This window comes from Pelotalea chapellei (assembly GCF_018531195.1).
Classification (GTDB): domain Bacteria; phylum Desulfobacterota; class Desulfuromonadia; order Geobacterales; family Pseudopelobacteraceae; genus Pelotalea; species Pelotalea chapellei.
Genome location: NZ_JAHDYS010000012.1, coordinates 1 through 57671, shown reverse-complemented (window position 1 = coordinate 57671; position 57671 = coordinate 1). Strand labels below are relative to the sequence as shown.

General features: G+C 52.1%; 46 protein-coding genes, 1 tRNA gene and 2 pseudogenes (1 of these 49 running past the window's edge). 33 read left to right on the top strand and 16 right to left on the bottom strand.

Going from position 1 to position 57671, the window contains the following annotated elements:
• Positions 1–836, bottom strand: partial view of a threonine ammonia-lyase gene (gene ilvA, locus KJB30_RS13020; RefSeq protein ID WP_214299981.1) — the 5' portion only. It extends 367 nt beyond the left edge of the window; 836 of the gene's 1203 nt are visible here — the first part of the coding sequence; it begins with the start codon at positions 834–836; its stop codon lies beyond the left edge, outside the window.
• Positions 836–1300, bottom strand: a complete 465-nt coding sequence (locus KJB30_RS13015) for an outer membrane beta-barrel protein (RefSeq protein WP_214299980.1) — start codon at positions 1298–1300, stop codon at positions 836–838. The genes ilvA and KJB30_RS13015 overlap by 1 nt, the downstream gene beginning before the upstream one ends.
• 299 nt (positions 1301–1599) lie before the next feature.
• Here KJB30_RS13015 and KJB30_RS13010 point away from each other — a divergent pair, with 299 nt between their 5' ends.
• Positions 1600–4194 (top strand): ATP-binding protein, encoded by a 2595-nt coding sequence (locus tag KJB30_RS13010; RefSeq protein ID WP_214299978.1) that lies wholly within the window; start codon positions 1600–1602, stop codon positions 4192–4194.
• 36 nt (positions 4195–4230) lie between these two features.
• A complete protein-coding gene (gene glmS / locus KJB30_RS13005; RefSeq protein WP_214299976.1) occupies positions 4231–6060 on the top strand; it encodes a glutamine--fructose-6-phosphate transaminase (isomerizing) in 1830 nt (609 codons plus the stop codon).
• Positions 6061–6225: 165 nt separating this feature from the next.
• Here glmS and KJB30_RS13000 read toward each other — a convergent pair.
• The 4 genes from KJB30_RS13000 to radA form a co-directional block, all read right to left on the bottom strand.
• Positions 6226–6301, bottom strand: a tRNA-Ala gene (locus KJB30_RS13000).
• A gap of 2 nt (positions 6302–6303) precedes the next feature.
• The gene (locus KJB30_RS12995) at positions 6304–7680 is read right to left on the bottom strand and encodes a GAF domain-containing sensor histidine kinase (RefSeq protein ID WP_214299974.1); all 1377 of its coding nucleotides are present in this window, start codon (positions 7678–7680) and stop codon (positions 6304–6306) included.
• Positions 7681–7716: 36 nt separating this feature from the next.
• The gene (gene dksA / locus KJB30_RS12990; protein ID WP_214299972.1) at positions 7717–8073 is read right to left on the bottom strand and encodes an RNA polymerase-binding protein DksA; all 357 of its coding nucleotides are present in this window, start codon (positions 8071–8073) and stop codon (positions 7717–7719) included.
• A gap of 72 nt (positions 8074–8145) precedes the next feature.
• Positions 8146–9498, bottom strand: a complete 1353-nt coding sequence (radA, locus tag KJB30_RS12985) for a DNA repair protein RadA (protein WP_214299970.1) — start codon at positions 9496–9498, stop codon at positions 8146–8148.
• Positions 9499–9711: 213 nt separating this feature from the next.
• On the opposite strand from radA, the gene KJB30_RS12980 reads away from it, so the two are divergent.
• The 4 genes from KJB30_RS12980 to KJB30_RS12965 all read left to right on the top strand — a co-directional run bounded on the left by KJB30_RS12980 (position 9712) and on the right by KJB30_RS12965 (position 14320).
• A complete protein-coding gene (locus KJB30_RS12980) occupies positions 9712–10905 on the top strand; it encodes an FprA family A-type flavoprotein (RefSeq protein ID WP_214299968.1) in 1194 nt (397 codons plus the stop codon).
• 98 nt (positions 10906–11003) lie between these two features.
• Positions 11004–11951: a transglycosylase domain-containing protein gene (locus KJB30_RS12975; protein ID WP_214299966.1), complete on the top strand. Its 948-nt coding sequence runs from the start codon at positions 11004–11006 to the stop codon at positions 11949–11951.
• Between the two features lie 48 nt (positions 11952–11999).
• Positions 12000–13076, top strand: coding sequence for a dual-specificity RNA methyltransferase RlmN (gene rlmN, locus KJB30_RS12970; RefSeq protein WP_214299964.1), 1077 nt, complete (start codon positions 12000–12002; stop codon positions 13074–13076).
• A complete protein-coding gene (locus tag KJB30_RS12965) occupies positions 13076–14320 on the top strand; it encodes an EAL and HDOD domain-containing protein (RefSeq protein WP_214299962.1) in 1245 nt (414 codons plus the stop codon). The genes rlmN and KJB30_RS12965 overlap by 1 nt, the downstream gene beginning before the upstream one ends.
• Positions 14321–14418: 98 nt before the next feature.
• Here KJB30_RS12965 and KJB30_RS12960 read toward each other — a convergent pair whose 3' ends face one another.
• Positions 14419–15798, bottom strand: coding sequence for a DEAD/DEAH box helicase (locus tag KJB30_RS12960; protein ID WP_214299960.1), 1380 nt, complete (start codon positions 15796–15798; stop codon positions 14419–14421).
• A gap of 458 nt (positions 15799–16256) precedes the next feature.
• On the opposite strand from KJB30_RS12960, the gene mtnP reads away from it, so the two are divergent.
• The 9 genes from mtnP to KJB30_RS12915 all read left to right on the top strand — a co-directional run bounded on the left by mtnP (position 16257) and on the right by KJB30_RS12915 (position 24302).
• Positions 16257–17120 carry an S-methyl-5'-thioadenosine phosphorylase gene (gene mtnP, locus KJB30_RS12955; RefSeq protein ID WP_214299958.1) on the top strand — a complete coding sequence of 288 codons (864 nt, stop codon included), beginning with the start codon at positions 16257–16259 and terminating at the stop codon, positions 17118–17120.
• Positions 17121–17151: 31 nt separating this feature from the next.
• The gene (locus KJB30_RS12950; RefSeq protein ID WP_214299956.1) at positions 17152–18069 is read left to right on the top strand and encodes a PfkB family carbohydrate kinase; all 918 of its coding nucleotides are present in this window, start codon (positions 17152–17154) and stop codon (positions 18067–18069) included.
• Positions 18070–18151: 82 nt separating this feature from the next.
• Positions 18152–18904, top strand: coding sequence for a tetratricopeptide repeat protein (locus KJB30_RS12945; protein ID WP_214299954.1), 753 nt, complete (start codon positions 18152–18154; stop codon positions 18902–18904).
• Between the two features lie 10 nt (positions 18905–18914).
• Positions 18915–19778 (top strand): helix-turn-helix domain-containing protein, encoded by an 864-nt coding sequence (locus tag KJB30_RS12940; RefSeq protein ID WP_214299952.1) that lies wholly within the window; start codon positions 18915–18917, stop codon positions 19776–19778.
• 28 nt (positions 19779–19806) lie between these two features.
• Positions 19807–20553, top strand: a complete 747-nt coding sequence (locus KJB30_RS12935) for a GAF domain-containing protein (RefSeq protein ID WP_214299950.1) — start codon at positions 19807–19809, stop codon at positions 20551–20553.
• A 57-nt stretch (positions 20554–20610) separates the two neighbouring features.
• Positions 20611–20985, top strand: a complete 375-nt coding sequence (locus KJB30_RS12930; RefSeq protein ID WP_214299949.1) for a response regulator — start codon at positions 20611–20613, stop codon at positions 20983–20985.
• A gap of 32 nt (positions 20986–21017) precedes the next feature.
• Positions 21018–21467, top strand: coding sequence for a universal stress protein (locus KJB30_RS12925; protein ID WP_214299947.1), 450 nt, complete (start codon positions 21018–21020; stop codon positions 21465–21467).
• Between the two features lie 82 nt (positions 21468–21549).
• Positions 21550–23145, top strand: a complete 1596-nt coding sequence (locus KJB30_RS12920; RefSeq protein WP_214299932.1) for an NAD(P)/FAD-dependent oxidoreductase — start codon at positions 21550–21552, stop codon at positions 23143–23145.
• A gap of 44 nt (positions 23146–23189) precedes the next feature.
• Positions 23190–24302 carry a 3'-5' exoribonuclease YhaM family protein gene (locus KJB30_RS12915; protein ID WP_214299930.1) on the top strand — a complete coding sequence of 371 codons (1113 nt, stop codon included), beginning with the start codon at positions 23190–23192 and terminating at the stop codon, positions 24300–24302.
• 142 nt (positions 24303–24444) lie between these two features.
• On the opposite strand, the gene KJB30_RS12910 is transcribed toward KJB30_RS12915, so the two are convergent.
• The 8 genes from KJB30_RS12910 to KJB30_RS12875 all read right to left on the bottom strand — a co-directional run bounded on the left by KJB30_RS12910 (position 24445) and on the right by KJB30_RS12875 (position 34812).
• Positions 24445–26082 carry an ABC-F family ATP-binding cassette domain-containing protein gene (locus KJB30_RS12910; RefSeq protein ID WP_214299928.1) on the bottom strand — a complete coding sequence of 546 codons (1638 nt, stop codon included), beginning with the start codon at positions 26080–26082 and terminating at the stop codon, positions 24445–24447.
• A 146-nt stretch (positions 26083–26228) separates the two neighbouring features.
• On the bottom strand, positions 26229–27080 hold the full coding sequence (locus KJB30_RS12905) for a deoxyribonuclease IV (protein ID WP_214299926.1): 852 nt from the start codon (positions 27078–27080) through the stop codon (positions 26229–26231).
• A gap of 176 nt (positions 27081–27256) precedes the next feature.
• Positions 27257–28480, bottom strand: coding sequence for a molybdopterin molybdotransferase MoeA (locus tag KJB30_RS12900; protein WP_214299924.1), 1224 nt, complete (start codon positions 28478–28480; stop codon positions 27257–27259).
• A gap of 108 nt (positions 28481–28588) precedes the next feature.
• The gene (locus tag KJB30_RS12895) at positions 28589–30415 is read right to left on the bottom strand and encodes a tetratricopeptide repeat protein (RefSeq protein ID WP_214299922.1); all 1827 of its coding nucleotides are present in this window, start codon (positions 30413–30415) and stop codon (positions 28589–28591) included.
• Positions 30409–31194, bottom strand: a complete 786-nt coding sequence (locus tag KJB30_RS12890) for a class I SAM-dependent methyltransferase (RefSeq protein WP_214299920.1) — start codon at positions 31192–31194, stop codon at positions 30409–30411. The genes KJB30_RS12895 and KJB30_RS12890 overlap by 7 nt, the downstream gene beginning before the upstream one ends.
• Before the next feature lie 3 nt (positions 31195–31197).
• Positions 31198–32313, bottom strand: coding sequence for a DegT/DnrJ/EryC1/StrS family aminotransferase (locus KJB30_RS12885; RefSeq protein WP_214299919.1), 1116 nt, complete (start codon positions 32311–32313; stop codon positions 31198–31200).
• Between the two features lie 11 nt (positions 32314–32324).
• A complete protein-coding gene (locus KJB30_RS12880) occupies positions 32325–33836 on the bottom strand; it encodes an NDP-hexose 2,3-dehydratase family protein (RefSeq protein WP_246545675.1) in 1512 nt (503 codons plus the stop codon).
• Positions 33826–34812: a glycosyltransferase family 2 protein gene (locus KJB30_RS12875; RefSeq protein WP_214299918.1), complete on the bottom strand. Its 987-nt coding sequence runs from the start codon at positions 34810–34812 to the stop codon at positions 33826–33828. Before KJB30_RS12875 ends, KJB30_RS12880 begins: the two co-directional genes overlap by 11 nt.
• Positions 34813–35483: 671 nt before the next feature.
• Between KJB30_RS12875 and KJB30_RS12870 the strand changes: the two genes are divergently transcribed.
• The 16 genes and pseudogenes from KJB30_RS12870 to KJB30_RS12795 all read left to right on the top strand — a co-directional run bounded on the left by KJB30_RS12870 (position 35484) and on the right by KJB30_RS12795 (position 55713).
• Entirely contained in the window at positions 35484–38294 is a 2811-nt protein-coding gene (locus tag KJB30_RS12870; RefSeq protein ID WP_214299917.1) for a GPMC system transcriptional regulator, read from the top strand.
• Positions 38295–38626: 332 nt separating this feature from the next.
• Positions 38627–41653: a PocR ligand-binding domain-containing protein gene (locus tag KJB30_RS12865; protein ID WP_214299916.1), complete on the top strand. Its 3027-nt coding sequence runs from the start codon at positions 38627–38629 to the stop codon at positions 41651–41653.
• 24 nt (positions 41654–41677) lie between these two features.
• Positions 41678–42568, top strand: coding sequence for a radical SAM protein (locus KJB30_RS12860; RefSeq protein ID WP_214299915.1), 891 nt, complete (start codon positions 41678–41680; stop codon positions 42566–42568).
• A gap of 485 nt (positions 42569–43053) precedes the next feature.
• A complete protein-coding gene (locus KJB30_RS12855; RefSeq protein ID WP_214299914.1) occupies positions 43054–43326 on the top strand; it encodes a cytochrome c7 in 273 nt (90 codons plus the stop codon).
• Between the two features lie 189 nt (positions 43327–43515).
• A complete protein-coding gene (locus tag KJB30_RS18480; RefSeq protein ID WP_496198533.1) occupies positions 43516–43668 on the top strand; it encodes a DUF1622 domain-containing protein in 153 nt (50 codons plus the stop codon).
• Positions 43669–43923: 255 nt separating this feature from the next.
• Positions 43924–45267 carry a TolC family protein gene (locus tag KJB30_RS12845; RefSeq protein WP_367618980.1) on the top strand — a complete coding sequence of 448 codons (1344 nt, stop codon included), beginning with the start codon at positions 43924–43926 and terminating at the stop codon, positions 45265–45267.
• Entirely contained in the window at positions 45264–46376 is a 1113-nt protein-coding gene (locus tag KJB30_RS12840) for an efflux RND transporter periplasmic adaptor subunit (RefSeq protein ID WP_214299912.1), read from the top strand. The genes KJB30_RS12845 and KJB30_RS12840 overlap by 4 nt, the downstream gene beginning before the upstream one ends.
• 40 nt (positions 46377–46416) lie before the next feature.
• Positions 46417–49641 carry an efflux RND transporter permease subunit gene (locus KJB30_RS12835; protein ID WP_214299905.1) on the top strand — a complete coding sequence of 1075 codons (3225 nt, stop codon included), beginning with the start codon at positions 46417–46419 and terminating at the stop codon, positions 49639–49641.
• Positions 49642–49852: 211 nt separating this feature from the next.
• Entirely contained in the window at positions 49853–50065 is a 213-nt protein-coding gene (locus KJB30_RS12830) for a YgaP family membrane protein (RefSeq protein ID WP_214299903.1), read from the top strand.
• Positions 50066–50149: 84 nt separating this feature from the next.
• Complete coding sequence (locus tag KJB30_RS12825; RefSeq protein ID WP_214300072.1) at positions 50150–50461, top strand: ArsR/SmtB family transcription factor; 312 nt, start codon at positions 50150–50152, stop codon at positions 50459–50461.
• A 597-nt stretch (positions 50462–51058) separates the two neighbouring features.
• Entirely contained in the window at positions 51059–51652 is a 594-nt protein-coding gene (pal, locus tag KJB30_RS12820; protein WP_214299901.1) for a peptidoglycan-associated lipoprotein Pal, read from the top strand.
• A 55-nt stretch (positions 51653–51707) separates the two neighbouring features.
• Positions 51708–52577 carry a tetratricopeptide repeat protein gene (locus tag KJB30_RS12815; RefSeq protein ID WP_214299899.1) on the top strand — a complete coding sequence of 290 codons (870 nt, stop codon included), beginning with the start codon at positions 51708–51710 and terminating at the stop codon, positions 52575–52577.
• 1 nt (position 52578) lies between these two features.
• Positions 52579–53082, top strand: a pseudogene (locus tag KJB30_RS12810) (DUF3373 family protein); the annotation flags it as partial.
• Between the two features lie 71 nt (positions 53083–53153).
• Entirely contained in the window at positions 53154–53477 is a 324-nt protein-coding gene (locus tag KJB30_RS12805) for a hypothetical protein (protein ID WP_214299895.1), read from the top strand.
• Between the two features lie 150 nt (positions 53478–53627).
• On the top strand, positions 53628–54998 hold the full coding sequence (locus KJB30_RS12800) for a cytochrome C (protein ID WP_214299893.1): 1371 nt from the start codon (positions 53628–53630) through the stop codon (positions 54996–54998).
• 226 nt (positions 54999–55224) lie between these two features.
• Complete coding sequence (locus tag KJB30_RS12795; protein WP_367618979.1) at positions 55225–55713, top strand: DUF302 domain-containing protein; 489 nt, start codon at positions 55225–55227, stop codon at positions 55711–55713.
• A gap of 92 nt (positions 55714–55805) precedes the next feature.
• On the opposite strand, the pseudogene KJB30_RS12790 reads toward KJB30_RS12795, so the two are convergent.
• Positions 55806–56183: pseudogene (locus KJB30_RS12790) on the bottom strand (formate dehydrogenase); the annotation flags it as partial.
• Between the two features lie 365 nt (positions 56184–56548).
• Here KJB30_RS12790 and KJB30_RS12785 point away from each other — a divergent pair.
• Together KJB30_RS12785 and KJB30_RS12780 are read left to right on the top strand one after the other, a co-directional pair.
• Entirely contained in the window at positions 56549–57118 is a 570-nt protein-coding gene (locus tag KJB30_RS12785) for a hypothetical protein (RefSeq protein WP_214299891.1), read from the top strand.
• A gap of 25 nt (positions 57119–57143) precedes the next feature.
• Positions 57144–57521 carry a DUF8785 domain-containing protein gene (locus KJB30_RS12780; RefSeq protein ID WP_214299889.1) on the top strand — a complete coding sequence of 126 codons (378 nt, stop codon included), beginning with the start codon at positions 57144–57146 and terminating at the stop codon, positions 57519–57521.
• Positions 57522–57671 lie beyond the last annotated feature (150 nt).

Below are 57671 nucleotides of genomic sequence, written 5' to 3'. Positions count from 1 at the left end.
ACTGCCCCAGCCCCCTCCACGAGTAACTTTGTTTTTTCCAGCAAAGAAACGATTGCCAGGGCTATTTCCTCTTCCTCAACAGTAACAATTTCATCCACAAGGTCACATATCACCGGCACAGTCTTTGTGCCAGGCAACTTTACGGCAATACCGTCTGCCAGGGTGATGCTGACAGCTTTTTCACAAGGCTGTTTTTTTTCAAAAGATGCAGACATTGAAGGAGCGGCCATGGATTCGACGCCAATGATGCGTACGTGGGGTGCCATTTCACGAATGGCTGCTGCCATGCCGGCAATCAGTCCTCCTCCTCCGACCGGTACGATCAGATTCTGCACGTCAGGAAGTTCTTCCAGGATTTCAAGGGCAATGGTGCCCTGGCCGGCCATGACAAGTTCGTCATCAAAAGGGTGAACGAACAGCGCTCCTGTGGCACGTTGCGCTTCCCATGCCGCGGCGCAGGCTTCATCGAAATTTCTTCCGGTCAATACCACCTCTGCACCGTAGTCCCTGGTGGCCTGCACCTTTTGGGGAGGAGTAATTTCCGGCATGTAGATCGTGGCTTGCACACCCAGCAGGTCAGCAGAAAAGGCGACGCCCTGGGCATGATTGCCGGCCGATGCAGTGATGACTCCCTTTTTCAGCGCCTCCCGCGATTGGGAGGTCATGAAATTGAGGGCGCCCCTGATCTTGAATGAACCGGTTCTCTGCAGATTTTCACATTTGAAGAAGAGCGGTGAGCCGAGCAGATCGGAATAGTAATGGGAATACATCAGCTCTGTCTTGCGGACGCGCTTTCTGAGCCGGTCATAGGCTTCATGGATGAGTTCGTTAAGCATTAGAACCTGAGCCCAGCTCCACCGGCGATAAAGTTCAACTGATCGTTAAACTGGCGGCGATATTCGACGTTAAGAAAAACAAAAGGCAGCAGGGGATATTCCAGGCCTGCAACAACAACCGGAGATCCTGTGGAGGCATGCTTGTCGCGGAAGATCAGCGCCTGTCCGACACCGACATAGGGCTGCAGCAGCGGCAGTGGCGCGCGAAGCTTGACGAGAGCGGTTACAGGCATGGATTCATCTCGTCTGGCGGACGAAACATTCTTATGATCCAGTAGTACATAACCCATCGTAGCGCCAACGGAAAATAACCTGTTGATGTGATAATCCGCAAAAACCTCAGTGGAAAAACCGCTCGTGCCTGCTGTGGCTCCTGCCCGGACACCTGCACTGATGGTGTCGGCGGCAAGCGCACCGGAAGCGAGTGTGAGGATCAGAAGCAGGGCGAAAAGTGTTTGTTTCATGACTAAATCTCCTTGTCGTAGGGCCATGGTATGGCGAAAAGAACAGCAACATTAAATTAAAAGCGCGGTAATCATACCCACAAACAGGACCTGGTTCAAGAAGTTCCGGTTCAGTCGGAATGGAGTGTTGAAATGGTGTGTGCTCTCCAATGTAAAATGTGGTACATACTGGAGTCAACATTATGGAAGCAGGAGCGGTATGTATCTCATTTTGTCCAGCATTTCACCGATTATGCCCATAGTATCGACAGTCACTGAAAACAGTAACTCTGCTGCTGAATTCTGTTGGAAGTTCGGCAATGGTTAAGAAATTGCCACCCTCGAAAATCAGCCGGGAAGGTTATCTTCTGCTGTTACTTCTGATCTGTGCTGGTTTCATTGGAAATTATTGTGCTGTCAGGCTTTTTATAGGCTTCAACTACCTGTTCGGCAGTATCTTTGTCCTTCTGGTCGTACGACTGTATGGGGTTCGATGGGGGCTATTGGCTGGGGTAATTGCATCATCCTGGACGATGGTTCTTTTCGGTCATCCTTATGCTATGGTCTGGCTCTGTGGTGAACCGCTCTTTGTCGGTTGGTTGTTGTCACGGAGTAAATCCCGGAATATCATCCTCTGCGATTCGCTCTACTGGCCTTTGATCGGAGCGCCGTTACTCTGGATGTTTTTTCGCTATGTGATGATGGTGCCGCTGCTGGGTACTGTAACCGCCCTGATGATGTACTGGGTGATCGGCATCTCCAATGCTTTGGTGGCCAGTCTGCTGCTGACCTCTTTTCCCCGACTCACAGCCATCGTAGAGTCTGACGAAACCCACTCCACTCCTATCCACCAACTGATATTCAACCTGATGATGGCTTTTGTAATGATACCGGCCATTATCATCCTTATTATTCAGGGCAGGGATTTTGAAAAAAGGTTTCTGCATGGAATGTATGACGAGCTGGAAAATAACTCACGTATCGCACTGTATGAGCTACGCCTGTTGCAAAAGCAGGAAGGGGGCGAATCGGTATCCGGGGCGCAACTGAACAAAAGCTTGCGGGATATGCTTCTGGTAGCACGGCGTCAGTCCTTCCATGAAATCACACTGCTTGATGGTGCTGGCAAGGTGATTACCAGCACAGCTAAAGAGCGCCTATCGCACGAGACATTCGATTTTTGTCCTGACGGAGAAATCAGCAGCGTCACTGACAACGGTATCCAACACTGTCTTCCCAGAGTGACATCCACGTTGCCGCTCTGGCAACGCGTCCAGAGGTCATCCTATTTAGTTCGCTTACAAGTGGGGAGTGACACTGGCTGGACTATTGTAGTAGATACTCCCTTTGCCCCTTACCAGAGACTGCTTTTTAAAGATCACAGACGGGCGCTGCTGGTGGTGTTAAGCCTCAATATGCTCATTCTTGTAACATCTCTGTACACCTCCCGTCGGTTGGCAGCACCGCTGCGTCATCTGTCACGGTTGACAACCGATCTGCCTGAGCGGTTGCTGAAAGATAAACTGACGTCATGGCCGGTGAGCACGGTTGCGGAGATCGAGCAGTTAAGCAAGAATTTTCAGGTCATGGCGGATGCTCTCAGCCAGAAATTTCAGGAAATATTTTCTGCAAAGGAGCAGTTGGAGCAGAGAGTCGGCGAGAGGACACAGGAACTTTCCCGCACCAACAGCGAATTGCAGCATGAGATACAAGAGCGCAAACTGACCGAGCGACAGCGTGATCATCTGATGGATGAGCTGGTTAGCCAGGTGCACTTTCTGCAAACGTTGATAGATGCGCTCCCCAATCCTGTTTTTTATAAAGATATCAATGGCCTGTATCAGGGATGCAATAAGGCATTCGAAAAAAGTTGGGGTGTAACGCGAGAGGAATTGGTAGGTAAGACGGTTCATCAACTATTTCCGGCTGCCGTAGCGGAGGTGTTTCACAAAGCTGATCTTGAACTGTTTGAACGTTGTGGGGTGCAGGTTTTTGAAGCCAAAGTTCCGTATGCCAGTGGCGGAACACACGATGGTATCTTTTATAAAGCCACCTTTAATGACAGCAGGGGAGAATTGGCCGGACTGATCGGTACCGTCGTTGATATCAATGACAGGAAACGGGCCGAGGCCGAACGCGACAGGCTGATGCAGGAACTTCGGCATAAGAACAAAGAACTGGAAGGCATTGTTTACATCGTCTCACACGACCTGCGCACCCCGCTGGTAAACATCCAGGGATTCAGTCGCAAGCTGGGCAAGAGTTGCAAAGAAGTGGAGCAGTTGGTTGAATCATTGGAACTGCCAACCGGAATGAGTCGGATATTTGACGGACACTTGCAAGAAGACATACCAAAATCTTTAGGATTTATTGCCAGCAGCATAGAAAAAATGGACGGTCTGTTAAATGGTCTCTCGCGGCTTTCCCGTTTGGGGCAAGCGGCGCTCAATTTCGAGACGCTTGACATGCGCCTCATTTTGGAGAAAATTGTTTCTTCCATGGCTTTCCAATTGGAAAAAGCGGGCGCCAGGATTGAATTATATTACCTGCATGACTGTAATGCCGATGCCGGTCAAGTCATTCAGGTCTTCAGCAATCTTCTGGATAATGCCCTTAAATATCGTTCTGCTGAAAGACCTCTTGTCATTAAGGTATATAGTGTACAATTCGCTGAAAGTGTCCGCTATTGTGTCGAAGATAATGGCATTGGCATTGCTCGGGAACATCAGATGACGATCTGGGATATTTTCCAGCGACTCAATCCAACTGACACTGTGGGTCAAGGGTTGGGGCTGACCATGTCACGACGGATTATCGACAGACTGGGGGGCTCCATCTGGGTGGAGTCGGAACCGGAGGCAGGAAGTTGTTTTTATGTTGTTTTACCCGCTGCTGAAACCGACAAAAATAAATAGTTTTATCACTCACTACTGTTGATCCGGAGGCGTTTAATGTGCGGTATTGTCGGTTATATTGGGGGTCAGGAAGCTACCCCTGTAATTGTTGAAGGATTGAAAAAACTTGAATATCGCGGATACGATTCTGCGGGTATTGCAACCTTGATGACTGGCGAGGCCGGAATCCGGCGTAGCGAGGGCAAGCTGATAAATTTGGAGAACCTGCTCCGGGAGCAACCCCTGCATGGAACCATCGGCATTGGACATACCCGCTGGGCAACCCATGGCCGCCCCTCCGAGATCAATGCCCATCCCCATAAAGCCGGGCATATTATCGTCGTGCATAACGGCATCATCGAGAATTACCTTCAATTGCGCGAACAGCTCAGACAGGCAGGACACGTATTCAAGAGCGAGACTGATACCGAAGTCATCTCACACCTCATCGAAGAAACACTTAAAACGGAACCTGATTTCGAAAAGGCGGTGCGGCTGGCTTTGACCGCTCTGCATGGCGCCTATGCGGTATGCGTTCTCAGTGAGAAGGAACCCAAAACCCTCATAGCAGCCAAGCTTGGTTCGCCCATGGTTGTTGGATTGGGGGCTGAGGAATTTTTTGTTGCTTCCGACATTCCCGCTATTCTGGCACATACCCGTGAAATGGTTTTTATGGAAGATGGCGAGATGGCGGTCTTTCGTGACAACGGCGTATCCTTCTCAACTATCGCCGGAACTTCGCTCGACAAAAAGCCGCGCCATATCGACTGGTCCCCTTTGATGGCTGAAAAGGGGGGCTACAAGCATTTCATGCTCAAGGAGATCCACGAACAGCCGCGCGCTGTACGCGACACTATTGCCGGCCGTCTTCTGGAGAGTGAAGGGGATGTGTACCTGGAAGGATTGAACTTCAACGACTGTCAGTTGGCGGCTGTCAAGCGCATCATCATCATAGCCTGTGGTACTTCCTGGCATGCTGCGCTGGTTGGCAAATTCTACCTCGAGGGGCACTGCCGCATACCGGTGGAAGTGGATATCGCTTCCGAATTTCGCTACCGCAATCCGGTCATTGATGAAAGCACGATGGTAATGGTCATCTCTCAATCGGGAGAGACTGCCGACACCCTGGCCGCATTGCGTGAAGCCAAGGCGCGGGGCGCCATGAACATGGCCATCTGCAATGTAGTTGATTCCTCCATAGCCCGTGAATCAGCGGGAGTGATCTATACCCATGCCGGTCCCGAGATCGGTGTTGCCTCGACCAAGGCTTTTGTGACCCAGCTGACCGCCCTGTACCTGTTCACGATACGTATGGGGAGATCCATCGGTACGATTGACCTGGCGGCAGGCCAAAGCATGATTGCTGCACTCAAACATGTCCCGGCCTTGCTGGAAGAGGTTCTGACTCTGAATAGCCTGACCGAGAAGATTGCCCGCAAGTACATGAACGCGCGGGATTTCCTTTACCTCGGCCGTGGCAAAAATTTTCCAATCGCCTTGGAGGGCGCGCTTAAGCTCAAGGAGATATCCTACATCCATGCCGAGGGCTATGCTGCGGGGGAGATGAAACATGGTCCCATCGCCCTGATCGACGAAGAAGTGCCGGTGGTCATGCTGGTACCGCGCAGCAGCAACTTTGACAAGACGCTTTCCAATATGGAAGAAGTCAGCGCCCGTGGCGGCAGGGTAATAGCCTTGTGCACCACAGGAGCTGAAGATATTGCCGGGCGAGTTGAGGATTTTATTGAAATCCCCAGCCTATGCGAAGACTTGGACCCGCTGCTGCTTTCCGTACCACTGCAGCTGCTCGCCTATCATGTTGCAGTGCTCAAAGGGACCGACGTTGATCAGCCGAGAAACCTGGCCAAAAGTGTAACGGTGGAATAGTGTAGTAGGAAGGGTTTGTTGTTGTTGTTTGTTGTGGTGATAATTCATGTCACCGGAGGACAAAATTAATGTTACCAATTAGTCAGAAAAGGGCCAATTGACAATCTGTAGGGGCCGCCTACAGATAAGGGCCTACAGCAAATGCTGTAGGCCCTTTGTTTTTGGTGGTGGAGATGAGGAGGATCGAACTCCCGACCTATGCCTTGCGAAGGCAGCGCTCTCCCAGCTGAGCTACATCCCCATTTATGACTGTTCCGGCTGCAGTAGCGGCAGAGTTACTGTGAAAATTGCACCCCTTGCGCCATTGGTGACTTGGAGGGTACCACTGTGGTTGATCACAATTCGGTTGGCAATTGCCAGACCCAGGCCTGTACCATTAGGTTTCGTGGTGAAAAAGGGCGCAAATATCTTGGAGAGCATGTCGACCGGAATCCCTCCGCCGGTATCACTTATGCTAATCGTCACCAGGTCTTTGTCCAGAGATTCTTCGAGGGCAATCGTTATGGTGCCGCCATCCGTCATTGCCTCACACGCATTCAGCAGCAGGTTGAGAAAGACCTGCTTCAACTGATGTGCATCTCCCAGCAAGAGCCAAGGGTGGTTTCCAAGGGAAGCTGACAACTGCACGTTGTAATCTTCAAGTGCCGTGGTGCAGCCATCAAAGCATTCTTTCAAAATTTCTCTTAGTTCACACAGATTGTAGCAGATGGTCGGTTTTCGGGAGTAAGCCAGAATATCCGATAGCATCTTCTCCAGGCGACTAACCTCCCGGACAATGGTCTCAGCATAACGGTGTTCACGCCCTTCAGGGGGCAATACCTTAAGCAGGCGCGACGAGAAACCTCCGATGGTGATGAGGGGGTTTTTGAGTTCATGGGCCATGTTTGCCGCCATCTCGCCGATTGCTGCCAATCGTTCGCCATGGAGGAGACGTTCTCTTGCATCGCGCAGATTGGAATGCGCTTCCTCGATCCGGTTGTAGAGCATCGAATTTTCGATGGCCATGCCGGCCTGGCTTGCAAAGAGCTGCAAAAAATGCAGATCATCCATGCTCAGCTTGTTGCCCGAGTTCGGATTATCCACCACAACCATTCCCAGGCTCTTCTCACGCGAGAGCAGGGGTACGGCTGCAAAGGAGGTGGCGCCGAGCTTGCGAAAGGAGGCACAGCTAGGACATTCGATGCAATCCACCTTGTCGGAGTGATAGAGGCGGTTTTCCATGACAACTTGCCTGATTACAGGGCAGTCTGCGGTCACTTCGATACGCATGGCTTTGATGTTCGAGCAAATTTCTGCTTCACGCTGGCGGGAAATCACTTCATCGCTGATATCCCAGCGACTGAGGAGAGGATTTTCTTCACCACCGACGACAACAAGATCGGCTGCAGAAGACAGGGTAACTCCAAGCATACCTTGAAGAACACCGGATTTTTCATTGAGAAGAAAGAGCATGGCGCGCTCGAAAAGCGGCGGCGTACCGGAAGTGAGGGCAGTGAGAATAAGGTGGGTGAGTTTGTTGAGACGGATTGTGGATAGAAGGGTATTACTGAACTGGTATAACAGAACCAGTTCAGTAAGCTTTTTGTCTGTAGCTTTGTTGGGAATGCCAGGATCGTCCATGCGGGCACCTGCTGCGGGAAAGGAGGATAACAGCAGTTACTGACGCTTTTCTTTTTGTTCCTCTTCCATCTTGCAATTAATGCAGAGCGTAGTTACCGGACGCACTTTCAGACGAGCCTCACTGATCGGATCGCCGCATTCCTCGCAAACACCGAACTCCCCGGTATCGATACGATCCAAGGCATCCTTGATCTTGTTGATCAGTTTGCGCTCCCGGTCGCGGATACGTAATTCGAAATTGCGATCCGACTCCTGGGTAGCCCGGTCGGTAGGGTCGGGGAAATTGGATGCGTCTGAGTTCATTTCGGTAACAGTTTTGCCTGCCTCACCCAAAAGGGCCTTCATTTCATCATTGAGGACACTTCTGAAATACTCAAGTTTTTCAACTTCCATGGCCAGCTCCTGACTTTGTGTCGAATTGGATAATATTAAAGATTACCGTGGTTCAAGTCCAGAAAAAAATAGCTACTGCATAAGCAGCTGCATCGCTTCATCAACCGAGCCAACACCCCGCAATGCAATCTTCCCTTTTTTGAGCCTCTTTACATTTCCAGCAGGAAGAATACATGTTTTGAAGCCAAGTTTTTCAGCTTCAGCTATCCGCTGCTCCGGCTGGGTTATGGCTCGCACCTCTCCTGCCAGTCCCACTTCTCCCAAAATTACAGTATGCGAGGGTATCGCTTTATCCAGGTGACTGGAAGCTACTGCCATGATCATGGCCAAATCAACAGCCGGTTCATTCAGGCGGACTCCACCTGCAGCATTAAGGAAAATGTCCTGCCCGGCCAGGTGTAGTCCGACTTTCTTTTCCAGTACCGCCACCAGCAAGGCCAACCGGTTGTGATCCACCCCGATTGTTGTACGCCGGGGAACACCGAAGGATGTCTGGGTCACCAAAGCCTGCAGTTCCACCAGCAAAGGACGGGTTCCTTCCAGGGAGGAAGTTACGACGGAACCGGAAACATCCAGTGGGCGCTCGGAGAGAAACAGCTCCGAGGGGTTATCCACACAACGTAACCCTTCCTGCTTCATCTCAAAGACACCGATCTCGTTTGTTGAACCAAAACGATTCTTGACCGCCCGCAGTATGCGAAAAGGGTGACTGCCATCTCCTTCGAAATATAGCACTGTGTCAACCATGTGCTCCAGAACCCGCGGACCTGCTATGGCGCCATCCTTGGTGACATGCCCTACTATGAAAATCGGTATGCCGCTTCCCTTGGCAAGCATCATCAACTTGCCGGCAGATTCCCGTACCTGACTGACACTGCCGGGGGCAGATTCAAGACTCGAGGTCCAGACCGTCTGGATAGAGTCCACAACCATAACGCGCGGAGTGAGTGTGGTCGCATGAGACAGAATGGCTTCCAGAGAATTTTCGGCCAGGATTAATAAATTGCGGTGGGAGGCCCCCAGGCGCTCTCCCCGCAAACGTGTCTGGGATGCTGACTCTTCGCCGGAAACATACAGCACCTGTTTTTTATCGTCCTTGGCCAGATTATGCATGGCCTGCAACAGAAGTGTTGATTTGCCGATACCCGGATCGCCACCAATCAGCACGAGTGAACCGGGAACAATGCCCCCACCCAGTACACGGTCCAACTCTCCGACACCTGTTTCCACCCGGGTTTCCGATTGGGCAGGAACATCGCAGATCGGTATCGGCCGTGACTGTTCCCGTATAGAAGAACCAGGTCCCGCTTTAACAGTAACTTCTTCGACCATGCTGTTCCATGAACCGCAATCGGGACACTTACCCAACCATTTGGGTGACTGGCTGCCGCATTTCTGACAGGTAAAGATGGTTTTCTGTTTCACTTGTTTTCCTTGCCTGACTGTAACCCTCCCGCAAGTTCTCTTCCAGATGCAGTAAATTGCAGGAGGTTGATAACAACAGAGAGCGAACCTGAGGTTATATTGACAAAAAACGTTTTAAGTATATTATTCCCAATCCTATTGTAATACCATAACTGAATTATCCTGATAGAGTCTGTTCCTGCTCTGTTCGAGTGAATCACAAGGAGAAACAGCATGCCTCAAGCTATCGAAGTAAAACCTGATCTATTCTGGATCGGTTCAGAGGATCCGGAACTACGGACATTTGATGATCTTTTTCCGACTGAGCACGGTACCACCTATAATGCATATTTGATCAGAGGGAATGCAAAAACAGCTATTATCGACACAGTCAAAGCCAAGCGTGTCGATGAATACATGGACAAGGTCAAATCACTGACCTCACTCGACAAAATTGATTACATCATCGTCAACCATGCGGAGCCGGATCATTCCGGTTCGTTGGGCTATCTGCTGGAGCAATGTCCCGAGGCGACGGTAATTTCAACCCAAGCTGCCAAGAACTTTCTGGCCAATCTGCTGCACAAGCCGTTCAAGTCCCTGGTCATCAAGGATGGCGACACAATCGACCTTGGTGGTCGCACCCTGCGTTTCATCACTGCTCCTTTTCTGCACTGGCCTGACACCATGTTCACCCGCCTGGAAGAAGAAAACATCCTGTTTACCTGTGATGCTTTCGGGGCTCATTATTGCTCACCCGGAAAAATTTTCAACGATGAAAATGAAGACATAACGTCAGCACGACAGTTTTATTTCGACTGCATTTTCCGCCCCTTCAAGGACAAGGTTCTGGCTGCAGTAGAAAAAATTCGCCACGATGTGATCGACATGATTTGTCCCAGCCATGGACCGATCATCAGACGGGACCCGTGGAAAGTTATCCAGCAGTTCGAGACATGGAGCAAGCCGGTTTCCCACTCGAAAAAAACAGTGATCCTCTACCTTTCACCCCACGGCAACACCGAAAAAATGGCCCAGGCCGTTGCTGCCGGGGCCTCTCTGAATGGCGTAGAAGTAATCAGCTTCCACATCAGCCACTTAAGCTCAAACGAGATCCGAAATCTGATGGAAGATGCTGACGCCCTTATTTTCGGCATTCCAACCATCGTCAGGGATATCCCCAAGCCGATGTGGGACGTGCTGGCCTACCTGAGCACCGTCAAGCTCAAGACCAATATAGCCGGCCTGTTCGGCAGTTACGGCTGGAGCGGTGAAGCCTGTAAAATGGCTGAAGAGCGACTTAAAAGTGTAGGTTTCAAAATTTCCGAGCCAATCGTGAAGGCTCCGTTCAAACCCACAGAAGAAATACTGGTCCAATGCGAAGCGCTCGGCAAGGCCTTGTCAGAAGAGGTTCTGAAAAAAAACTGACAGGCTGTTTGTTTTGAAATCAAAGCACTGTCTACATGCCGTGCAAATCCCCTGGAGAAACTGATCAGGGGATTTGCACGTAATGCCAAGGAAATTGCGTGAAAAGACTCATCCTGATACTGCTGCTGATCTGCTGCGTCTATGCAGCATATATAGGGATCACTCTGGCATCTCTGCCGCCAGTCTCCGAGCTTGCGGCACGCAGCTTTACACGCACCATTCAGGTCAAGGACTGGCATGGCAGCTACCATGCTTTAGTAGTAGGCCCCAAAAATCGGCATTGGACACCATCCGGTCGCATCCCTTCCGAAATGAAATGGGCAGTGATTCTGGCAGAGGACAGCAATTTTTACAAACATGAGGGCTTTGATGTGAAAGCCATCAAAGAGGCCATCAAGTATGATTTAGAGAAGAAGAGTTTTGCCAGAGGTGCTTCGACCATTACCCAGCAGGCTGCCAAAAACCTTTATCTTTCGCGTGAAAAAACCATCACTCGCAAGTTCAAGGAAATATATCTGGCATGGCGTATGGAACAGGAACTCACCAAAGGGCGCATTATCGAGCTTTATCTGAATGTAGTTGAACTGGGCCCAATGGTGTACGGCATTGGCCACGGCGCGCAGTATTACTTTGGCAAGCCGGCTTCAGCCCTCACTCCGCGGGAGTGTGCTTTTCTGGCTGCCATGCTTCCCGGCCCGCGGATAGCGTACAACCCCTACAAGAACCTGGGACGAGTACTGAAACGATCGGACATGATCCTGAAACTGCTTCGTCAGAAGGGAGTCCTTAGTAATGATGAATATGCGGCGGCCCTCGCCCAATCGCCGAATGTTGGCAGACTTCAGGCCAAAGTGGACAAGAGTATAGAAAAAGAGGCCGTGTTCGCAACACACTCTTCTGCTCAGGCACCGGTTGAGCAGACTACAGAGGATGACCAGCAGACCGGGGATACCGGGGCACAGCCGAATGGCGAGCATCCGGCAGCGACCGAGCCTCCGCCACCAGAACAACAAGATGCACCGGCGGCGCAACCTGCCGAGCGCTGAAAACCACTACTGAACTGCAAAGGCATGATCTGATAGATGGATACGACAATGACAACACCTGCAACAAAAACAGATTTCAAAAATCTGACCCTTCCCGCTCTGGAACGGTTCCTCCAGGGCAAGGGCAAGGAGCGCTTCCGCGCCACCCAGATATTCAAGTGGATATACCAGTTTGATGCCCGTTCCTTCGGCGAGATGACCAACATCTCCAAGGACCTTCGTCAGGAACTGGAAACCACCGCCTGGATCAGCAATCTTGAACCTGAGGCCGTGGAAGAGGGAAGCGATGGTACCCGCAAATATCTTTTCAGCCTCGGAGATGGTAATGCCGTTGAATCGGTATTAATCCCGGACGAGGGACGCAACACCCTATGCATATCCTCCCAGGCCGGTTGTGCCATGGGATGCGAATTCTGTCTGACCGGCACCTTCAAGTTGACCCGCAATTTGACAACTGCCGAGATCGTCAACCAGATCATGGCAGTGCGACGGGATGTTCGGAAGATTGGCGAAGAGATTCGCAATATCGTTATGATGGGTATGGGAGAACCGCTGCACAATCTGGACAACGTGATCCCGGCCATCCAAATCATGATCGATGGAAACGGGCTGCAGCTCTCCAACCGCCGGGTTACCGTATCCACATGCGGATTGGTACCTGAAATGGAACGACTTGGGCGTGAGATACCAAATGTCAATCTGGCGGTATCGCTTAACGCAACCACTGATGAGCTGCGCAACAGGATCATGCCGATCAATCGGCGCTACCCGATCAAGGAGCTTCTCGATGCCTGCCGGAAGTTCCCGCTTCCCGGCCGCCGCAAGGTAACCTTTGAATACGTGATGATCGGAGGCATGAACGATACCCTGGAGGATGCCAAACGACTGCTGCGCCTGACCAGCGACATCCCCAACAAGGTTAATCTGATCCCGTTCAACGAACACGAAGGATGTGGGTTCAAAGCGCCAACCCAGTCCAGCGTTGATGCCTTTCACAAATATCTGATCGATCGTAATGTAACGGTCATCACCCGCAGCAGCCGCGGTGATGATATTTCAGCAGCCTGCGGACAGCTGAAGGGAAGACTAGGGACTGGCGACCGCAATGCCGCCAGGGAAGAGTGATGACAGAGGAAAACAGAAAAAGAATTTACTTTCTGGGGCGCCAGCCGGTTTTAAACTGCAAGCGCGAAATCGTCGGGTATGAGCTGCTCTTCAGATCAACCTATCGCAACGCCGCCACCATCACTAACCATGATGTTGCCAGCGCGTCAGTCATATCCAGCATCCTGGCAGGGTTTGGTCTGGGTGATGTGCTGGGAGACAAGATGGCCTTCATCAATGTCAACCAGTCGCTCTTTTTTTCTGAATTACTGGAAGTGCTGCCCCATGGGCAAACCATCCTCGAACTGCTTGAACTGGTGACTATGGATGACAAGCTCAGGAGTCGTTGTATTGAGCTGAAGAGAATGGGGTTCAGACTCTCATTAGACGACCACATCTATGCACCGGAGCTGGAAGAATTTTACAAATTAGTAGACATCGTCAAACTGGATATACTCGCAATTCCACCGGAGCAACTGGCGGAAATGGTAGGAAAACTTCTGCGTTCGCCAATACAACTGGTGGCGGAGAAAGTTGAGACAGCAGCTCAGTTTGAAGCATGCCGCAAGATGGGGTTCCACCTGTTCCAGGGGTTTTTCTTTCAGCGCCCGGAGATGCTTCGACGTGACTGCCTTGAACCGGCAGAGCTCGAGATGCTGCAACTGCTTGACCGGCTGAGAGACAACCCTCAGACAGCCGAAATTGAAGAGATCTTTCGCCGCAGTCCTTCGCTTTCATTTCACCTGCTCAAGCTGGTCAATTCGGTAAACATGGGGTTGCGCCAGAAAATCAAAAGCCTGCGCCACGCCATCACACTCGTGGGGTTGGACAAACTGCGCCACTGGATACACCTGGCCCTGTTCGCCACTGTTGACAGCCATAATCGTGGCCTGAACAACCCGCTCCTGGAGATGGCGGCAGTGAGGGGACGCCTCATGGAGCGCCTGGTCAAGCAACATCACAATCCTGACAACCACGATTTGACGGAAGCTGCCTTTATGACAGGAATTTTTTCTCTCTTTGATGTTCTCTTCAATGTATCCATGGAAGAAGTCATAAACGGGTTAAACCTGGCAACTGAAATTAATGATGCACTTTTGAAGCGACAGGGCCATTTGGGGCAGCTGCTTTTGCTGGCAGAAATGGTGGAGCAGGCCAACTTTGCAGAAGTCGAACGCCTGCTGACAGCTATCGACATACCGGTTGAAGTGCTTATTGATTCCCAGATGGATGCCTTCAACTGGCGGGGGATGGTGGCAGCCTAGCCAAAGTTCCACTCTAAGAAATTGGTCTTCAAATATAAAAAGGCTTCCAGGTATTCCCGGAAGCCTTTTTCAGTTTGATGCTCTGTCTTGTTACCGTTTTATTTCGGACCCGTAAGAGTTTCAGCACGTCGGGTACGGTACTCCACTACCGGCTGGTGGGTTGAACCGCGCTGAGGGCGACTTGCTCCCGGTGCTCCCGACTTGCCGGGACGGGGAGCGCCTTCCCAGGGTTTGCCTTGTCCAGTTGCTGTTCTTGGTTTGCCACCCGGTTTTCCAAAACGGTTGCCACCCGGACCGCCGGAACGACGCGCGCCATTACCGCCGGAAACCCTTCTCAGCGCTGACAATGGAGCAAGTCCATCGATATTCTGTTCGGGAAGACGTTTGCCGATGAATCGCTCAATGCGCTCCAGGTAGCTCAATTCCGATGAAGAGACAAATGAAATGGCTACACCGGTTGCGCCGGCGCGGCCGGTACGGCCGATGCGGTGAACGTAATCCTCGGCAAAGCGAGGCAGATCGAAGTTGATTACATGGCTGATGCCGTTCACATCCAGACCGCGTGCAGCTACATCGGTAGCGACGAGCAGGCGGATGCCGCCGCGGCGCATGCGTTCGATGGTCTTGTTGCGGGCAAATTGATTCATGTCGCCATGCAGGGCGGCAGCCGGATGGCCGGCATTGCTCAGCTCACGAGCCAAATCATCGGCATCGCGCTTGGTTGCTGAGAAAATAATGGCCCTGGTGAGTTGCTGATCGCTGATCAGGTGGCGCAGCAGTTCTTTCTTGTGATGCAAGTTGTCAGCAACGTGGAGGCGCTGCTCGATCAGATCGTGAGACTGGGTGCGCACAGCCAGTTCGACGCGCTGTGGATCGCGCAGCATTGTCTCGGCCAGCTTGAGTACGGACTTTTCCATAGTCGCGGTGAACATCAGAGTCTGACGATTGCTGGGTGCCCGGGAAACGATCTTTTCCATATCTTCACTGAACCCCATGTCGAGCATGCGGTCAGCTTCGTCCAGAATCAGCATCTCCAGACGATCAAGTCTGACGCTGCCTCGCTCCAGGTGATCCAGCAGACGACCAGGAGTGGCAACAATGATATCAACCGGGGCAGAAAGCAGGCGCAGCTGTTCGCGATATGGCATGCCACCAAGGATCGATCCGCAGCGAACCCGTATGCCGCGACCGTAGTTACGCGCCGCATCCATGACCTGGCCGGCCAATTCACGGGTAGGAGTCAGAACAAGCACTCGGGGGCCCTTACCAGGCACGGTTGATGGTGTGCTGAGACGCTCAAGGGCGGGCAGTACAAAGGCAGCTGTCTTACCGGTTCCGGTCTGGGCAGTGGCAATCAGATCTGTTCCTGACAGAACCAGTGGAATTGATTGGGCCTGGATTGGAGTTGGAGAGGTGTAGCCACAGGCTGTTACTGCCTTGAGAATGGCCGGGTTGAGGTTCAGTTCTTCAAACGTCATGCGTGTTCCTTTTCTGGGCGGTGTCGGGGTGAGGAGCGCACACAGGCCGCGGGATCATACGGCATGATCCACGGATGGAGGACGGCGGTTCCGCGTGAGCAAGGCTGTTCAATACCACGTACATCAGGAGATAAAACCTGAAAGCTGCCGGGTATAAATCTTCGCCTGCCAAACGTTCTGCCAAGTTCAATAAAGGGGATTGAATCGGGGTCGGTAAGCGATGATCAAAAAGAAAACGGCGGACACCTTGCCGCCGTTCGTGTGACAGTCTGCGAAGATAATAAGGAGGTTTCTGGAGAAAGGCAAGCCATTTTTTTTAATCTGCTAATGCATAGATGCTCTCAAGTGGTTCAAGTCACGATTCGCAGGGGAAAATAATTATTGAACTTTAGCATGCAAAACCGTAAAGTCACCGATGCTTTTGCCCACGGGTTACTCCTCGCAGAAAGGAAATTGCAATGAGCACTACAAGCATCGGCGTCATCGGCGGCAGCGGCCTCTATGAAATGGAAGGACTGGAGGATGTAAATCATGTTACCGTGACTACTCCTTTCGGAGCCCCGTCTGACGAATTCATAACAGGCGTGCTGAACGGCGTGCGCATGGTATTCCTGCCGCGACATGGTCGTGGGCATCGCCTGCTTCCATCCGAAGTCAATTATCGCGCCAACATCCATGGCATGAAACAGCTCGGTGTAGAGCAGATCATTTCCGTGTCGGCAGTGGGCAGCCTAAAAGAAGCTATTGCTCCGGGACACATCGTAATTCCCGACCAGTTCATCGACCGGACCAAGGGCATTCGCAAGGATACATTTTTTGGCGACGGCATTGTGGCACACGCCGGCTTTGCCGATCCGGTCTGCCATCTTCTCTCGGATGTCCTCTACTCCGCCGCCATAAACGCCGGCGCCACCGTCCACAAAGGGGGAACCTATATATGCATGGAGGGTCCTGCTTTCTCAACACGGGCCGAATCCTTCTCGTATCTGGGTTTGGGTGCATCGGTTATCGGCATGACCAACCTGACCGAGGCCAAGCTGGCCCGTGAAGCTGAGATCTGTTACGGCATCATTGCTCTTTCAACCGACTATGACTGCTGGCATGATTCACACGAAGATGTCACCGTTGAGGCGATCATCCAGATCATCCATCAGAACGTGGCCATGGCTAAAAATATCATCCGTCAGGCGGTCGCCTCCATCGCAACGGAACGCAGCTGTTCCTGCGGCAGCAACATGCAGCATGCAATCATCACAGACAGAGCGGCCATAACCGATGATGTAAAACAGAGACTTGACGTAATCGCGGGCAGATACCTGTAGATTCTGACGGCCTGAAAAAGGAGCTTTGCATATGAGTATAGTCGTTGTCGGCACAGTTGCCTTTGATACGGTAGAAACCCCTTTCGGAAAGGGTGAGAATGTTCTGGGGGGCTCGGCCACCTACTTCTCTACCTCGGCAAGCTTTTTCACCGACGTTTCGCTGGTGGCTGTTGTGGGTGAGGACTTTCCCCAGGAACACGTGCAATTCCTGCAATCCCGGGATATCGATACCGCCGGCCTCCAGCGCATACCTGGTAAAACATTCCACTGGACTGGTAAATATGGTTATGATCTCAATGAAGCCCAGACATTGGATACCCAGCTGAATGTTCTGACCGAGTTCAGGCCAAACCTACCTGAATCCTACCGGGATGCTGAGTATGTTTTTCTGGCAAATATCGATCCCGATCTCCAGATGGATGTGCTTGATCAGGTGCGAGCCCCGAAACTGGTTGCCTGCGACACCATGAATTTCTGGATATCATCCAAACCGGAGTCGCTTAAGAAAGTCCTTCAAAAGGTTGATCTTGTCGTGATTAACGAGGGAGAGGCACGCCAGTTTACAGGTGAAGCCAACCTGGTCAAAGCGGCCCGCAGCATAATATCCCTGGGGTGCAAACGCCTGGTGGTAAAGCGGGGTGAATACGGTGTGCTTATGTTTACCAAAGACTCGGTTTTTGCCGCGCCGGCGTACCCGCTGGAGCAGGTATTCGATCCGACCGGAGCCGGAGACACCTTTGCCGGAGGTTTGATGGGATATCTGGCAAATACCGGAGATTTGAGCGAAGACGGTATCCGGCAGGCGATCATTTTCGGCAGCGTAATGGCCTCCTTTAATGTGGAAGATTTCAGTCTTGAGCGCATGAAGCGGCTGGAGTATCGTGAAATAGAGGCCCGCTACAAGAACTTCAAGTCACTGACCAGCTTCAGGGACATAGAGCCCCTCTGACCATCTCCGGCGCCTTTATTGACAACAGCTGCTCAATTTGTTAGTTTGGCGCCGATTTAACCCTGTTTTTAAACGGATTTACATGATCACACGCCTGCTGTACTTCATCTTTCTGCTGGCACTGGGAACTTCAGCCGGATGCGCAACAACCGGCCATCCCGAGGGGAATCAGGCTGCCTATCATTATCAGATGGGTCTGTCATATCTTGGCGAGCGCAACTACACCAATGCTTTGATTGAACTGACCGAGGCGGAAAAGTTGGATCCCGAAAACCCGGAACTGCTCTATCACCTGGGAATGGCTTATCTGGGGAAAAAGCGGCCCGATCTGGCTGAAAAGCGCCTGCAGCGCGCCCTGACTCTCAAACCCAATTATGCTGTTGCCCGCAATGATCTGGGGGTGGCCTACCTGGAGCTGAAGCGGTGGGATAATGCAATTCAGCAGTTCAAGATCGTCAAAGATGACATCTTTTATGACAAGAGTGAAGACGCAACCATCAATCTGGGGCTTGCATATCTGGGAAAAGGTGATTATCCCAAGGCACTGGAAGAACTTCGTTCAGTAGCGGCACTCAATCCGCGTAACCCTGTCATACGTCTTTCCCTGGGGCGAGTCTGGTTTGCCATGGACAAACTTGATCAGGCCATTGCCGAATACAGCAAAGCGCTGGAGATATACAATGATTATGGTGCAGCTCATTATCACCTCGGCCTGGCGTACCTCAAGATGAATAATCTCGAAGCAGCGAAAGCTTCCTTCAAAGAAGTCCTCCGTATTTTCCCCGACTCGGACCTTGGGAGATTATCCCAGGGCTATCTCGAACTGATCAAGTAGCGAGGCCGGCTTGACCGAGACATCATCCAATCCTGATTATTCCACCCTCAGTTCTCCTGGTGCCATCCTTAAGCGATGTCGTGAATACCATGGAATTACTTTGGATGAAGCGGCCGAGGCGACAAAGATCGGGGTTAACTACCTGCTGGCGCTGGAGGAAGACCAGATCAACAAGTTTGCCAGCCAGGCGTATCTCAAGGGTTTTTTGCGAACCTATGCTACACATCTCGGTCTCAATGCAGATGACATGATGCGGCTTTACGAAAAGCTGTACGCACCCGCGGAAACCTCCAGTCAGGGACCGGATCAGCCAAACAGCACTGCATCCCGAAGAAGGCAGCGTATCCCATGGAAAAAGCTGACCTTGCCGGCGGGCCTGCTGATAATGATACTTATCAGTTCAGCAATTATAAATCGTACCGTGGTGCCGACTCCGCAGCATGCTGCCCCTCTTACAACAGCATCATCAGTCCCGGCAGTGCCAGTTCAGCCTGTACTTTCCAGTGCCCGAAGCACTTCTGCTGTTGAAAAAAGTAAAACAGTTTCTGAACCAGCAGAGGTTCCGGTCAAAGAAGAAGTACGGCCCGAACAACCCATTGTACGCAAGGCGTCTGACGCAGACAAAACCTTTGTCCTGCGCATGAAAGTCATTAGTAATAGCACTTTAGCGGTGACCATTGATGGTACCGCAGCACAGGATTATGAATTAGCCGCTGGTGATGTCATCGAGTGGAAAGCAGACAGGAACATTATCCTCGAGCTATCCAATGCCGGCGCAGTTGAGGCCGAACTTAACGGCAAGACTCTCAAACCTTTCGGCCCCACAGGAAAAACGGCTTACGTAGTCCTGGATGCTGAGGGAGTTAAACAGTGACAAGCTTTACATCAGCAAGGAGACTGCCATGCAGATAGCAGCACGTTGCCGCAAATGTGGACGAATCATGAATAGTGAGCGTATCGATAATTATCGGGTCAAAATGACCTGCCCCTGTGGTTTCTCCGACTATCGCACCATGATGGAAAAGGTAAAGACGGTTAATCCTTTTTATCAGAAAGCTAACTTCCTTCCTTATGTGGAGAGTGAAAAGGGGAAAATGGTCTTGACCATGCAACGCGCCAACCGTGAGCATATGGAGATTATCTCACTGGAAGAAATCAGTATGCTGGTTTCATCCGATTTTGAGCTCGCGGAGGTGCTGCAGTCTGTGGCAACCAAACTTGCTACACAGTTGAATGCCAGTGTTTGCAATATTTACCTTCTTGAAGAGGGTGAACTTGTGCTGACCGCCACCCATGGCTTCGAACCGGAAAAGATCGGAAAGATCAGACTCCGGCTTGGCGAGGGAATAACCGGCACTGTTGCACGGGAAATGCAGCCGCTCAATCTTTCCCGCGCGTCACAGGATCCGCGCTACAAGGTCTTCCCGGAGCTGAACGAGGAGAAATATAACTCCATGCTCTCCTTCCCGATCACCGATAAAAAGGATATCTATGGTGTCATTAATCTGCAGACAACTTCCATGCGCAGCTTCCCGGAAGATGAGATCTATTTCGTCTCCATCATTGCCAATCTGATTCTCTCTGCTATCAAGCTGCGACAGAAGGTTGCAACCTCCAAGATCGCCAGGGACACAAACCCGGCAGCTTGACAAACACAATCTCGGTGCTAAACTTGTTTACTTCTTATTTATTAATCGGGAGTTCCTGTGGTCGAGCAAAAGAAACATATTCTGATTGTCGATGACGAAGAAAATGCCCGAAATGGCCTTGCCAAGCTGCTTTCCCGCGAAGGCTATGAGATTTCCACCGCAGCCAACGGCCACGAAGCACTGAATTATCTCCGGAGCAGGGAAGTCGAACTGATCATTACCGACATCAACATGCCAGAGATGAATGGCATCACTTTTTTGCGCGAACTTAACCGGACACACCCGGCCAGCAATGTTATCATGGTTACGGCCTACGGAGAGGTTGAATCATATATCGAAGCCATGAATCTGGGAGCCTTTGAGTATGTAAACAAGCCGGTCAAGGTAGAAGAACTGATCAAGATAATAGCAAAGATCTTCAAGGAAAAATGAATCAATAACTTTTGACCCCAGGAGGGTATGCTATGAAAACTTTTGATAAAATTCTGGTTGCTGTCGATTTCTCTGAAAACGCTGCCTATGCTTTTGATTATGCCCTGACCTTGGCTCAGCAGTTTGGTTCTCATTTGACCATCATGCATGTCATCAACGAACCGGTTGACCTGCGCGGATTCTATGTACCGCACATTTCCTTCGAACAGCTTGAAAAGGAAATCGAAGCGGGTGCAACCACCATGATGGAAAAGTTCTGCCACGAAAGGTTGGGGAGCTATACCGCCTATGATACCTCTATCGTCAGCGGCATACCGTATGAAGAGATCACTCGCAAGGCACAAGATACGGGTGCATCTCTGATTGTGCTGGGTACCCATGGCCGCACCGGTCTTGACCACATTATTTTTGGCAGCACCGCAGAGCGCGTCGTTCGGGCAGCTTCCTGCCCGGTGCTGACAATCCGACTGCCGGCTGAGTAACAGCAATTTGAAAGCTTTTTGATCAAGCCCGTTCAATCTCTTCTACAATCCCTGGAGCTGCATAAGCTCCAGCAGGCCCGAAATGCCATTTATTTATCGTAATATCACCCTTTCGCCCCATGAGGATGAAACTGCCCTGCCCGCCTTGGTTGCAGCCCGCATCGGTGCAACCTCTGCCGTAATGGGCAGCTTTCGCATAATCCGCAAGGGTGTTGATGCCCGGCAAAAAAACCGGATCAAACTCGTCTATACCGTCTCCTTTACCGTTGCCGATGAAACCTCGCTACGCACCCGCATGGCAAAAGATCCCGCCCTCTCTTCCCTTGAATGGCAGCCGGAACAGCAGCCGGAGATTTTCACCCCGCTGTGCTCGAATCGCCAGATCGTCATTGCAGGGAGCGGCCCAGCAGGTCTTTTCGCCGCACTGCGCCTGGCGGAATACGGACTGACAGCCACGATCATCGAACGCGGCCAGCCCGTCGAACAACGCGCCCTTGCCGTGCAGCAGTTCTGGCGAAGCGGTCTGCTTGATCCTGAAAGCAACGTACAGTTTGGCGAAGGGGGCGCTGGAACCTTTTCCGATGGCAAGCTCACCAGCCGTTCCAAAGATCCGTTGGTTCCCTGGGTTCTTGATCGCCTCGTTGCTTTCGGAGCCCCTCCCGAAGTGAACTACCTGGCCAAACCGCACATTGGAACCGATCGTCTGCGACGGGTAGTAAGCACTATCCGCCAGTATCTGCTGGAAAAAGGATTCCAGATCCGTTTCGGCTCCCGCTTGAGCGATATCGAGACCCGTGCCGGCACTCTCGCTTCAGTCACCATCAATGATACTGAGCAGATGCAGTGCGACCTGCTGATCCTGGCAACCGGCCACAGTGCCCGCGACACGTATGAGATGCTTTTTAGACGCGATGTCCCCATGGAGCGCAAGCCGTTTGCCATGGGATTGCGGGTGGAACACCCCCAGAGCCTGATTGACCGCATCCAGTACGGCGGACCGCGCCATCCCCAGGTTTCGGTAGCTGATTACGCCCTGGCCTGGAACAACACCGCTACCGGCCGCAGTGCCTACTCCTTCTGCATGTGTCCCGGAGGTGTTGTCATCGGAGGAGCCTCCGAAGCAGGAGGGGTCGTGACGAACGGCATGAGTGGCCAGAAACGCAATTCACCATTCGCCAACAGCGCACTGGTCGTCAATGTGACCGTGGAGGACTTCGGCGGCAAGGATCCCCTGGCCGGCGTTCGTTTTCAGCGACAGTGGGAGCGCCAGGCATTTGCCGCCGGCGGAAGCGACTATCAGGCTCCTGCCCAGAATCTTCTGGCGTTCATGGGGCTGCCCGGGAAAAAAACGGCTTCCAGCACCTACCGGCCCGGCATCATCGAAACAGAGCTTGATTCCGTGCTGCCCCCCTACATCATCACCACTTTGCGTGAAGGAATCACCTCCTTTGATCGTCGCATGCGCGGCTTTATCAGCGCAGAAGCGACCCTTATCGGCATCGAGTCGCGCACCTCCGCTCCGTTGAGAATTCTCCGCGACGAGCACTACCAGTCGATCGGCCTGAAAGGGCTCTATCCAGCCGGTGAAGGAGCAGGCCATGCCGGCGGCATCATGAGTTCAGCGGTTGATGGGGTAAAGATTGCAGACAAGATTGCAGCGAGTTTCCAGGTTGGATAATTAGTGCCTCACCGGCAGGAGAAGCCATCACAAAGGAGTATCACGTGGCAAAACAATATATAGCCGATATCAAGGATCGCGACACTGTCAGCGCCGTGTTTCTGGTCAAGGACAAGATCATGGCCATGGCCAAGAATGGCAAGCCTTACATGAATCTGCGCCTCATGGACAAAAGCGGAGATGTGGATGCCAAAATCTGGGATAACACGGACTCACTGGACAAGCTCTTTGACAAGGACGACTTTGTCCAGGTGCGCGGCAAGGCATCGGTTTATATGAACAAGATGCAGGTTGTGGTGGCGGAGATCGTCAGGATTCCTGAAGAGCAGGTTAATTTGGCAGATTTCCTCCCCGAATCCCCCCGCAGCATCACTGAAATGACCGCTGAGCTGCACGAAGTTGTGATGACCCTCTCCAGTCCTCCCCTGCGCAAACTGATGGAACTGTTTCTGGCCGATACCGAATTCATGGGGCTCTACTGCATGGCTCCGGCCGCCAAGGCCATGCATCATGTCTACCTTGGGGGACTGCTGGAACATTCCCTCGCCCTGGTCAAACTGGTAAAGACTGTTGTGCCGCTGTATGGAGAGGGGATCAACGAGGACCTTCTGGTGGTGGGTGCTCTGCTGCACGACGTGGGCAAGATTCATGAGATGAGCTATGCACGCGCCTTTGACTATACCGATGCAGGTAAACTGCTGGGGCATATCACCATCGGCGTGGAACTGGTGGAAGATCGTATCCGTCAGGTGGATGGCTTCCCGCGGGAGTTGGCCATCCTGCTGAAGCACATGCTGCTCTCCCATCACGGGCAGTACGAATATGGCTCGCCCAAACGCCCCAAGACCATTGAGGCAACCATCCTCAATTATCTGGACGACATGGATTCAAAGATCAACGGCATCCGCGCACACATTGCCAAAGAAAACGCCAGCACCTCCCGCTGGACCGCCCACCACCGTCTGTATGACCGCTACTTTTTCAAGGGAAACGGCATGGATGAAGAGCAGGAGGTGCAGTGCATATGCGAAGATACAGCCCCTGCCGAACCCTCCAGGGAAAACCATTCCGACCTCCGGACCGCCAATCACCAAAAAACAGGTTTCAACAATCAGCCCCTGAAGGCGCTGGAAAATATGAACCTGTTTAATTCCTGACAATAAAAAAAGGCTCCTCAATGTACTATGACAGTACACTGAGGAGCCGGTAAAACCTTGGCGGTTTCTACTACAGAATCTTGATCTCCCCGTTGCTCAGTTGCTCCGTGTTAATCCAAATCCAATCCTCATAAAAATCAAACTAAAGCGTCAGCTCTGCATGTCCATGATACAGTTCGTCCCGCTCCCGGCTTACGTCGGCACTCTCCAGATATTCTTCAAAGTCCATAACCCGATCAATCACTCCGCCAGGGGTAATTTCAACAATCCTGTTGGCAATTGTGGAAACAAACTCGTGGTCGTGTGAAGCGAACAGCACTACCTCGGAGTAAGCGATCAGTCCGTCATTCAGGGCGGTGATCGATTCCAGATCCAGATGGTTGGTCGGTTCGTCGAGGATCAGGACGTTCGCACCGGTCAGCATCATGCGTGAGAGCATGCAGCGCACCTTTTCGCCTCCGGAGAGGACGCTGGTCTTTTTCATTGCTTCTTCGCCGGAAAAGAGCATCCTGCCCAGGAATCCGCGGGCAAAGGTCTCACCCTCGGTAGGAGGTGAGTACTGCCCAAGCCACTCGATCAGAGTCAGCTCTTTTTCAAAGTAGGCGCTGTTCTCCTTGGGGAAATAAGCGTTGGTGATCGTCACCCCCCACCGGAAGGTTCCCGAATCCGCCTCCAGCTCTCCGGCAAGAATCTGGAACAGAGTCGTCCTGGCCAGGCTGTTGCCCCCCACAAAAGCGATCTTGTCCCCTTTACGAACGATCAGGTCGAGGTTGTTCAGCACCTTGACACCTTCCACTTCCTTGGTCAGCCCCTGAATTTCCAGGATGATGTCCCCGCAGGGGCGTTCCGGCTTGAACACCACATGGGGATATTTGCGTGAGGAAACCGGCATATCCTCAAGCGTCAGCTTGTCGAGGAGTTTCTTGCGGGAAGTCGCCTGCTTAGCCTTGGAAGCGTTGGAGCTGAAGCGCTGGATAAAAGCCTTCAGTTCATCGGCTTTTTCGGAAAGTTTGCGGTTTTCATTCTGTTTTTGCTTCAGATTCAGCTGGGCAGCGTGATACCAGAAATCGTAGTTGCCGACATAAACCTGGATGCGGCCGAAATCGATATCAGCCGTATGGGTGCAGACCTGGTTCAGAAAGTGGCGGTCATGGGAAACGACGATGACAGTGTTGGGAAAGCGGAAGAGAAAGTCTTCCAGCCAGGAGATGGACTTGAGGTCAAGGTTGTTGGTCGGCTCGTCCAACAGCAGGACATCCGGGGTCCCGAACAGCGCCTGGGCCAACAGCACGCGCACCTTGTCCCCTGCCTCCAGCTCCTTCATCTTCTTCGAGCGCAGCTCCTCGGGGATGCCTAGCCCGTTCAGCAGAACTGCCGCCTCGGACTCGACCTCATAGCCGTTCATTTCGGCGAACTCGCTCTCAAGTTCGGCTGAGCGGACCCCGTCTTCCTCGCTGAAATCTGCCTTGGCATAAATCGCATCGCGCTCGGTCATCACGTCGTACAGGCGTTTGTGCCCCATGACGACGGTGTTGAAGACAGTTTCCTCATCAAAAGCGAACTGGTCCTGACGGAGGACCGCGATGCGCTCCTTGCTGCCGACGGTGACCTCACCCTTGTCAGCTTCGATTTCGCCTGAAAGAATCTTCAGAAATGTTGATTTACCCGCCCCGTTGGCGCCGATCAGACCGTAACAGTTGCCTGGAGTGAACTTGATATTTACATCTTTGAAAAGGACGCGTTTGCCATAGGACAGGGTTATATTTGATGCAGCTATCATGGTTTTGTTCGACTCCCTTGGATGAAAAAATAAAGACCACAGGATCAATCCTGTGGTCACGTGGCACTAACTATAGCACTACTGCCAGGTTTGCGGCAATCCCTATTTGTTTCCAGCCTGTTCGGCGTGAACATCAGGAGCGGGAATCAGCCGATCAGCCCCCTGAGTACTGCCAGGTTGACGGCGTCCATATCCTCGTTGTCCCCCTTTGGGGTTTCCAGGATTTTGGGAACAGCGGCAAAGCGCGGATCGTTGAGGATAAAACGGAACGGGTTCAGCCCCAGTTCCCCCTTGCCGATATGTTCATGCCGGTCAACCCGTGAGCCAAGCCCTTTTTTGGAATCATTGAAGTGGAAACACTCGAGACGGTTCAGACCGATGATGGCATCGAACTGTGCCATGGTATCGTTGTAACCCTCAATGGTGGCAGTGTTGTACCCGGCGGCGAAGGTGTGGCAGGTATCGAAACAGATGCCGAAACGGTCGGAGAAGCGCGATCCGGAAATGATCACCTGCAGCTCCTCGAAAGTACGGCCAAGGTTGGTTCCCTGCCCGGCAGTGGTTTCCAGCAGCACCCGCCCCGTGAACTGGGGGACTTCGGCAAAAAGCTGATCAAAGGCGGTGATAACTCTTTCCAGGCCGACTTCAGGAGTATCCGTCAGATGTGAACCGGGGTGCATGACGATCTTGGGGATGCCGAGCCGCGCACAGGTCTCCAGTTCGTCCCGAAAAGCCATCAGGCTCTTGTCGCGGATATCGCCTGGTGGGGCAGCCAGATTGATCAGGTAAATATCGTGTGAGATGACTTCGTGCAGACCGGAGGCGGCAAAGGCTTCACGGAACACGACAGCAGCGGCATCAGTAACAGCCTTGCCCTTCCACTGGTTCGTGTTGCGGGTGAAGACCTGCATCACATTGCAACCGGCAGCAACAGCTCTTTGAATGGCCAGATGCATCCCACCGGCAATGGACATGTGGGCGCCCAGATAATCGCTCATTTCTTCCTCTCTTCAAGTAAACACTGCTCAAGCTGTAAATTGGTTTTCTTCGCGCCTTTGCGTCTTAAGCGAAGCGAGCGAGCGAGAGCAGTTGAAAAAACCTTTTCTCACACAAAGCCGCAAAGACGCTAAGTGAAGCAATTCATTTATAGAACAGATACAGAGCCACAGGCTTTTTAATCTGTTTTTTCCAGTTCAATATAATTTCCGTAGAAATGTACATCCACCTCATCTCCGGCTGCACACCCGCTGCTTTGTTCCGGCAGCACCGCAAGCGCCGTAGCGTCGAGCATTGTTTTGAGAATAGCGGTCTGCTGATTGCCGGCTGATGATGCATGCCAGCGCCCTTCTTCCCGCTCCAGCCGGAGTCTGATGATCTGTACCTTGCCCGGCTTCTTGCGGACATCATCCCGCAGAACAGCCTTGAAAAGCGGACGGAGCACCTGCCGATGGCCCTGCATCTTGAGCAGTGCCGGACGCACGAATTCTTCGAAAGTGATCATGGTGGAAACGGGATTGCCCGGCAGCGAGAACACCGGTCTGGTGCCGTGCATTGCAAAAGCGGTCGGACCACCGGGCTTGATTCCGACTTTCCAGAACACCTGCCGTGCGCCCAGCTCTTCGAGAATATCGCGCACCAGGTCGCAATCCCCGGCCGATACTCCCGCCGAGGTAATCAGCACATCGGCTGCCAGTCCCTCGCGCAGTTTTTCCAGATGGCTCTCGCGGTTATCCCGCGCAATTCCCAGGATCAGCGGAGTACAGCCGGTTTCACGCACTGCCGCAGCCAGGGAGAGGGTATTGCTGTTGATGATCTGGCCCGCCCCTGGTGTTGTGCCCAGCTCGACCAGCTCATCGCCGGTGGAAAGAATGGCCACGATTGGACGACGGTACACCGGAACCAGAGCCATGCCAAAGGTTGCCAGCATGTTTACTTCAGGGGGGCGGATGATTGCGCCTGCCCTCACAAAGGTAATACCCGCAGCAACATCCTCACCGCGAAAACGCACATGCTGGCCCGCCTTGACCGGCTCCAGCAGCGTTACCCGCTGCTGGCCGTTATCCGTCTCCTCCACCGGTACGACGGCATCACAGCCGGCTGGTATCGGTGCACCAGTCATGATTCTGATGGCACAGCCCGGCTCCACGGTCATTCCCTCGGCTCGTGCCCCGGCCGGCAGAAAGCCGCTTACCTGCAGACTGCATGGTATGCCCGTACAATCCCCGGCACGCACTGCATAACCGTCCATGGCTGAATTATCCCACAGGGGCATGTCCCACGGTGCGACAAGGTCTTCGGCCAGCACGCGACCCACCGCGTCCAGAAGCTGGACCCGCTCAACTCCCAGGGGAGAAACACTGGCAAGTATCGTTCTGCGTGCTTCCTGGTAAGAAATCATGGTTATTCTCCTGCATTAAAAATAGGATTCGCGAATGCAGATCAAACAGTACCATAAGAAGCAACCGCGGCCAAACCTTGATCGGCATATGTGTCCGGATCTGCAGTTTTACCTGGATTCGGGATCTTCTTCGATTCTAACCTGTACCTGACGGATCATCTCGTCAACGGAGATTTGCAATTCGGGATCATCCAGGGTTAGACCTTTGGCACGCCGCAAGGTCTCAAGTGCCTCATTCAGCCTGCCTTCCTCTACCAGCAGACAGCCAAGATTATAATGGGCGCTGCCATAGTCGGGCTTGAGCTCCAGCGCTTTCAGCAGCAACGTGTGTCCTTCCCTTTTCATTCCCTTTCTCAGATAGAGGGTAGCCAGGTTGTTTGCTGTCCTCGGATTGCCGGGATCCCGTTTGAATGCCTCACTGGTAGCGGTCAGGGCTTCATCCAGCCGATTAAGATTGCTCAGGGCAATACCGAGGTTCATGTGCATTTTAACATAATCGGGGAAGAGTTCCGTCCCCTTGCGCAGCACCGTCGCGGCTTCTTCATGACGACCCGACCGGGTGAGCCAATAGCCCAGATTGTTCCAGGCCCGTTCCTTGCCGGGGCTCTTGGCAACCGCATCCCCCCAGATGGAGACATTATCGGCCCAGAGCATATTGCGTCTGACAGTTGCACCACACAGCAAGGAAATGGCAATAACGACAACCACAGCCGCTTGTACCGGCTTGAGCAGCTGCCTGGTGACAAGAGCTCCGCCGGCAGCCAGGAGTGTAATGAAAAAACCGATGGAGGGCAGGTAGATACGATGCTCCACAAGCAGATCCTCCAGTGGAATCAGGCTTGATTCAACCGAGAGTGTCACAAAAAACCAGAGAATTCCGAAGGCTGCCAGTCTGCTCCAGGGGGCGCCATTGTCCCGTCGGGAACGCTGCCAGAGAAACAGTGCAGTTCCGAGCAGTATCAGCAGTAGAAACAGGGGCAACATGACCTGCATGCTGAAAAAGTCCCGGGCAAGGATATAGTCGTAATCAATATTCTGTCCCACTGGAAAAAACAGCAACCGCAAATATCTTACGATAACTCCGAATTGGGTCATCAGATATTCCCAGCGTGAAGTGCCGCTGAAATTGACCAGATTGGTTGGATCGCTAAGAGCTGAGAACCCGGCTTTGTGTGCTGATGCAGCCAGACGCATAACCATTAAGGGGATAACTGCCATGGTTGCACTGAAAGGAATCAATCGGAGCAGACGTTTTTTCAGATTTCCTGTGAAAAACATTAATTCCAGCATCAGCAGAACCACCGGAAGGGTGAAACTGGTTTCCTTGGTCAACATGGCCAGCAGCGTGGCAATAAAAGAGAGTACCAACGACACTACACGTATTGAGCGCCTGTCGCTCAGGCGGGCCTGAACATACAGCACCACGGCTCCAAGATAAAAGAAGCACGCCAGGGGTACAAAGCGCTGAATGATGTAGGTGACCGCCTGGGTCTGGAGTGGGTGAGCAATAAACAACAGCGCCCCGAACAACGGGAGCAGCGAGAAATCTTCAGAAGCACTACGCATTCGTTCCGTCACCCAGGAGGTGGTCAAGAACAGTCGCAGGAATTGAAACACCAGCAGCGCGTTAGCAATGTGCAGAAGCAGGTTGACGAGATGATAGCCTCGCACATCCAGTTCATTAAGACTGAAGTTGATGGCAAAGGTCAGATAGGCAACCGGCCGCAGGAAGAAGTTATGCTTTACGTCCTGATTAAGGGACAGGTTGTTCAAAAGAGAGGGATCTTTGAAAAAATCATAGCTTTTGATAGCGGGGTTCAGCACGAGATAGATTTCATCATCGAAATTGAAAGGCGCTGTAAGTGAGCCGGCATAGATGACACTACCGACAATAATTATAATCGCGATCTGGATCAGCAATGCGCGTTTCAACATGCTACCCCCTTTTTCGCCTGACCCTGGTTATCCGGTTTTTCCGCCACGGCAAAAACCGACAGACCAAAGGGCAGGGGCAATGTTCCAAGGATTCGATTTTCCTGACACACTGCATGTTTCAGCAGGCGATTGATTAACCGTGGAGGGGGACTGAGGTCAGACTGCACCTGATCCGGATTTTTGCTGGACTGGAAAAAGGCGAGCACACTGCGATACGCAGCAAGGAGAGGAAAGAGCAGGCAGAGGCGATAGCTGCAGAACCTGATCGTAAACCCGGCCTCCTGAAGCAGCTGGACTACTTCATGTCGACGATAGCGACGGCGGGTGTGCACTGCAATGTCATGGCTGCTTCTCAGCGACTCAAAGGCGACCAGGTTGAGCAGCACTGTTCCTCCGGGGCGCAGAGCCCGGTAAAACGAAGTAAGCACCGTATCCTCCCGCTCGATGTTGCGATGATAGAGCACATCCATGCAGGTTATCACGTCGTAGCACTCACGCCCCAGATCGGTGCAGTTCAGGTCAGCCTTGAAGGTGGTTTCAATGCCGTTCTCCCGGCAAAGCTGAAGGGCAAGATCGGAGGAATCACATCCCGTGACTGTGCCGAAAGATCCCAGTAGTCGGCAGAGGCGACCCGTTCCGCAGCCTGCGTCAAGGATCGAAAGTTTCCCTTTCCGGTCCCGTTCGGCGGCAACCACCCGCGTGACCAGGTCATGCAGTCCACGGTACCACCAGTGGCTCTCTTCCAGAGTCGCCATGACCTTATACTCACGCGGATTCATGGGCTACCGCTGAAAGAAGGCACGTATCGCATCTATCACCCGCAGCGCCTCCCCATGGCCCAAGGCCGGGAACATTGGTAAAGACAGGATCTCACCGGCCAGTTGTTCCGTAACCGGCAGGGAACCGGCTTGATACCCGAGAAAGCGGTAGCCGTCCATGAGGTGGATCGGTACCGGGTAATTAATGCGCGCCTCGATGGATTGTCCGCCCAGGAACTCCTGCAGCCGGTCGCGCTGGTTGGTGCGGATGGTATAGAGATAGTACTGATGGCTGCAGCCCTCCCGCACAACCGGCAGGCGAAGATCCCCTACCCCGGCCAGGCCCTGATCGTAGATGCGGGCGATCTCCCGGCGCCGCCTCACAGCCTCATCAACACGCTGCAGCCGGTAATCGAGCAGGGCGGCCTGAACCTCATCCAGCCGTGAGTTGTATCCTTCCTCCCGGGCATAGTAGCCATCCTGCATGCCGTAAAAGCGCAGCCGCCTCAGGCTTGCTGCACAGGCATCATCGCTGGTGATCACCATGCCGCCATCGCCGAAGCCCCCCAATATTTTCGTCGGATAAAAGGAAAAGGCTCCCATGGTACCGATGGCGCCGACCTTTTGTCCGTTATATGTGGCTCCTGTCGCCTGGGCGCAATCTTCAAGAATGGGGATCCCCCGGTCGGAAGCTATCTTCTGCAGAGGGGCCATGTCCGCCGGGTGACCACAGAGATGCACCGGCAAAAGACAGCGTATGCGGGAAGTAATCAACTGCTCGACTTTGGAGGGGTTCATCAGGAATGTATCTGCATCAACATCCACAAAAACCGGACGGCACCCTGCGGCTCTGATGGCGGCCACTGTCGGCACGGCGGTGTTGGCCACGGTCAACACCTCGTCACCCTGGCCAAGACCGAGAGCCTTCAGTGCCAGAAAAAGTGCATCGGTGCAGGAGTTGACACCAACGCCATGGTCAGCGCCACAGAAGGCGGCAAAATGCTTTTCGAAATTCTCCACCTCCGGCCCCAGCATCAGCCGACCCGACGAGAAAACCCGATCTACAATCTCCAGAACATCCTGCCGCTCCTGTTCATAATCTGAAAGGTACTGCCAATTTGCAATTTTGGTCGTGGCCATAAGGGTTCCTTCTAAATGAGACAGGCCAGAATGCTGCGTGCGCACGAGTTAACGCTATCCCCCAGGTTGAGGAAAAAACCCAATTCTTCCTCGGAGAACCAGCGGAAGTCAGGTGGAACTTCAAGCTGCTCATCTTCCGGCAGTTGCAGGATACAGTGCCGGTGCTGCTCCCGGTAAAATCGGGCTCCTTCCTCGGCTTGCCAGCTTTCCCGCAGCACCTTGAAACGTCCCTTACCGGTAAACTCGTCAAACAGGAAGGGCCTGCTCAACTTCTGGTTGCCCAGGTAGTTCATCGGGGTGAACTGAACGGTTGGCCCGATCTGTACCGAGGTTCTGTTGCCGGCGTCCACCTTGGCCTGCATCAGGAAGTACCGTCTCTCGTTGCGCAGTTTCATCAAAAGACCTATGACTCCCGTTCCTATAGGTGCAAGAATCGGCTGGTTCCATGCAACCACTTCCCGACCGGTACATTGAACAGAGAGGCCGACGATGTTGAAAAAACGGTTTTCCCTATGCCTGATTATCCCATCCCTCCCCATGGTCCACTCGGAAAGGGAATTCATCGGCTCACGCTTTAAAAAAACATGATTGGCAGCACGCTGATCATCCAGCCACTGCACCGCGTCATGAATCTGAGTCAGCCGGGCAGCACTGTATTTGGCCTTTTGCAGCAAAGTATGGGGAAGATCAATCATCTCTCCAATTTCAGAACTGACATCCTCAATCCGGAAATTGGAGCAGGCTCCACATACCAGACTGGATAGAACGCTGCGGGTGCAGGCGTGGAGCAGGTTGTCCCGTGTCATGAGCTGGCTGATCTGGCGCAGGGTCAGCCAGATGAAGTTGTTTCCCGGCAAAGGTGGAGCTTCATTCAGCCGCACAATCATGTTGCGGTTCGACTTGAAGAGAAAACGCCCGCCATCCTCTGTTTGCAGTTTGGCGAACATGACCTGTTCACGGGGAGGATCCATGAAATATTCAACCAGCGGAGTAGCAGCGCCGCCATGAGCGCGGGTGTAGTTGCTGTAGGTGGCCTGGACCGTGGGAGAAAGCTGAAGGGGGCCGATATTGCCCGGTTCTTCCTTGGCCTGCAGGCAGAAGTGCAGCACTCCGTTTATGGGCGCCGCCAGAATGCCGAGAATACCAACTTCCGGCTGATCGATGGCCGGCTGGTCCCACGTGATTTCACCGCATGGGCCGCGATGCCTGACCGTAATGCCGGTGACCGTGAAAAAACCGCCGCTTGAATGAGCGATATTCCCCGTAACCGGGTCGACTCCCCATGCACCCATATCCCCCAGCGGCACAATGGAAGCCTGCATGCAGGGTTGTGCCCGCTGCTGTCTGATCCATTCATCCACCCAAAGGTCATCGTGCAGGGCCCGTTGCAGTGTCCGGGAAAGAACAAGGTCAATCCCGGCCGCAGCATCTGCCGGAATATCGCCATCTGGCACCTCGTCCACTCCGGCCCGATCCATCAACAGGCCGAGGAGATCTTCACGCTGTTCCGATTTATCTGACATGGGGCTCCTTTGCCGGCACGGTCTCGGCAACCCGGGAAGAGGCGCGGGCAGTAAACTTCTCCCTGATAATGAACTGGGGATCACGGTTTACGATCAGGTAGATTCTGCCGACATATTCTCCGACAAGGGAAATGGCCAACAGTTGGAACCCACGAAAAAATGCTGTCGTAGTTGTAAGTTTGTCGAAATCGGTGGGATCGGGAGTTGTAGGTATTATGATATCAATCGTGGTATCGACGGCCATCACCACACCGAAAATCGTCATGCAGAAACCGAACAGACCCATGAGGCGCAGCGGTATCAGTGAAAAACTGACCATCATGTTGCCCCACAGGGAGACCAGCTTCATCAACGTGTAACCCGATCTGCCTTCCGCACGCTCACTGTGGGTCACCTGTACAGACCCGATATTCGAAGTCGTGCGCAGGATGATGCCATCGATATAAGGATCAGGGCCGCTGTGCTTGGCGATCTCACGCACCATAAACCTGTTCATGATCTTGAAGCTCGAAAGGTACAGTTCAGCCGGCTTTTTTAGAATGTGTCTGGCCATCCTGTCGTTGAAGCGACTGCCCAGGTTTCTGAACCAGTGGTCATTCTTTTTGCCGTAGCGTGCATAGACTACATCGTATCCCTTTTCAATCTCCGCAATCAGTATTGCGATCTCTTCCGGCGGATTCTGGAAATCGTCATCCATGGTCACGCACAGATCACCGGTTGCATGATTGAACCCTGCCATGAGTGCATTATGCTCCCCGAAATTGCGCGCTAACCGGATATAGGTGATTACCTGCTCGAATTCCAGCTGAACCTGACGGCAGACACTGTCGCTTTCATCGCAGCTGCAGTCGTTGACCAGCACTATTTCCAGAGGATATTTGTGGTCGTACAGCCTGATCAGTTCGGCGCACAATCGGGTAATTGTCTTCTCGGCATTGTAAACGGGAATGATGACAGATAGGGACGGAGTAGCCATGATGCTCCAGTTGGTTGATGCCTTCCTTTACACTATGAAGCTGCTGGCGGCATCGCCGGTAGATAGCGAAATCAGATTTTTATGGATGCGTCTGTATAGGAAAAACCGATCAGATGGAAGAGTTCACGAATACATTTCGCACAATCAGTCAGGATAGACCAATGGCAGGTGGTCCCCGATATGGGGGTGAACAATGGGAGGACTGCGAGGGAAGGTTATGGTTTGCACATGTATATATGGAGCGGACAGACGCAGGAATTTTGATGAAAAGGGAGCTGGCGCAGATGAACGGGGAAATTGGGAAGAAGCCGGTTTTTTGGCTTTTGGCAGCCAGCGTGCAGGAAACGGTCGACTCGTGGGCATGTTTATGAACGGATGATCGGAGACCCGACAAACCCTGCGGGCACAGGTGGAAAAGGCCGAATGATATCGTCAGCAGAAGAACTATTGTGATCGAAGTAAAAGAAAGCGATTTCAATGTATTCGTTCCTGTTTTCATACTTCAGGGCAGGATATCAATAAAAATTTTCAAATTCAACTTCAGTAAAACTAATGAGTAACCCTTTCCCTACTTGTATTAACGAGGCATACTCGCTTTTCAATATCACGACTTGACTCGGCTCCTCTTTCCGGGCTACATATTTGTGTATATTATCTACTCAGGAGCCGTCATGCCTTTGGATACCAATTTAACGATGCTGCGAAACAAGATCACATCCTACGGAAAAGAAAACCAGGGTGAACTGCTTTACGCTCTGGCCGAAGGGGCGCAACAGCTTTCCGGCAATGAATGGATTCGCATATACATGGAAGATCTGACGCGGGGAGCCCTTTCCTGTGTACATGTCACCGGGTTACATGCCGAAGAACTTCGCGCCATATCCTTTCCGATCGTCTCATCGGAGGCAGTTGTTTCCAGTGTATTCGTCAGTCAATATCCTGTGGATTTTAAGACAACAACCCACGCCGCAGAGACTGATCTTCAGTTTGCCAGCCGTTTCGGTTTTCGTTCCAGCTATGTGATGCCGATTGTCAGCCTGGGCAAATCAATCGGAGTTCTGTGCATTGATCAGGACCATCCGGGTGAAGTGCTGGAGGCAACCGCAAAATCCCATCTGGCGGATTTTACGGGATTCGTTGCTGACCGGCTTGACCAGGCCCGGATTTATCATCAGCAGGTCCAGCTGGCACGCAGGTTGGAAGAATACAAAGCACGCGAAGCGGCCGGCATGATGGTCAGATCAGCAGTGAGACTGATCAAGAAGGTATCGCTGGCCTCGGTGCTGGTTCCTCACCAACGGGAAGGTGCGGGTCATTCCCTGGACATTCTGGCCAGCTATTCGGACGATGAAAAGCTCAAGAGCCTCTATGATCAACAAGGGAACCTGAATCTGACGAAAGGTAAATCTTTTATCTCACAGTATGTCAACGATCAGGGGGTGATTACCGATAATCGCCTGCTGAAACCGCTTTTTGTGGCTGACCTGACCCAGCACAACCTGCAGAAGCGCGCCTTGACCGAATCAATGGCTCTGCGATCCATGTATGTGGTACCCCGTTATGAGCCCGACAGCCGGCGTATCATCTGTCTGTTGAACTATTATTCCAACGAGCTGTACCGTTTCACGGATTTCGAGATGGGTCTTTTGCAGACCCATGCCGAGATGGTGGAACGGGTTATCAGCGAAGTCGGCGGCGAGCATCTGGAGATCCGGGTTCTCTCCGAGATCACCGACCTGCTCAACGAGCGCTCTGAAAGCCTGCAGCCATTTCTCACCAAGGTGCTTTCCAAGGCAACCGAACTGATTGGCGCAGACACCGGCAGCATCGCCCTGGTAACCGAGCGGGACGGAGCCAGGTGGCTGGTTGTGGAAGATGAAAACGGCACTATAATTGGCGCCAAGAACAAGGAGTGGCTCAAAAAGTACATTCCACCTTTTCTGGTGGGGGGTGAGGAACTGAACCCCGAAGAGCGCAGCCTGACCGGCTATGTTGCCCATACCAAACAGCCCAAGGCAATTGCCCGGGTGGAGATGGAGCAGCAGGCGGGAGGATTTCACCGCTCCATGAGCGAGCTGCTCAAAAGCGAGATTGCCGTACCGGTTATCTGCGACGATGAAGTGATTGCAGTTATCTGCCTGAACTCCCTGCACAATGATTATTTCCGCGAGGAACATCGCCGTATTCTGCAGATTATCGGCAGCCTTACGGCACGTCACATATCCGATCTTCAGCGCATTGAAGGACTACAGAGTGAAGTCGACCGCCTGGCAAGCGACGTGGCCTACAAGGATCCGCATGTTTCCTCTTACCGGCTGGGCAATATCATCGGCAACAGCCCCACATCACAGGCTGTTGTTGAGTTTATCAACAGGGTTTCGACGCCGCTGTTCAACCGGATCACCTTCTGGAACCGCAACAGCCTTCAGGAAGCGACCATCGGCCTTCCTTCCATTCTGGTAACCGGCCCGACCGGGTCGGGCAAGGAGTTCTTCTTCAACAATCTCTACAACAAGCTTAACAGCCTCTATCGTGCCCAGATAAACAGCAACGGAGAGCTACCGGTCAAAAAAACCAATATCGCTTCATATTCGGGGGAACTGACCTATTCAGAACTGTTCGGGCACAAAAAAGGCTCATTCACCGGTGCCTATAACGACCGGCGCGGAATTTTGGAAGAAACCATCGGCGGGATCGTTTTTCTTGACGAAATCGGCGACGCTGATCCCAAAACCCAGGTGCAGCTGCTTCGTTTCCTGGACAACGGCGGTTTTGTCCGGCTGGGAGAAAATGTGGAGCGCTACAGCCGCGTACTGGTGGTGGCGGCCACCAACCGTAACCTTCCAGAAGAAATGGCCCGGGGTAACTTCCGCGAAGACCTCTTTCACAGACTCTCGGAACTCTCCATCCGGCTGCCGTCACTCAACGAGCGTCGCGAGGATATCTCGGACCTTTCGGTGCACTTTCTAGGCAAGCTCTATCGCACCTACCGCGGAGAATCCGATCCGCTGGAAACACCACCGGTCCTTTCTGAAGATGCCAAGCAGGAGCTTATCCTGCACAACTATCAGGGCAATGTTCGGGAACTGCGCAGTATCCTGCTGCGGGCGATGTTTTTCCGTACCAAGGATGTTATCAACGGTGACGCCATCCGCATGGCCATAGCAGGAACAGCCGCCGGCAACCTTACCTCCCGCCGCAGTGATGTCAAGGAACTGGATGACAGACTGGCAGCCTCTATCCTGGAGCGGATTTCGGGTGGCAGCGATTTCTGGACTGAAGTGTATGAACCTTTTTCCAGAAACGATATTTCCAGGGAAACGGTGCGCGTAGTTATCGATAAAGGACGGGCATTGTCAGGCAAAACCATGCCGGCAGTGGCACGTTATCTGAGGGCGGTGGCGGAAAATGATGATGCGGCAGAGGCCCAGCGCAAGCTTTTCAAATTCAAGAATTTCCTCTACAAGACCGTGAAGGTATGAACTCAAGCCTGATCAGGAGACAAAAATCCCCGCCGGACTTGTTCCTGCGGGGATTTTTTTGAACCCAGATGGTGCCGATTCGCCGTTTGTCTTTCCCTCAGCGCATTATCAAATTTGGGCAGCTGATTTATTCCACCTCTCGCGACAAAATCTGATTGCTGTTTCAACGGAAGTAGCTGGTCTTCGAGGGAAATCTGTCCTGAATTCCAAAAAGATTAGGTTTGAATTTAGCCCGGTTCATGGTATCAGGGACATATTTCTCATTAGCCCCAGAATTAGAAGGATTGGCTTTGACTTCCCGGTATTTGCTCATACGTCTCAGACATAGAACGATGTGGTCCTGGTGTGCCACACTCCTGCTGGTACTGACACTGGCGCTTGACGTTACCGTGCTGCAACCTCACGCTGATGCCGTTGATCTGCCAAATCGCACTATCCGTGTTGTCATGGACGACAACTACCCCCCTTACAGTTTCAAGGATTCAGAGGGTCGTCTCAAAGGGATACTGCCTGATCTGTGGCGGCTGTGGGAGCAGAAGAGCGGCATCCATGTCTCGCTTTCAGCCATGGACTGGGCCGAGGCCCAGCAGCGCATGAAAGCCGGAGAGTTTGATGTAATCGATACAATCTTTCGCAATGAACAACGCGAACAAATCTACGACTTCACCAAGCCCTACGTAAATCTCGATGTGTCGCTGTACTTCCGTTCCGACATTTCGGGTATCAGCGATATCAAGGACGCGAAAGATTTTATCGTGGGAGTCAAGGCGGGAAGCCATGCAATCGGTATCCTCAAATCCAGAGGCATCAACAACCTGATTGAGTTTAATAGCTATGAGGCGATCATTGCAGCAGCTCGCGACCATAAGATCAATGTTTTTACGATGGAGAAAGTACCGGCACACTACTTTCTCTACAAGTTTGAAATCTACGACCAGTTTCGGGAGACCGATCCCTTCTACACCGGCCAGTTTCACCGGGCAGTACACAAAGGCGATCTTGCGCTGCTTGAAACCCTTGAAAAAGGCTTCAATGCAATTCCACAGGCCGATTATGATGCAATTGAAAAGCGCTGGTATGGCGTACCGCTTCTGACCCCAAGCCTGCTGCGTCATGTGGGGATTGGCATCTGCCTGGCTCTTGCAGTCATTGCAGGACTTTTCCTCTGGTTGTGGATGTTAAAACGCACGGTAGTACAACGCACCGCCGACCTTTCAAAAACCATTCAGGAGCTCGATTACCAGAAAAATTTGATATCCAATGTAATCAACGGTACCACTGATGCCATTTTCGCCAAGGATTCATCATGCCGCTACCTTCTTGTAAATAATGAAGTCCAGCGAATTTTCAATCTTCCGGCCGAGGCGATCATCGGCAAGGATGATACTGCCTTTTTTCCGCCTGCCGAGGGTGAAGTCCTGCTGGCATCTGACCTGAAGATCATGGGACTTGAGGGTCCCGTAACCCAGGAAGAAGAACTCACCACAGTCGATGGCAAGCGTATCTACCAGGCAACCAAAGGCCCCATTCACGACAATCAGGGACAGACAATCGGGCTATTCGGTGTCTCCCGGGATATCACTGAGAAAAAACGCCTGGAAAAGATTCTGGAACAGCGGCTGGATTTTTTAACCAATCCTGTTGATAGAAGCGGACCGATACATTTTAATGATCTCTTCGATCTGGAGGAAATACAGAAGATTCAGGACGCATTCGCACTGGCAACCGGGGTTGCCTCATTGATCACAGATACCAATGGGAAACCCATTACCGAGCCGAGCAATTTTTGCCATCTGTGCAACATCATTCGCAAGACGGAAAAGGGACTTGCCAATTGCCATCGATCAGATGCCATGCTGGGCAGGATGAACCAGGACGGGCCGGCTTTTCAACCCTGTTTCAGCGGTGGGCTGATGGACGGTAGCGCCGCAATACATGTCGGCGGACAACACATTGCCAATTGGCTGGTGGGCCAAGTCCTGGATGAATCAACCGACATGAGCGCCATGATGGCCTATGCACGGGAGATTGGGGTTGATGAGGAAGAATACCAAAAAGGGCTCTTGCAGGTCACCCGCATGCCCAGAGAGCAATTCGAGAATGTGTGTTCCGCCCTTTTCCAGATTGCCGGACAGCTGTCCAAAATGGCCATGCAGAATGTCAATCAGGCCCAACATATCTCGGAGCGGAAGCAAGCTGAAGAGACACACCGCCACCTGGAGGAACAGCTGCGCCAATCCCAAAAAATGGAGGCTGTGGGACAACTGGCCGGTGGGGTTGCCCATGACTTCAACAATATTCTGCAGGTAATCATGGGATACAGCAGCCTGCTGCTGAAGAACTTGCCTGCCAAAGACTCGACCAGACAAGCTGCAGAGCAAATCCTAGCTTCCTCGGAGAAAGCAGCCCAGTTGACCAAGGGCCTGCTGGCCTTCAGCCGCAAACAGATAATGGATCCAAAGGTTGTTAACCTTAATGACATCGTCCGGCATGTACAAAGCTTCCTCGTCAGGATCATCGGTGAGGATATACAGTTCAAGGCTATTCTGAATGAAGCAGATCTACCGGTTCGGGTTGACAAGGGGCAGATCGAACAGATCCTGATCAACCTTGCCACCAATGCTCGCGATGCCATGCCTAAAGGTGGAGCGTTGACCATAGAGACAAGCCTGCAAGAGGTAGCAGCCCAGTCTGAAAATGAAGACATGCATGATGGTCGTTATGCCTGCATAACACTGACCGATACCGGTATCGGGATGAATGAAGAAACCCGGCTGAAGATATTCGAACCTTTTTTCACAACCAAGGGAGTCGGGAAGGGAACCGGTCTTGGAATGGCCATCGTCTATGGCATAGTAAAGCAGCATAATGGTTTTATGGATGTCTCCAGTGAACCGGGCCTTGGCACCACCTTCAGAATTTATTTTCCGATTGTGGAAACAGTACAGGAAATGCAGGGGGAGCAGTCGGTGCAACTCTCGCCTCGAAAGGGGTCGGAGACGATTCTGGTGGCAGAAGATGATGCCGCCGTACGGCAGCTCGTCGTTTCCGTGCTAACCTCTCATGGGTACAAGGTGATAGAGGCCGCAAATGGACAAGAAGCGATCGATAAATTTATTGCGAATCCCAACGGCATCAACCTGATCCTGATGGATATGATCATGCCCAAGAAAAACGGCAAGGAAGCCTACGACGAGATCAGCCGTTTGCATCCCGGCGTAAAGGTGCTGTATGCAAGCGGCTACACCGCCGAGTTCATTCAGGATCGGGGGGTGCATGAAGAAGGGATAGATCTGATCATGAAGCCGGTCCTCCCTGTCGATCTATTGAAGAAGGTCAGGGAAATGCTGGATTCCTAGAAATCTACGTTGAGAGACACCGTCATGCATAGATATCTCCACTACGAAGAACCACTGTTTCGCCCCCCCTCTGAGGCTCGCAGCCTGATACTGCAGGCAACCATCGGATGTTCTCAGAACAGTTGCAAATTCTGCGGCATGTACAAAATGAAAAGGTTCCGAATCCGCCCGGTGCATGAGCTGGTTGCCGAAATCAATTCCTTTCCGCTGCAGTACCGGCCATACATTCAAAGAGTGTTTATTGCTGACGGTGACGCGCTGGTTTACCCGCAAGAAGGACTGATTGTTATCCTGGATGCACTGGCGGCCGCATTCCCGCGCCTCAACCGAATCGGAGCCTATGCTTCTCCCAACAGCCTCACCAATAAGAGTGAAGAGGAATTGGTGGTGTTACAGGATAAAAAGCTGCGCATTCTGTATTTTGGACTGGAAAGCGGGGATCCTGAGACACTCAGGGCTATCGATAAAGGCTATCAACCGGACGAGATGCTCACCCTCTGCCGCAAAGCTCAAAAAGCAGGAATGAAGCTGTCCATCACAGCCATTCTTGGACTTGCAGGACAGACCAGAAGCACTGAGCATGCTATTGCCACTGCCGAATGGATCAACGCCTTATCCCCAGAATATTTCTCGCTGCTGACCATGTTCAAGCGCCACAACGACGACTGGTTCCGGACAATCAAGCCGCTCACCCAGGGTCAGATCCTGGAAGAAGCAGTGACCATGCTGCACAGACTCGAGCCCCATCGTACCATTCTGCGCTCCAACCATGTTTCCAACTTTCTGAATCTTGCGGGCAGCTATCCAAAGGATCGCCAGCGACTGATCGACACTGCTGAAGCCGCCTTGGCCGATGCTCGCAGGGACCCGCTGTGGTTCAACGAGATTTCCGGGTACAGCGAAGAGTATTATTAAACCACGCCTCTCCCCAGAAAAATGGGCCGCCGCACATGTCATCGCTGACCATCATTTTTTCACATGCAACAGCGATTTTTCTTCCTTTTGAACCCTTCCTACACTTTATTCCACCGTTACACATAGCTACTATATGACTCAGAAAATCCTTTTTGTCCGCCTTGGTCGAATCAAATCCCTTTCTTACTATTGAACCCCTTAAAGTTGTCAAATTCATGCAGTTGTCCAAGTTTCGGATATAATGGAAATAATTCTTTTGTCTTGAATTCATTTCCAGCGTCGACCAGAGGAGACTCCAATGTATTTAAAATCATCCTCAAGACTACCACTGGTTCCCTTTATGTTTTTTCTTTTAACCCTGACTCCATCACAAAGGTTTTTCGGCAAATAGTGGGAATGGGTCCAGGTAAATGTAATCCGAATTACGACAATAACTGGTCCGCATGGCAAAGACTTGTCGGGCTGAAATAAAGGAGAAATCGAAAATGAAAATTCTCATCGCAACAGTCACGGTCGTCATGTTATCTGCCGGAAACATTTTCGCCGAAGATGTCATCGTTTTGCCTGCAAAAAATGGCAACGTTGAGTTCCATCACAAAAAACATCAGGAAATGCTGAAAACGTGCATGCCTTGTCATGAAAAAAAACCGGGCAAGATCGAGGTTTTCGGCAAAGACTTCGCCCACAAAACATGCAAAGGATGTCATGAAGAAAGAAAAGCCGGACCAACCAAGTGTAATGAATGTCACAAAAAATAATACATTGATTGTGTCATTGGTCGGCAACCTACCTTCTGCCTGATCTGTTTAATAACCGTCCGTCACCAATCCGAAGGACGCGGTTAGTGCTTGCCGCGCCCATCGGCTTGTATTGATGCGTTCCAGGTCTGGGTTCCAGTTCTTGTCTCTGTTGGGGAATGCGACGAGGATTTACAATGACTTGTTGAACTGGCGCTCATACGAACCGTTGCTATCGAACCGACCTTTATGAGTGTCGGAATATTGGCAGCTATTGTGATCATCAGGACATTTCTCAGTTTTACCCTTGAAGTGGAAATCACCGGAAAGTGGCCATGGTCCCAGTGTAACAGCAAAGATTGATTTCCTTTTGCCCCAATGCTTTTATCACTAAAGCACCTGATTTTACTTCTGTAAAAGCGCCTCTCCTTGTAAACCTTGATTTTACTCCGCACTCATAATTTTTAAATATAGCGTATTGACTATATGCTGTTTTGAATATATAAGATTTTATATATTCATTTCAGATGATTAAAATCCAATTAAAGTTGTCACAGTCGGGATTGTTCTTACAATTACGTTTATGCCGCCAGCATCTATGAAAAGAGGAGGGACCAGGTGAAGAAAGCGCTTTTACTAATGCTTGCGTGTCTTATTGCCGCAACACCTGCCATAGCTGGTGCAGAAGCAATTTCCCTGCGCGAAGCTGTCAATCGGGCGCTCAGCGGAAACCACTCGATAAAAGCCGCCCGCTACGAACAGGAAGCGGCGCGACAAGGAGCCGCCGCCAGTCATGGCCGCTATTGGCCAAGTGTCTATTTTGAAAGTGGAGTCTCCCTCTCCAACACGCCTAGCCGGGTCTTTATGATGAAGCTCGATGAGGCCCGCATCAACCCATCCTCTGATTTTTCTGCAGAACGTCTGAACCACCCCTCCGCCCGTGGCGATTTCAGAAGCGCACTCGCCGTTGAACAGCCGCTTTGGGACCGGCAAATAGCCACCGTTGCTGAATTAGCCGCCAAGGACGCCGAGGCTGCTGAGACCTCACTGGAATTTAACAGGGAGACCATCGCTTTTCGCGTCTATAACGCTTACCTCGAGGTTAGAACCGCACGGGCGGCCCGGGATATGTCGGAGCATGCGGTAGCGGATGCCCGTGAGCATAGTCGCCTGGCGGCTGTGCGGGAAAACGAGGGCATGGGTCTCAAATCCGATGTACTCAGGTCGGCTAGCGAACTTTCAGAGGCGGAACAGCGACTGGTAACGGCTGCCAATGATCTTCTCATAGCCCGGCTGAGGTTGAATCAGGTGATTGGTGGCCCTCAGGGGGAAAGTATTGATATCACGGAAGAGCCGAGGTTGGCGGAACCTTCCCAGACCTCAGATGCGCTGGTTTCTACTGCGTTTAAGAACCGGCCGGAGCTAAGGGCAGCCCGGAAATTACTGGAAAAAGGTGAGCTTTTGGTGCGGCAAGCCAACAACGCCTACCTTCCCACGCTGTATGCCGGCGCAACCTACCAGATCAACGACCGCGACCTTCCTCTGGGGTGGGATAACGATTCCTGGAGCCTCGGGATTAACCTGCGCTGGGAGATCTTTGATGGCCAGCGCAGGTCTCACGACAAAAGGAAAGCCGAATTTGCCCATGATGCCGTTGCTGAAAGCTTTGAAAATGCGCGGAGAGACGTGGCGCTGCAGGTGCATGAAGCCGTTTTGCGCCGACAAGAGAGCAAGCTTCGCCTGGCATCGGCGCGGCAGGCGCTGGATGCTGCTCAAGAGGGGGTGCGTTTGGTCGGTAAGCGTTTTGCCAACGGTCTTTGCACCATGGTGGAGCTGATGGATGCCGAGTCAACTCTCAACAGGGCAAGATTAAACATGGTCGAAATGGAGAACAATGACCTGAGGTCCACCGCTCAGATTCATTATGCTACCGGTCAATTTCTGCAGGAGGTGATGCGATGAGAACGTTGAAGGTGGTTTTTTTCGCCCTTTTGATAATTACAGCTCCCGGCTGTGGCAAGAAGGAGAGTCAGTCGATTGCCAAGAATACCGCACCACAGGTTCAAGGGGCAACGGTGAGCGTCCTCACCCAGGAATCGCTCCCGGAGCAGGTCGAGGCGGTGGGAAGCATCAAGGCGAGGAATATCGCAATTGTCTCTGCACGGATTTCCGGGAGTGTGACAGGCGTCTATGTCAAGGAAGGGGATCGGGTTTCTCGAGGGAAACCTTTGGTTACCATTGAGGCTTCAGAGGGCGGGGCCGCAGCCGCCGGGGCGCTTTCCGGAGTTCAGGAAGCAGAGCGCGGCTTGGACGAGGCAAGATCCCGCAAAAAGTTAGCCGACGCAACCTTCCAGCGCTTTTCAAAGCTTTACAACGAGCAGGCGGTAACGCGCCAGGAATTCGAAGTGCGTCAGATGGAGCAGGAGGTAGCCGCGCAAGGTGTGGCACGGGCCGAAGCACGGCTGAATCAGGCAGGGGAGAGTGCCAAGGCAGCCGGCGCCATCGCAGGTTATGGCAAGGTAGTGGCTCCGGTCTCCGGGATCGTAGTGGCCAAGCAGGTGGACCCCGGCCAGACTGTATTTCCCGGAACCCCGCTTGTCACAATCGAGGGGGAGGATGGGTATCGTCTCGAAGTGGCAGCCCCTGAAGGACTTTTGAGTAAGGTGCATGTCGGCGACAATGTGGCGGTGATATTGGAGGGTGGGGCCACAAGAGGTAGAGTCGCTGAGGTCGTGCCGACGGTTGACCCTGGAAGTCGAACCTTTCTGGCGAAGCTCGATATTTCCGCTCGAGGGTTACGCTCCGGGAGTTATGGCAAAGCACTCTTCAAGACCGGAGCGCGCCCAGGGGTCGCTGTCCCGACTGCCGCAGTCGTGGAGCGCGGAGCGCTCACCTCGGTATGGGTGGTTTCCCGGGACGGGATAGCCAGACTGCGCCTGGTGAAACTGGGAAAGAGCCTGGGAGACCGCATTGAGGTTCTTTCCGGACTTAGTGCCGGTGAGCGGATCGTAACGGCAGGGATGGAAAAGGTAAGCGATGGTGCCCGGGTAGAATACGGCACGAATCAATGATGCTGTGCCCACAGGCGCACAGATCAATCTGGAGAGACACATGACTAGCCTTGGCCTTGCGGGGAGAATTGCCCGTGCCTTCATAGACTCGAAGCTCACGCCCCTTATCGTGGGTGCTTCGCTGCTCCTCGGGCTTTTCTCGGTGCTTGCCACTCCGCGTGAAGAGGAGCCCCAGATCGTGGTCCCGATGGTGGATATTTATCTTCCCCTGCCCGGTTCTTCACCCAAAGAGGTGGAAGAGCGGCTGGTGGCTCCATACGAGAAAAAGATCTGGGAACTAGAAGGAGTGGAATACGTTTACTCCGCAAGCCGCCCCGGAATGGGAATCGTGACGGTCCGTTTCCTGGTGGGAAGCAACATGGAAGAGTCGCTGGTGAAGCTCTACAACAAGGTGATGAGCAGCCGCGAACTGCTTCCACCGGGATCGGGCGAGCCGCTCGTGGTCCCGAAATCGATTGACGACGTTCCGATCCTTACCGTTACCCTCTGGTCTGAGCGCTACGATCACCACGCCTTGCGCCGGGTGGCGCAGGAACTGCTGGGTGAATTGAAGAAATCTGACAACGTTGGGGAGACGGAAATCAAAGGTGGACTCTCCCGTGAGCTTAAGGTGCGGCTGGACAGCGGGAAGCTCGCCAATGCCGGCATCTCTCCGGTTGCCGTCCTGGGTGCGCTGCAAAAGGGGAATCAATCCGGGCAAGCCGGCACCTTTGCCTCGGGAAACCGCGACTACACCCTTTATGCAGGAAGCTTTCTCGATGACCCGCAAGGGATAAAACGCCTGGTAGTCGGCGTCAAGGGTGCCCGCCCGATCTATCTGGAAGAGGTGGCTCAAGTCATCGACGGGGTCCAGGAGCCAGCCGACTACGTCTTCTTCGGCCTTGGACCGGCAGCGGCCCATAAGGGGCTCACCGGCAGACCGGGAGACCATCCGGCAGTGACGCTCTCGGTCGCCAAGCGCAAAGGGGCTAACGCTACCTGGGTTGCCGAGGACCTTTTGCAGCGGGTTGAATTCCAGAAAGGAAAGATCATCCCGGCGGAGATGCAGGTCACGGTGACCAGGAACTACGGCGAGACCGCCAAGGAGAAGAACAACGAGCTGCTGTTCCATATGTTCCTGGCCGCGATCTCCGTCACCCTGCTGATTGCAATCTTCATGGGGTGGCGGGCCGGCGCGGTTGCTGCCATAGCGATCCCGGTAACGCTTGCGCTGACCATGTTTATCTTCAACAGAATCGGCTACACCTTGAACCGGATCACACTGTTCGCCCTGATCTTCTCCATCGGAATCCTGGTGGACGACGCGATCGTGGTGGTGGAGAACATCCACCGTTATTTCACCACAACCCGCCTTAATCCGCTGGAGGCCGCGATTCGCGCTGTGGACGAGATCGGAAACCCGACCATACTGGCGACCTTTGCGGTCATCGGCAGTATTCTTCCGATGGGATTCGTGGGGGGACTGATGGGACCCTACATGCGTCCCATACCGGTGGGCGCCTCCCTGGCGATGATCTTCTCGCTCTTGATCGCCTTTATTGTCACTCCCTACTTCGCTTACCGCTTCATGAAAGGGGAGTCCCATTTCGGAGACGCTGCCGCGGAGCCTGAAGAATCTGTGGTGACTCGCTTTTACCGCAGGGTCATGGGCATACTCCTGCACAAAAAGCCGGTACGTAATGCATTTCTGGCGCTGGTGGTGCTGATGCTTCTACTCTCCTGCTCCCTGGTCTACTTTAAGGCGGTCACGGTCAAGATGCTCCCTTTTGATAATAAGAGCGAGCTGCAGCTGATCGTGGATGCGCCCGAAGGAACTACCCTGGAGGAGAACGCACGGCTGGTCGCTGAACTTGGGGACGTGCTGCGCAAGGTGCCGGAGGTGACTGATTTTCAAAGCTACGTCGGCATCAGTTCTCCTTTTAATTTCAACGGGCTGGTGCGCCACTACTACCTGCGCAAGGGAGCAAACATCGCCGAGATCCAGGTGAACCTGGTTCCCAAGGATGCGCGCAAGGAGCAGTCGCACGATATCGCACGCCGCATCCGTCCGGCACTCAAGCAAATCACCGACCGTTACGGCGCAAGGCTCAAGGTTGCCGAGATACCCCCCGGCCCGCCGGTTCTTTCCACCCTGGTCGCCGAGGTATATGGCCCGGACCAGAAAAGTAGAGTCGCTATCGCGCAGAAGGTTAAGCAGATTTTCAAGAAGACTGAAGGGGTGGTCGATACCGACTGGTACCAGGAAGATGATCAGCCCAGCCTTCGTCTGGAAGTGGACCGGGAAAAAGCGGGGCTTTCCGGCATTAACGCCGCAGAAGTTGTGCAGACGCTGCAGATGGCAGCGGGGGGCGCTCCCGCGGGTCTCATGCACGTGCCACGCGAGAAGGAACCGGTCCTGATCAACCTGCGCCTTCCCGAAGCTGCGCGCAACGATCTTTCCTCACTCTCCTCACTCTACATTCCGGGACCGCGGGGCAATGTTCCACTCTCCCAGCTGGTGCGGGTGGTGAACGGAGTGGAGGAAAAATCGCTCTACCGGAAGAACATGAAGAGCGTGGTTTACGTCACCGGCGACGTGGCCGGCGCTATCGAAGCCCCGGTGTACGCCATACTGAAGATGCAAAAGGAGATCGACGACATCGTGCTCCCCGGCGGATATCATATCGAACAGCGAGCAGCGAGCCAGCCTTGGAACGAGGAGCGCCCCGGAATCAAGTGGGACGGCGAGTGGCACATCACCTATGAGGTGTTTCGGGATCTCGGCGCGGCCTTTGCCGCGGTGATGGTCCTCATCTATGTCCTGGTTGTCGCCTGGTTCAAGGATTTCACCACGCCGCTGGTGATCATGGCGCCGATACCGCTTACTCTGATAGGCATCCTTCCAGGTCACGCCCTGATGGGTGCTTTCTTCACTGCCACGAGCATGATCGGCTTCATCGCCCTGGCGGGAATCATTGTACGTAACTCGATTATTCTGATCGATTTCGCCGAGCTGCGGCGCCGGGAGGGGATGCCGCTGGACCAGGCGATCATTGACGCGGGGGCGGTACGTTTCCGACCCATGCTCCTGACCGCAGCCGCCGTTGTAGTGGGAAGTTTTGTCATCCTGTTTGACCCGATCTTCCAGGGGCTGGCCCTGGCCATGATGTGCGGAGAAATTGCCTCGACTACCCTTTCCAGGATCACGATACCAATTCTCTACTATCTGGTGGAGTCGTGGAAGGAGCGCCACCAAAAGATGGCAGTGGCGCCGGGAGAGCCGTAATGCATGTACCCGAGCGCGACTTGGCGTCTTAAGCGAAGCGAGCGAGAGAGCAGTTGAAAGACCTCTTCTCACGCAAAGCCGCAAAGACGCTAAGATAAGCAATTCTATAAGGAAAAAATATCTGGAAAACCGCCGGACCAGTGACCTGGCTGATTGCCAGCACCTTAACCTCCCCAGTACAGAATTACATACATTTTTCAAGGAGCACAAAATGCACATCGACAGAATACTGCGACTGATGGCGGGCGGCTTTATCCTTACATCATTGGTGCTTGCCCACTATCATAGCCCGAACTGGCTCTGGTTCACCGCATTCGTTGGTCTCAACCTGTTTCAGTCCGGCTTTACCAACTGGTGCCCAATGATGTATATCTTGGAAAGGCTTGGAGTTCCGAAGCTTCCCGCAAATTGCGGCGATAAATAGGGCATTACCCAAAGGGGAAGGCTACCGGTTTACAAGGTGCCTTTGGTTGGGTTGCAGATTGAGGAGGTAAAGCTATTGTCAAAAATGACGCCGGAGACAGAACGAGAGCTGGAGGAATGGGCTCTTTTGTTGAAAACCTTGGGTCACCCGGTCCGTTTGCGGATTGCAATCGGCCTGGCAAAGGAATCTGCATGTGTCATGGAAATCTGGGAGTGCCTTGAGATGCCACAGGCGGTGGTATCGCAACACCTTAAGGTGATGAAGGAGAAAGGTCTGGTTGTGTCTTGCCGGGAAGGGACGCGGGTGCGCTACGAGCTCGGTAGCGAAAGGATTGCAGAGTTGGTCAGGGTAATTACTCGTAACTCAAGCCTTGGTTTGGGAACTGCCGACCGTTGATTGTTCGGACATTCAAGGGTGATATTCGCGGCAAAGGGTGCGTGGGAAGATTGGCATTGACGACTAGGATAGATTTTATAATCACCGCTAGCACAAAAGGCATACCCTCACTTGCCTATCCCTTGTCTTTTGATCGGGATCAGTGTAATTAATAGCGAATGACTGATAGCAGTATGCATCAAAGACATGTTTTGATTTCAGTTACGGCCCTTATTGCATTTTGTTTGGTGCTTGGTGGAATGCGCGTACCTGATCTTTCGCGTCCTCATCGGCCTAAACCGAGTCGGAAGGCCGTCATTGAGATTCAGGTCAAAACATCTCAGCAGAATGTTAATAAGTGCATCGATTTCCTTGCCGTCATGGCAACTCCTGTCCAACTTCGAACCGTTCTTTCCTACCGAACAAAGTCGTTTTTTGCTGTTCACTTCACTGAAGTTCCGCTTCTATTTTTTAACTCATCCCGCGCCCCCCCTCTCTTCCTCTCCTGATTAGAATTAATACTGATTTTTACGTCACTCTGTATATTCCCAGTGCTTTTGTACTTGCGCGAATAGTTGCGCCTTTTTTTATCTAATTTTTAAAGAATAGGAGAATGCAATGAAGGAATCTATCAATCAGCTTCTGTTGATTTTTTTCGCGGGGATGTTTCTGTTTGCAGGTTGTGCCACACAGGACGTCGTTAAAAAAGAAGAACCAATTGTACCGGTAGCAATATCCGCTAAGCCTGATGAGGGCGCATCAAAATCAAAAACATTTGATAAGCCAACTGTTGCAACAACGGCGGTGAATTCACCCAATGTTAAAGTTGTTGATCAGAAATCTCAGCCCACCAAAGAAACATCAATCGCTGATCTGCAGAAATCGCTTGAGAATATATATTTTGATTTTGATGCATCAACGTTGAGTGATACAGCCCGTCAAGCGCTTTCCAGGAATTTTGATCTTTTGATGAAAAATCCTCGAGCTGCAATTCGAATTGAAGGGAACTGCGACGAGCGCGGTTCCAGCGAATACAATCTGGCACTCGGTGAACGGAGAGCACAGGCAGCTGTTAGTTATCTGACAACAATGGGCATTCCATCCGGCCGATTGTCCATTATCAGTTATGGTAAGGAAAAACCGGCTGATCCGGGCCATAATGAAGCTGCTTTGGCCAAAAACCGACGAGACGAGTTTGTTGTTATCAAATAAAAAAACATGATGCCAGGGGCCGCTACAGCGGCCTTTGGTTTTTTAAGAGGACCACATGCGCAGATTCAACTCTTTATTAGCACTGATATTATTCGCCCTTTTCTCCTGTGGTTTTACCTGGGGATTCGGTAAGGGAGATCATTGTAGTGAGTCAACGAAGGCCGTTGAGGGTGTTACCAATGAAACACTACCCGCAGAAAGAGCGAAGATTGAAAAAAAGATTCTCTCTCTTTGCCCCGATGGGGGAGCGGCTCATTACCTGAAAGGATTGGCTTTGGGGGCAAGCAATAAGTCAGAACAGGCCATAAGTGAGTATCGTGACGCTATTTCTAAAGAACCGCTGCTCGCTGATGCCTACGGCCAACTCGGGCTGCTAATGTTAAAGAAAGGAGTTCCGGACGAAGCATCCGTTAACCTTTATAATTCCCTGAAGCTAAAAAGATCTCCAAGTTACGCCAAGGCATTGGCTGACCTTTATCTTGAAGGCAAATTCTATGGTTTAGCTTTGCTTCATTACGAACAGACTATGCCTGTATTCGCTAATGATGTGTCTGTACAAAACGGCATGGGTCAATGTTATTTGGGGCAGGGGAATCTTGTAAAGGCTCGGGAGAAGTTCCAGACGGTGTTGCACCTGCAACCTGCCAACGAACTCTCCCATTTGAAACTTGCCGAAATATATCAAAAAGAAAAACAGTATGACCAGGCTATCGCCGAATTAAGGTTATCCCTAGCAGCCAATCCCGGGAACAGGGACAGTCACTATCGGTTGGCCCAATTTCTTGAAATGACAGGTAATTCCAACGAAGCCAGTAATGAGTATAAATTGGCTGGAGTCGAACGGAGCGTCGACCCCTCTGATCACATGCAAAGGGCTGCATCTTTTACAGCAGCAGGGGCATATGATAAGGCAGCAAACGAATAGCCTCAACATCTTTACCGACCTGGGCATGAGTGTCACGCATCCAACCAATAATGTTTCTGCCGCTGCTGGCTTCCAGGGTTTGATGACCGGTGCCTTCTTCCAACCGGAGGCTCCTAAAAGCAAGACCGGCTGGGCCGTTTTTGCGGGGGTGCGCTATGATCTCCCCACGAAAACCAAAATCGGCTTTGAATTTAACCACGGATCAAAGGACTGGATCACTTTTGCACCGGCTGCTGATGATATGTGGACCGCCAAAGTCGGAACCCGTGGCAACGTCTACGAACCCTACATCATTCAGGAACTTGATCTGAAGCCGCTCTCTTCCTACTTTGCCAAAGCCTTTTTCAAACTGGGCTACCAGTATTATGATTTTGAGTACACTGGCAGCAACAACTGGGTCGGGGCGTCCAAAAAGATATCTGATATCAAGTCCACCGATATGATGATGCTGGCCCCGGTCAAATCTGCCCATGATATCTACGGCACGTTCGAAGTAAAATTCTAGACTTAAGACAATGGGTCCGGCAATGACCTCTCGTCCTTGCCGGACCTGTCATGAAAGAAAAGGAGTCTGTCATGAAAAGAGTGTTGTCAGGTGTTCTGGTGGCCGCCTTCATGTTGGTTTCAGTGGTTATGTTCTCGCAAACCGCACAGGCAGATGAAGGTAAGATAGTGGGCACAATTTCGAAATTGGTGATTTCGGCCGACAAAAAAAGCGCAACTGTCGTGCTGAAAGATATTAAGAGTGGCGAGGATCTTACCGTACTGATTACCGATGATCTGACCCTGGATAAATTCAATGACAAACGCATTGTGGAAGGCGATGAAATCCGCTGCAAATACGAAAAGGATGGCGGCAAGAATTCAAGCAAGATGTTCAAGAAAACAGCCGGGTGCTAACACCATTCCCCGTGCTGGAAAGTGGTGTTGTTAAACCAATGTGACTGTGACGGCAGGCCTTTGAGAACATTATCAAGTCGTGACCGGAGGGAGTGCGCGGGCGGTTATGTTTTTTAACTTTGCTTGCACGCGTTCGTAAAGGAGATGGAAATGATAAAGAAGATTGTGTTTTTTACATTTGCCGTAAGTTTTGCCGGTGTCTGTTATGGCCAGGCTGCTGAACATCCAGGCAAGGAATATATACTTAAAAACGGCTACCAGGGCCCGAAGACTTGCGAGGTATGCCATCCCGGCAAGGCAAAGGAGTTTATCGGAACAGTCCATTGGACCCATGCCTCAAAGGTTGACAATGTTGATAATGTAAAACCGAATGAAGTTTACGGTATGAAAAACCGGAACTACACCATGTGCAATGGTAATGACATTGTTAATAATCTGAAGGAAGTGCCGGCCAATGATAAGGGCAAGACAAAATTTTCCGGATGCAACAGTTGCCATCCTGGAGACCATGCCAGCGATGTTGGCAGTACAGGCCCTGCGGCTGAAGCTGCCATCGACTGCCTGTTGTGCCATTCAGTCAAGTATGATTTCAGCAAGCGTAAGCCGATGAAAAGGAATGATGGGGTTGTCATAATCGGGCAGGACCGGAGTGTCGAGGCGGCAGCCAACCTTGGCAGGCCATCGAATAAAACCTGCATGACCTGCCACGAAGCCGCTGGCGGTGGTGTGTATGTCAAGCGAGGTTTTGAAATGACGGCCGCAGCCGATGCCCATGCGGCTAAAAAAATGGTCTGCATTGACTGCCATGTTGTGAAGAACCATAGGATTCCTACAGGTTTCGATCCCAATAACTGGGCCCACGACGGACTCAGGCTATCATGTGTCGGCAGTTGTCATACCGAAAAACCCCACAAGGATGCACAGATAGATAACCATTCTTCCAAAATCGCCTGCCAGACCTGCCACATCCCCAAAACCGGCGGAGCGACTGCCAAGGATTTCACTGTGTGGACAAAGCTGGATAATGGTTTCTACGAACCGTCAACCTTGAAGAAAGAGGTTAATGAAACAACGCCTATCTACGCCTGGTACAATCAGACCGTTGCCAATCGTCCCGATTTCATCGGTCCCAAAGGAAGCAGGATTGACGGTAAGAGCAAAATCTATCCCTTCAAGGTGTTCCAGGGCAAAGCTTACTACAACAAAAAGACGGGTGAACTGCTCTCCATGGATTTCGCTCCTCCCTCATCAACAGGCGATACGTTGGCCGGCGTTGCTTCTGCTGCTAAAATCCTTGGTATCAAGGAATATGAACCGGTCCCGGGATGGCAGACCATCTACTTCAGTAGCAACCATCAGGTCGCTCCTAAAAAGAGAGCACTTTCCTGCGCAAATTGCCATGCTCCCAATGGAATTCTTAATTTCAAGGAACTTGGTTACAGCAACGAGGAAATCAAAAACCTGACCAATCCTGAACTCTATTTTCAGCGATTGTTGAAAAAGCAGATCGAAGAAGAATAAGTTCAGATTCCACAGTGAGTATGCCTCGGCACGGCCGGGGTATACTCAATACCCATGTTGACCGCTACAACTAAGAGCGACTGCATTTCGCTTTGTCGATTGGCTAAAACTTTTTGCACGGCTGTCTCATCAGTCTGGTGCCATCCTCGATGATGCTTTTTATGGTGCTGCGAGCGATGGTTTGCTTGGAACGGGCCAGTGGTCAACGCTAGCCGCTACGATAACTATGGAACAACTGCATAAATGGACAAGACTCCTATTAGGCAGTACATTTTTCAAAGGGAAGTTAAGCATAAACTTTGAAAGGTGGTTAAAAATGGACCTGAGAACAGCCTATGCCTTTGGAAAAACAGTAGACATGACGCATGTCGAAGCTGAACGGAAGGTGCGTGAGGAGTTGGCGAAAGAAGGGTTTGGAGTGCTCACCGAGATTGATGTCAAGAAGAAATTTGCCGAGAAACTTCAAAAGGAGTTTCGTGAATATCTTATTCTTGGAGCCTGTAATCCCTCCCTTGCCTATGAAGCCCTCAGCCGTGAAATTGATCTTGGTGCGCTCCTGCCCTGTAATGTTGTGATCTACACGCGGGATGACGGTAAAACGGCGGTTATGGTTATGGATCCGATTGCGGCGCTTTCGATGATCGATAACCCGGAGATGGTAGATTTTGCAAAAAAAGTAGCAGAAAAAATGGAGAGGGTTCTTTTCGCATTGTAATAATAGTGTTTAATGCGGCCATCCTCCAATATCGCAGGCCGATGCACCCGTACTATCCTGCCAGCTGCTGACGTTGCACGGCAGTAGCCAAGCGCAATGCCCAGCGTCCTTCGCAGTGGATGCCCTTTTTTATTACTCTCCTCCCATGTCTCAGCGCGTGTCTTTTTAACCTGCTTGGCCACCATATCCATGGCCAGCTCAAGCGGTATCTCCTTCCACTGGCTGGCAAATGGACGGCGATAGAGGACGTGATGAACCCTATGGGTGCCGGTCACAAGCTGTATGGTGGCCGATCCTTTGGGGCAAAGGCACCCGCGGGAAATGGGAGAGCTGTAATCCCCCTCTATATCCATGATTTTGCCATCCTTGACATAGACTTGTTGACCACAGCCGACGCCGCAGTAGGGGCAGATGGAGGGAACCACCTTGTCCGCCTCCGCAATGCGCGGCTTTAGCGAACGAGTAACTTCAACATAACCTACTGAAATCACATAAGCGGCACTACTGAAGTTACTCTGCAAAAAAGCCCCGAAGTGGGCGTAGGTCGCTCTTTTTGTAATGGGTATAAAGGTAATGATCGAAGCCGTGTCTAAAGTCAAAAGTGGATGAAGCATAACCAGGGTTTTGGGTTGCGCGTTACGTGAGACTGATTTTTCAGTTTCGGGCTTGGCTTCTTAAGATGGTAGAAAAGCGGGGGACCAGTTCGCCGAACTTGACCTGAGCTATGCGCCGCCTTATTCTCCTGTGTGGGATCCGTTTCTTGTGGCGGTAAACCTGGCTGTAAAAAAGGTATAACATAATTTCGTATCTGTCATAAATTCAGGAGTGTTACCCAATGATCTGTCCTTACTGTAAGGAAAGTATTCTCGACGGGGCCATCAAATGCAAACATTGCGGATCAATGGTCAATCTTGATCCCGCAAATCCGATTAATGTCGATAACATAACCACAGAAGAAATACGTGTATTTGCTGGTCCGAACTCTTATTACTATATTCAGAATTTCTCTAAATTCACCATAACCGGGAGGGAGACTTTCTGCGCGACATGGAACTGGTCCTGCTTTGCTTTTACGTTTTTCTGGTTTCTGTATCGAAAAATGTATGTTCTGGCAGTGATAGCCTTTATCGTATTCTGCCTGCCGGGCATCAATATCATTCTGCACATTGGAGCAGGAATCATTGGCAACTACCTGTATTACAGGCATGTTAAAGCTCGGATTCTGGAGATACGGGCAACTCAGACATCCCAGAATTATATTCCGGTGCTACAGGAGGTTGGTGGGGTAAATAAATGGGTGATTACCCTCGGGATAGTCATTAGCGTATTTATTGCGCTATTAATCGCGATTTTCTTCTCTACAATAATTGCTTCGGTCGGACATTTTGTGGAAATCACGATTTAATAAATTCGGTATGAAGGAGGGTAAAATGGCTTTCAGCAGATCGAAAGGGTTTATGTGGGGCGGCATTTTAATCGTACTCATAGTTGCAGGTTGCGGACTTTATACATGGATCACCTTGAATTGGAGCTTTTCCAGTGGCGAACGAGCAGGATACGTTCAGAAATTCTCCCACAAAGGCTGGCTCTGCAAGACGTGGGAAGGGGAGCTGCAAATGATACCGGTGCCTGGTTCCATTCCCGAAAAGTTCTTGTTCAGCGTGCGTGATGATGCGATCGCCCAGAAGATCAATGCATCCATGGGTAAAAGAGTATCACTGCACTACGAGCAGCACAAAGGCGTCCCAACCCAATGTTTCGGTGAGACCGAGTATTATGTGACCAATGTGATCAGTGTAGGGGAATAGCAAAAGGTTGTTGAAAACAGCCATCTCGCCGCCGTCCTCGAAAGCCACCTTGTGCGACGTAGCGCTGCTACGTCTTGTATGTTGGACTGACAGTAACTAGATTCTCTGTTCCAGGACATGGCAGTTTGATTACGCCTTGGGCTATAACCC

Excerpts from the sequence above, each read along its gene's own strand:
- KJB30_RS12815 (WP_214299899.1), top strand. The coding sequence starts at position 51,708 with ATGCGCAGATTCAACTCTTTATTAGCACTGATATTATTCGCCCTTTTC.
- KJB30_RS12835 (WP_214299905.1), top strand. The coding sequence starts at position 46,417 with ATGACTAGCCTTGGCCTTGCGGGGAGAATTGCCCGTGCCTTCATAGAC.
- KJB30_RS12785 (WP_214299891.1), top strand. The coding sequence starts at position 56,549 with ATGATCTGTCCTTACTGTAAGGAAAGTATTCTCGACGGGGCCATCAAA.
- KJB30_RS13015 (WP_214299980.1), bottom strand. The coding sequence starts at position 1,300 with ATGAAACAAACACTTTTCGCCCTGCTTCTGATCCTCACACTCGCTTCC.
- pal (WP_214299901.1), top strand. The coding sequence starts at position 51,059 with ATGAAGGAATCTATCAATCAGCTTCTGTTGATTTTTTTCGCGGGGATG.
- KJB30_RS12805 (WP_214299895.1), top strand. The coding sequence starts at position 53,154 with ATGAAAAGAGTGTTGTCAGGTGTTCTGGTGGCCGCCTTCATGTTGGTT.
- KJB30_RS12960 (WP_214299960.1), bottom strand. The coding sequence starts at position 15,798 with ATGACGTTTGAAGAACTGAACCTCAACCCGGCCATTCTCAAGGCAGTA.
- KJB30_RS12895 (WP_214299922.1), bottom strand. The coding sequence starts at position 30,415 with ATGTTGAAACGCGCATTGCTGATCCAGATCGCGATTATAATTATTGTC.
- KJB30_RS12880 (WP_246545675.1), bottom strand. The coding sequence starts at position 33,836 with ATGTCAGATAAATCGGAACAGCGTGAAGATCTCCTCGGCCTGTTGATG.
- KJB30_RS12965 (WP_214299962.1), top strand. The coding sequence starts at position 13,076 with ATGACAGAGGAAAACAGAAAAAGAATTTACTTTCTGGGGCGCCAGCCG.
- KJB30_RS12900 (WP_214299924.1), bottom strand. The coding sequence starts at position 28,480 with ATGATTTCTTACCAGGAAGCACGCAGAACGATACTTGCCAGTGTTTCT.
- KJB30_RS12980 (WP_214299968.1), top strand. The coding sequence starts at position 9,712 with ATGCCTCAAGCTATCGAAGTAAAACCTGATCTATTCTGGATCGGTTCA.
- dksA (WP_214299972.1), bottom strand. The coding sequence starts at position 8,073 with ATGGAAGTTGAAAAACTTGAGTATTTCAGAAGTGTCCTCAATGATGAA.
- KJB30_RS12860 (WP_214299915.1), top strand. The coding sequence starts at position 41,678 with ATGCATAGATATCTCCACTACGAAGAACCACTGTTTCGCCCCCCCTCT.
- KJB30_RS12890 (WP_214299920.1), bottom strand. The coding sequence starts at position 31,194 with ATGAATCCGCGTGAGTATAAGGTCATGGCGACTCTGGAAGAGAGCCAC.
- rlmN (WP_214299964.1), top strand. The coding sequence starts at position 12,000 with ATGACAACACCTGCAACAAAAACAGATTTCAAAAATCTGACCCTTCCC.
- KJB30_RS12995 (WP_214299974.1), bottom strand. The coding sequence starts at position 7,680 with ATGGACGATCCTGGCATTCCCAACAAAGCTACAGACAAAAAGCTTACT.
- KJB30_RS12935 (WP_214299950.1), top strand. The coding sequence starts at position 19,807 with ATGCAGATAGCAGCACGTTGCCGCAAATGTGGACGAATCATGAATAGT.
- KJB30_RS12950 (WP_214299956.1), top strand. The coding sequence starts at position 17,152 with ATGAGTATAGTCGTTGTCGGCACAGTTGCCTTTGATACGGTAGAAACC.
- KJB30_RS12905 (WP_214299926.1), bottom strand. The coding sequence starts at position 27,080 with ATGAGCGATTATCTGGGCGCCCACATGTCCATTGCCGGTGGGATGCAT.
- KJB30_RS12920 (WP_214299932.1), top strand. The coding sequence starts at position 21,550 with ATGCCATTTATTTATCGTAATATCACCCTTTCGCCCCATGAGGATGAA.
- KJB30_RS12865 (WP_214299916.1), top strand. The coding sequence starts at position 38,627 with ATGTGGTCCTGGTGTGCCACACTCCTGCTGGTACTGACACTGGCGCTT.
- KJB30_RS12875 (WP_214299918.1), bottom strand. The coding sequence starts at position 34,812 with ATGGCTACTCCGTCCCTATCTGTCATCATTCCCGTTTACAATGCCGAG.
- KJB30_RS12870 (WP_214299917.1), top strand. The coding sequence starts at position 35,484 with ATGCCTTTGGATACCAATTTAACGATGCTGCGAAACAAGATCACATCC.
- KJB30_RS12855 (WP_214299914.1), top strand. The coding sequence starts at position 43,054 with ATGAAAATTCTCATCGCAACAGTCACGGTCGTCATGTTATCTGCCGGA.
- KJB30_RS12800 (WP_214299893.1), top strand. The coding sequence starts at position 53,628 with ATGATAAAGAAGATTGTGTTTTTTACATTTGCCGTAAGTTTTGCCGGT.
- KJB30_RS12910 (WP_214299928.1), bottom strand. The coding sequence starts at position 26,082 with ATGATAGCTGCATCAAATATAACCCTGTCCTATGGCAAACGCGTCCTT.
- KJB30_RS12780 (WP_214299889.1), top strand. The coding sequence starts at position 57,144 with ATGGCTTTCAGCAGATCGAAAGGGTTTATGTGGGGCGGCATTTTAATC.
- mtnP (WP_214299958.1), top strand. The coding sequence starts at position 16,257 with ATGAGCACTACAAGCATCGGCGTCATCGGCGGCAGCGGCCTCTATGAA.
- KJB30_RS12945 (WP_214299954.1), top strand. The coding sequence starts at position 18,152 with ATGATCACACGCCTGCTGTACTTCATCTTTCTGCTGGCACTGGGAACT.
- KJB30_RS12840 (WP_214299912.1), top strand. The coding sequence starts at position 45,264 with ATGAGAACGTTGAAGGTGGTTTTTTTCGCCCTTTTGATAATTACAGCT.
- KJB30_RS12885 (WP_214299919.1), bottom strand. The coding sequence starts at position 32,313 with ATGGCCACGACCAAAATTGCAAATTGGCAGTACCTTTCAGATTATGAA.
- KJB30_RS12925 (WP_214299947.1), top strand. The coding sequence starts at position 21,018 with ATGAAAACTTTTGATAAAATTCTGGTTGCTGTCGATTTCTCTGAAAAC.
- KJB30_RS13010 (WP_214299978.1), top strand. The coding sequence starts at position 1,600 with ATGGTTAAGAAATTGCCACCCTCGAAAATCAGCCGGGAAGGTTATCTT.
- KJB30_RS12830 (WP_214299903.1), top strand. The coding sequence starts at position 49,853 with ATGCACATCGACAGAATACTGCGACTGATGGCGGGCGGCTTTATCCTT.
- KJB30_RS12825 (WP_214300072.1), top strand. The coding sequence starts at position 50,150 with ATGACGCCGGAGACAGAACGAGAGCTGGAGGAATGGGCTCTTTTGTTG.
- KJB30_RS12795 (WP_367618979.1), top strand. The coding sequence starts at position 55,225 with ATGGAACAACTGCATAAATGGACAAGACTCCTATTAGGCAGTACATTT.
- glmS (WP_214299976.1), top strand. The coding sequence starts at position 4,231 with ATGTGCGGTATTGTCGGTTATATTGGGGGTCAGGAAGCTACCCCTGTA.